Origin of the sequence: Sporosarcina gallistercoris (genome assembly GCF_014836415.1) — a bacterium.
Taxonomy (GTDB): domain Bacteria; phylum Bacillota; class Bacilli; order Bacillales_A; family Planococcaceae; genus Sporosarcina; species Sporosarcina gallistercoris.
Genome location: NZ_JACSQY010000008.1, coordinates 115344 through 165820, shown reverse-complemented (window position 1 = coordinate 165820; position 50477 = coordinate 115344). Strand labels below are relative to the sequence as shown.

Sequence of the window (50477 nt, the reverse complement as noted above, 5' to 3'; positions counted from 1 at the left end):
TCCCGTGGTGTAGCGGTTAACATGCCTGCCTGTCACGCAGGAGATCGCCGGTTCGATCCCGGTCGGGACCGCCATTTTCTTTAAAAAACATGGCTCAGTAGCTCAGTCGGTAGAGCAAAGGACTGAAAATCCTTGTGTCGGCGGTTCGATTCCGTCCTGAGCCATCTTATATGCCGGTGTAGCTCAATTGGTAGAGCAACTGACTTGTAATCAGTAGGTTGAGGGTTCAATTCCTTTCGCCGGCACCATGAAATTCCCTATGGTGGGGTAGCGAAGTGGCTAAACGCGGCGGACTGTAAATCCGCTCCCTCCGGGTTCGGCGGTTCGAATCCGTCCCCCACCACCATTTTTACAGGGGCATAGTTTAACGGTAGAATAGAGGTCTCCAAAACCTTTGGTGTGGGTTCGATTCCTACTGCCCCTGCCATTTATTTTACTTGTCTCTTGAATTGTAACATCATTATCAATATGGCGGTTGTGGCGAAGTGGTTAACGCACCGGATTGTGATTCCGGCACTCGGGGGTTCAATTCCCCTCAGCCGCCCCTTTTTATTTTTGGGGTATAGCCAAGCGGTAAGGCAACGGACTTTGACTCCGTCACTCGTTGGTTCGAATCCAGCTACCCCAGTTATTAGCGGAAGTAGTTCAGTGGTAGAATACGACCTTGCCAAGGTCGGGGTCGCGGGTTCGAATCCCGTCTTCCGCTCCACTTATTCTACGGCGGCATAGCCAAGCGGTAAGGCACGGGTCTGCAACACCCTTACCACCGGTTCGATTCCGGTTGCCGCCTCCATTACTTGGTTTCCGTTTAAAATTTATATTACTAGTTTGCCCGAGTGGTGGAATGGCAGACACGTCGCACTCAAAATGCGATGCCGTAAGGCGTGCCGGTTCAAGTCCGGCCTCGGGTATCTCAAAAAGGACAACTTCGGTTGTTCTTTTTTGTTTTCATTATTTTTCTAACCCTATTTAATTTGCACATAAAAAAACCCGCTAGGCTAGGACTAGCGGGTTGCTCTTCTCGCTTGGAGGAAAGTAGGAAAGCTGCTCAATTCTTATGTTCTTCATGTGCCGGTATATCTTCAATCTCAATAGAAGGGGCGCCCTTATGAAGAATCGCAGGTGCTGCGTTGCCTCCATTGATACTGGTAAACATGGATCCACATGCTTTTGCTAAGCTTTGAGCTTCTTCCACACTCATGTCTGGCCTTAGGAACAATACGTGAAGTATCTCTGTCGTCTCTTCCGTGATTGCACTGCGGACAGAATCCACATAGGGGCTGCCGAAGGGACTGTATCCATCCTTGAGAATCACAATGTTATGTAATGAATTGAACCTGCCGTTTAATCCATCGTAGCCCTCTTCAGCAAGTCCCGTTGTCACACGGATATCGCCAAATAATGCCTCACGATTGTACATGCCGGAAGGAATTCCGTATTGAAGACTAAACAAGGTGTTCAAGTCGATTGCACTGGAATGGCTTTTCATATAATCTTGTTTACTGACACGCCGATACAAAGCTTCTGCCGAAGGGCGGTAGCGTGTAGGAGTAGCCCCTAGCGCTTTCCAAACATTGCGCCATTCCCGGATTCCATCTATCTGATTGATGGGACGTTCCTCAAGTTCAAAAAATAGTTGTTCCTGAAATAGCTGAAGTCTCCCTTTTAGCATTTGTGGGGAATCTGACACGGTTGTACTGTTATAATGGATGATGGCTACTTTGAAATCAGGAACTTCATCAAATATTGCAGGTTCTATATGAAATTTCATAAAATCACCCTGTTCCTATTTTTCTCAAGTTTATCATAAGGGAGGTGGCAGATGGTGAATATCGCTCAGTTGCAACAAGACTTAATCGCCTATGCACAGGAAATTGGAATCGATAAAATCGGATTTACGACAGCGGCACCGTTTTTAGAGTTGAAGAATCGATTGAAACGTCAACAGCATCTCGGTTACCAATCAGGATTTGAGGAAAGTGATGTTGAAAAAAGAACAGAGCCTACTTTACTCTTAGATCGTGCAGAGAGTATTATTTCCATAGCAGTTGCCTATCCCTCCAAGATGAATGAGGCACCAAAGGGGAAACGTGGGGAGCGACGCGGAATGTTTTGCCGGGCTTCTTGGGGGACTGATTACCATACGGTCTTACGTGAGAAGTTAGCGTTGCTTGAGAAATTTTTACAAGAGAATTCATCTGAAGTTAAAACAAGATCAATGGTGGATACAGGGGAACTTGCTGATCGGGCAGTAGCAGAACGAGCGGGGATCGGTTGGTCTGCAAAAAATTGTTCTATCATTACGCCAGAGTTCGGTTCTTATGTCTATTTAGGTGAGATGATCACGAATTTACCCTTTGAACCCGATTTACCAATGGAGGACCAATGCGGGGATTGTACACTTTGTCTCGATGCATGTCCGACAGGTGCCTTAATACAAGGAGGTCAATTGAATGCGCAGCGTTGTATCGCTTTTTTGACACAAACTAAGCAGCCAATTCCTGAAGAATTCCGTAAAGAGGTCGGCAATCGTATATATGGTTGTGATACATGCCAAACCGTATGTCCCAAAAATAAGCGCAAATATAATTTAGATCAAGATACTTTCATGCCAGAACCGGAACTGGTTAAGCCACTGCTCCAACCCATTTTAAAGCTGTCTAATCGGGAATTCAAAGAAACATTTGGGCATATGTCAGGGTCTTGGCGCGGCAAGAATCCTATTCAGCGGAACGCGATCTTAGCTTTAGCACATTTTAAAGAAGAAAGTGCCATCCCGGATTTAGTGAAACTGCTTGAAACAGATCCGCGTCCGATGATCCGCAGCACATGTGCGTGGGCGATAGGGGAAATCGGAACTGAAACAGGACGCTTGGCACTTGACCACGTTTTAGAGACGGAAACAGATGAAACTGTACGTGAGGAAATCAAAAAAGCAGTCATGAGGATGACTGTAACTGAATAGAAGGAAGTGGAATTATGCCAATACATGTAGCACTTTTTGAACCGCTTATCCCTGCCAACACGGGGAACATTGCACGAACTTGTGCAGGCACTGGAGCGAAGTTGCATTTAATAGAACCTCTCGGCTTTTCAACGGATGATAAAATGTTGAAACGGGCAGGACTCGATTATTGGGAACACGTTGACATTACGTATCATAGTGGAATTGATCAGTTGTTTGAAAGATTTCCGGAAGGTGTTTTTTATTTCATCACCAAGTTCGGAACGAAAACATACTCCGATTTCAATTTTTCAAATGTCGAACAAGATATCTTTTTCGTTTTCGGGAAAGAAACGACAGGGTTGCCGTCTGAGGTGACAGAAGCGCATTCAGATACGTGTCTCCGGATTCCCATGAACGATCATATCCGGTCGTTGAACCTATCGAATACGGCAGCCATACTCGTATATGAAGCGTTGAGACAACAAGGATATCCAAGTTTACACTAAAAAAGGATGCAGCTCAATTGGAGCTGCATCCTTTTCAATGTGTTATTTTTTCACTTTGCCTGGCTTGTCAGCATAACCGCCTGTGAAGATTGCAGATAGGAATGCGAAGCAGACACCCATGATTAGAATTAGTCTCATCAGATACCCTCCTGTTGGATCAGTTGTTCTTACATCATTATACCGGAACCACAACAAAAAGGAAATGACTCACTTTAAAATATGTGACATCTGTTTGACAAACGCTGCAGCTTTTTCGTTTGCAGTGCAATCATCGAATGGTACGATTAGAGAGTAGTTATGAGAAACGAAGGAGTGGAACCAACATGTCGACAACTTATTCGGAAACTAAACAACTTGTGAATGGCGTGCATATGCCTCGATTTGGCCTAGGTGTCTATAAAATGACGGATTCCAAGAAAACAGTAGAAGCGATTACTTTTGCATTGGAGCATGGGTATCGTGCAATTGACACTGCCGCTATCTATGAAAATGAGGTGGAGACAGGGGAAGCGATTCGCGCATCAGGAGTTGCTCGCGATGAGCTTTTCATCACTTCAAAAGTATGGAATACCGATCAAGGGTATGACCAAACCTTACGTGCATTTGAAGGATCCTTGAAAAAGCTAGGGCTTGAATACTTGGATCTATACTTAACACACTGGCCGGTTAGCGAAACGTTCGTGGATACCTATCGTGCCATTGAACGTTTGTATGAAGAAAAACTGATCCGTGTGCCAGGCGTTTCCAATCATCATATCCATCATCTTGAGAAACTGGCTGTCACCGCGAATATTGCACCTATGGTGAATCAGGTGGAGCTCCATCCTTTACTGACTCAAGTCCCGTTACGGGAATACTGCACGGAGCGTGACATTGCAGTAACGTCCTGGTCGCCACTTGCGCGAGGCCGACTGCTGGAAAACTCTGTTTTAGTAAAAATCGGGGAAATGCATCAAAAAACAGCTGCTCAAGTGATCATTCGCTGGCACTTACAAAACGATTTAATCGTCATTCCAAAATCCATTACTCCTGAACGTATAGTAGAGAACAGTCAAATCGGGGATTTTGTATTATCGGATGAAGAGATGAAAATGATCGACGAACTGAATCGAAACGAACGGACGGGTACAGACCCGGACACGATCGGATGAATGAAAAAGCTGCACGGGAAAGGGTCCCCGTGCAGCTTTTACTTGTTCGTTAAACAGTGAGTACTATCTTTTCGCCCGTAAATGGATGAATGAAAGAAGTTTCTACAGCGGTTAGACGATAGGTGCCGTCTGGCAGTGCTGCAGCTTCATACAAGTTATCTCCGACGACAGGATGACCTAAGTGAGCCATATGGACCCGGATTTGGTGGGTACGTCCTGTGTCTAGGGTCGCTTCGATCATCGTCGTTTGTTCTTTTCGTTCAATCACTTTGAAATGAGTAACCGCAGATTGACCTGACATTGAAATTCGACGACGTGTTGGGTGATGTCGATCACGACCAATCGGCATATTGACACTGCCTTTCAACCGTTTCAATCGGCCTTCCACTTCAGCTTTGTAGAGTCGTGTGATTTCATTGGAAGCAATCATACGGTCAAACATGGCTTTTGCCATTGGATGCTTTGCGACAATGACAATTCCTGACGTTCCTTTATCCAACCTTTGAATATGCTCTGCATACGTACCACCTGCTGTTTGTATAAGTGACATCACAGCATTCATCATTGTCGCTTCACGGCTAGACCCGTCAGGATGAACCGCAATCCCTTCAGGCTTGAAAACAGCCATATAGTGATCATCCTCTGCAAGGACTTTCACGCCCGGCACTTCTATTGGTGCGTATTCAGAGTGCGCTTCAGGTAAGTGAAACGTTAACTCGGTTCCTGCAACTAGGGGAGTGCGCCATACAACCGGGATCCCCTCGGAATCTGTTACTGCATTGGCCATTCTCAATTCATGAATGTTTTTCTTTCCGGCTTTCCAGTCATCCCGCAATAATTGTTCAAGCGTACCATCGGAATCTTTCACTGTGTACGTAAATGATGTCATTGGTTCATCCTCTTTTCCGTTGTTCACTTTCCATAAAACTCATTGAAGAAAGCATGAATGTTTTCTTCTGGCTGCAATCCGACAAGCCGGCCGACTTCTTTACCATTCTCATACTGGACAAGCGCTGGCCACTCTTGAATCCCATAAGCCTTTTTTGCTTCGTCGCCAAACTCTTGCATATTGTACTGGTTGACTTTAACGCCTTCTTCTTTTGCAATCGGCATCAGGACTGGCGTCATTTCCATGCAGAAGTGACATTGTGGGTGGAAGAAATAGACGGTAGTAGGTTCCCCAGACTCGATCTTTTTGGATACTGCATCAGGCAACACAATGCTGTCGTAGTTCTCATTACCAATCAAGTCGATTGTAGACGGTTTTAAATCGTCGGTTCCATAAGGATTGTCAGCCAACTTCGATTTGTTGGAAGCCGTAGTGAGTGCGATGATCGCAACAAAAAACACGACGACAATCCCGCCAATGATCAATAATTTCTTCATAGTTTACTTCGTCTCCTTCAACTGTTTTGACATCATGACACTTGCAATGAGAATAAGGACAAATGCAATGAATGCCATGAATGGGATCGTGATAAAGCCTAAATAATTTACGTATTGTGCAGTACAAGGGACATCTCCGCATGTACCTGCACGCTCTTGGAAGAAACTAAACTTTTGGATTGTGTAGTGATAACCCGATAAACAAGCTCCGATAATACTGAAAGCGGCAGTTGTCAGCCAAATACGTCCGTTCTTCTGAATGAGTGCAATACCCGCGATCAGAACGATCGGATACATGAGAATACGCTGGTACCAACAGTATAGACATGGCGTGAATCCTTTAACTTCGGAATAGTATAAAGAACCCAGTGTGGCGACGAATGCAATGGTCCAGATCAGGAGTAACAAATTTTCTACACGCTTGTTCATATCGTGCGCTCCTCTCGGCGATTTCAACTCCTTATTATAGAGGGAAACCGATTTTTTTGCTATTATCGGGTATGAGTTTTAAAAAAGAGGGTATTAAAGGTAGAGAGGTGATTTTTGTTGAGTGAAGAATTTGATTTATCATCATTTGAAATAAGCATGGTCGTTCGGCAAATGGAAATGTCGGACATCCCTGAGATATTGGAAATGCAGGAAGCTTGTTTTCCTGGAATGGACCCATGGGAAACGGAACATTTGGTAAGTCACTTGACTGTTTTTCCAGAGGGTCAGTTCGTTGCTGAGCTGGATGGCCAAATCATCGGCTCATGCTCAAGTCTGATTTTGAATTTTGCAGAATATGATGATCGCCATACGTGGGACGATATTTCCGATAATGGCTACATAACGAATCATAATCCTGAAGGGTACAATTTGTATGGGATTGAAGTGATGGTACATCCTGAATTCAGACGCATGAAAGTCGGCGAACGGCTTTACGAGGCACGAAAAGAGCTTGCCCGTGAAATGAATTTGAAGTCCATCATTATCGGCGGGCGCATTCCGAACTATCATAAATATTCCGATGAGATGTCGCCGAGAGAGTATGTCAACTCGGTTGCGAAACACCGTATCTATGATCCGGTTTTAACGTTCCAGCTGATGAATGACTTCACACTGATGCGCATAAACCCGAACTATTTGCCGGACGATAAGGCTTCCAAGCGTTATGCAACCCTTATGGAATGGAATAATATCGACTACAGAGCTGTTTCCAAACGTCATTATAAGACGAGCTATCCTGTCCGTATTTGTGTCGTTCAATACTTGATGCGGAAAATTTCCTGTTTTGACGAACTAGCATCCCAAGTGGAATACTTCGTGAATGTTGCAGCAGACGCCAATTCCGATTTCGTCGTTTTCCCTGAAATTTTCACGACACAGCTCATGTCCTTCTTGGATGAACCATCCGCAAGCCAATCCGTGCGCAAGATTTCCGAGTACACAGAGGAGTACATCGAACTGTTCAATAGTCTATCAGTCCGTTACAACGTTAATATTATTGGCGGTTCTCACTTCGTTGAAGAAGAGAACGAAGAGATTTACAATATCTCTTACCTCTTTAGACGAGACGGTTCGATCGATAAGCAATATAAGATCCATATCACGCCGAATGAGAAGAAGTACTGGGGAATCAGTGCTGGAGATTCAGTGAGGGTCTTTGATACGGACTGTGGGAAGATTGCGATCCAAGTTTGCTATGACATTGAATTCCCTGAACTTGCTCGTATCGCGACTGAAAAAGGTGCCAACATCATTTTCACGCCGTTCTGTACCGAGGATCGGCAAGGCTATTTGCGAGTGCGTTATTGTGCACAAGCACGCGCTGTCGAAAACCAAATTTATACAGTGATTTCTGGAACGGTCGGGAACTTGCCTCAAGCCGTCAATATGGACATCCAGTATGCACAATCCGCTATCTTTGCACCATCTGATTTTGAATTTGCAAGAGATGGCATTGTCGGGGAAGCGAATGCAAACCTGGAAACTGTGTTAATCGGTGATGTAGATCTCGAAGTTTTGAAACGTCAACGTCAAGAAGGTACAGTCAAGCAGTTGAAAGACCGGCGTCGAGACATCTACCGGGTCGAATATTTCTCGAAAAATCCGGAGCAATAAAAAAAGAGACGATTCCAAGTTTGTCGGAGTCGTCTCTTTTTGTTAAATCATTTCTTCTTCCAATTCCGCTTCCTCATTCTTAAGCTTCTCGGCTTCCAGATAGAGTATGTGGTGTCCTTCCACATCTTTGATGGAGAATTCATAGCCTTGTTCAATGATTTTTTCACCGGGAATGGCTTCAAAACGTTGCGACATGAACCATCCGCCGATTGTATCGATATCCTCTTCATCGAGTTCAATACCGAGTGTATTATTCACGTTATCCAGAAGCATTTTTGCATCTAGGATGAAGTGCCCTTCGCCCACAACTTGAACGTCCGGCAATTCGTCTTTGTCGAATTCGTCTTGGATTTCCCCGACGATTTCTTCAAGAATGTCTTCAATCGTCACTAATCCGGAAGTACCGCCGTATTCATCCATTAGAATTGCCATATGAATGCGTTCCCGTTGGATTTTCAGCAGCAGGTCTCCAATCGCCATCGTTTCAATGACGCGAATGATGGGCTGCATATATGCAGAGACTGGTAACTCCCCGTTTTTCGGGTTTTTAATGTATGCAGTGAGTAAGTGTTTCATGTTCACTAAACCGATGACATGGTCTTTGTCCCCATCTGTGACGGGATAGCGGGTGAATTGCTCGATGCCTGGCATGTTGAAGATTTCAGCAGCAGTCATCCCTTTTTCGATTGTCATCATTTCTGTTCGGGGAACCATAATTTCTTTCGCAATCCGATCATCGAATTCAAATATTTTATTCACATATTTGTATTCAGATTGGTTGATTTCCCCGCTTTTCAAACTGTCGGACAAAATCATTCGCAATTCTTCTTCTGTGTGGGCTACATCCGCTTCATGGATAGGTCGAAAGCCGAACAATCGGGTCACTAGTCTTGCTGAACCATTCAGGACTTTAATGAATGGATACATTGTGCGATAAAAGATGATGAGTGGTCTTGCAAGTTCTAGTGTTATCGTTTCCGCTTTCTGAATCGCTATCGTTTTCGGAGCGAGTTCTCCAATGACAACATGAAGGAACGTCACAACAATAAGCGCAATCGAAAAAGAAAGGAAGACTGTCATGCTAGTTGATAACTGCAAATAGGTAAACAAAGGCTCTAACATTAACGCGACGGTCGGTTCACCAAGCATACCGAGTCCGAGCGCGGTAATTGTAATTCCGAGCTGACAGGCAGACAAGTATTCATCGAGATTTTCGACAACCCGTTTAGCATTTATTGCTTTTTTGTTGCCTGCTAAAGCTAGCTGATCAATTCGTGTCATTCTGACTTTCACTATTGCAAACTCAGCTGCAACAAAAAATGCAGTGAGGGCGATCAAGGCAGCAAATGCTGCCAAGCGTATGGGAATATCCAAATGGGTGCTTTGTTTCATGCCTGTGATGGGGGAAACAAAGCGTACACCTCCTGTAGTTTTAAAATTAGGTAGTTAAACTAATCATAAATGGTTAAAGGGAGAATTACAAATGTTTTTCCTTTGTAAGTTGCTGTAAGAACCTATGAAATTTTCAAAAGATTTCATGAAATGTATTGACAATCTGGAAAAGAAAGTGATAATCTAACATTATTCGAAACTCGAAAGGAAAAGGAGGGCTTAGACATGAACAAATGGGTAGTGAACAAACTCACACAACTACAAGCTTTGCCCTCTGCGCCGCGATGATAGTGGATTGAAACTAAAATCGTTTGGTTACAGGGCACCGTTCCATTTTCAGGCACACGTCTCTGAAAGAGGAGCGTGTGTCTTTTTATGTTCACTAAAATAGGATGTTTTCACGCGCTGCGTGTTGCATATACAACTACTAGGAAAGGGGAGCTATCGATGTGATGAAGGAAACGACACACCCAATAAAATTGCTTAAAAAGGAGACACCTGAAGGCGGATAGCTGAAGTTGCTCCAAGAAAGGTCGTAGAATAGTATGTTTTCGGTTTTAGGGAAATTAAGTTGGTTTTTTAAAGAGAATAAGAAACGGTACACAATCGCACTCGTTTTGCTCATCATGTCAAGTATACTGGGGATTATTCCCCCATGGATCATCGGGAAAGCAATCGATGGCATCCACCTGAATACCATGAACGCTCAATTACTTTGGACATATATCGGTATCATGCTGATCATTATCGTAATCGGGTATATCGGGGATTTTGTTTGGCAATACCAATTGTTTGGCGGAGCCAATGTCATAGAAAGAAAATTACGCGGTAATTTAATGCGCCATTTCCTTAAGATGACACCGTCGTTTTATCAACGGAACAAAACAGGGGATCTTATGGCACGATCGACGAATGACCTGCAAGCCATCTCTGAAACAGCCGGCTTCGGAATCATGACGCTGATCGACTCCACAGTCTACTTGTTCACCCTCATTGTCATGATGGGGTTCCTCGTATCGTGGAAGCTGACGCTTGCAGCAATTTTACCATTACCGATATTAGCTTATTTAATGCAAGTGCTCGGAAAACGGATCCATCTCAAATTCGTCACCGCACAAAAGGCATTCGGTGATTTGAATGATGACGTGCTGGAAGCGGTAGCGGGTGTGCGGGTGGTCCGTGCTTACGTACAGGAACGTGCAGAGGAAACACGTTTTGAAGATGCTACGGAAGACGTTTATCAAAAAAATATGGAAGTTGAACGGATTGACGCATTGTTCACTCCGATATCGAAGATCATGACATCGCTCTCGTATATGATTGGCCTCGGTTATGGAGCTTATCTGGTTTCAAAGGGAGAAATGTCATTGGGCGGGCTGGTCAGCTTCAACGTCTATCTAGGGATGATTGTATGGCCGATGTTCGCCATTGGTGAACTTATCAATGTCATGCAACGCGGGAATGCATCCCTCGATCGTGTTCAAGAAACATTGGATGCCGTGGAAGATGTCAGAGACCCTGCAATGCCAGTTCAAATGAACCGACCAGGAGTAATCGGTTTTGAAGATTTCAGCTTTGCCTATCCGACGTCAGACCGTAAAAACTTGGATCAGATCCGTGTGAAACTCTCAGGTGGTCAGACACTCGGGATTGTTGGAAAAACCGGGAGTGGAAAAACGACATTCGTCAAACAGTTATTGCGCGAATATCCAGTAGGGGAAGGGTTGCTTTCGTTTGACGGAAACCGTCTGGATGACATGACGAAAGAGCAAGTGCGTAACTGGATCGGCTATGTGCCACAGGATCATGTATTATTTTCGCGCTCGGTCCGCGAGAATATTTTGTTTGGTAAACCGGATGCCGATGAGCATGACATTGCGGAAGCGATTCGACTTGCCCATTTCGAAAAGGACTTGGAACTATTGCCGGAAGGATTGGATACGCTTGTCGGAGAAAAGGGAGTCGCCCTTTCTGGTGGGCAAAAACAGCGGATTTCAATCGCACGTGCCATTGTGAAAAATCCGGAAATACTCGTGTTGGATGATTCGTTATCCGCAGTGGATGCAAAAACGGAAACTCGGATCATTGAGAACATCCAAAATGAGCGAAGCGGGAAGACAACAATCATCACAACTCACCGATTGTCAGCGATTCAGCATGCGGATTGGATCATTGTCCTTGAGGATGGCCGTGTGACTGAAGAAGGAAATCACGAAGACTTGCTCTCGATGAACGGCTGGTACAAGGAACAGTATGATCGCCAGCAGATCGGAGGGGGAGAATAATGACGACAGGTAAACGTTTAGTGAATTATGCAATGCAATTCAAAGGGTATTTCATTGGCGGTATGGCACTTCTTGCGATAGCGGTTGGAGCCGATCTGCTTGGACCGATCATCGCGAAACAAATTATCGACAATCATATAGCAGGTGCAGCTACAGGCGGAATCGATTTTGAACCGATTGCTAAACTGCTTGCCATCTTCTTTGGTCTAGCGGTGGTTACAGCTATTTTCCGTTATGGACAGTACTTGTTGTTACAAGCGACAGCAAATCGGATTGTCCAAAAAATGAGAAACGAACTGTATCAGCATATCCAGACGCTGCCTATCAGTTATTTCGATAACTTGCCTGCGGGTAAGGTTGTGGCGCGCGTAACCAATGATACGGAAGCCATCCGCCATTTGTACGTAACGGTCGTGTCCCAATTCGCGATCAGCGGCATGTATATTATTGGAATCTATATTGCCTTATTCATTCTGGATCCGAAAATGGGAGCGATTCTTCTAGTAGTTTTACCGATCCTCTACATTTGGATGATGCTTTATCGGAAGTTCGCTTCCAAGGTCAATCACGTCATTCGTGCAAAAGTCAGTGACATGAATGGGATGATCAATGAATCCATTAACGGGATGACAATTATCCAGGCGTTCGGACGAGAGAAGCAGATGGAAGACGAATTTGAAGAATTGAATACAACGCATTATGAGTATCAAACGAAGTTGCTCAAAGTGGAAGCCGCAACGTCCCATAATTTGGTCAATGCGATACGATCGATTACATTCGTTATTTTCATTTGGTATTTCGCAGGAGCTTCAATTACAACAGAAAGCGTTGCATCCGTAGGTTTGCTGTACGCGTTTGTTGACTACATTACACGTCTGTTTAACCCTGTAACAGGTATTGTTAATCAGTTCGCGAGACTCGAACATTCTTTAGTTGCTGCAGAGCGGGTATTCCAGCTGTTGGACCGCTCAGGAGAACCAGTCAGTGATGAGCGGATGGAACGTTACGAAGGGAACGTCACATTTGAAGACGTGTGGTTTGCTTATAAAGAAGAAGAATACGTTCTAAAGGACATTACATTTGAAGCGAAGCGGGGAGAAACCGTAGCACTCGTTGGTCATACGGGATCTGGGAAAAGTTCGATCATGAACTTGCTGTTCCGCTTCTATGATCCGGTGAAAGGTAAAATCTTGATTGACGGACACGATATTACGTCCTTGCCCCGACAGACGATCCGCAGTCATATGGGGATCGTCCTGCAAGACCCATACCTGTTTACAGGAACCGTTGAATCGAATATCAGCCTTGGAGACGCAAGGATTTCCAGAGAGAAAGTCCGCGAATCATTGGAAGCGGTCGGTGGCGAACGTGTACTGGAGCATTTGCCGCAAGGAATTGAAGAACCAGTTGTTGAAAAAGGGAGCACCCTTTCAAGTGGACAGCGTCAGCTTATTTCCTTTGCACGGGCACTCGCTTTTGACCCAGCGATTCTAATATTAGATGAAGCTACGTCAAACATTGACACCGAGACGGAAGAAATCATCCAGCATGCAATGGATGTATTGAAAAAAGGACGGACGACGTTCATCATTGCCCACAGGCTTTCTACGATTAAAAACGCAGACAAAATTCTAGTGTTGGATCGTGGAGAGATTGTTGAAAGTGGAACACATGACGAATTGGTTCTGCTCGACGGTCAATATGCACAAATGTATAAGCTGCAATCAGGGATATCTGTTTCATCCTAAAAGGTCGAAGCCATCGCGCTTCGGCTTTTTTTATTGTGCTGCTTGAGCAATGGATTCCTAATGGGAATCAGCAAAATGACAATCGAATGGAAACTTTGCAGAAATGTAAAAGGCATACCTAACATTATCTATGCGTTTCAATTTTCGAAAAAGATTGCGCACGCACTAGAAAACCCATATATTTAGAGTATCGAAACTTCCGGATAAGAAAGTGGGGCATCCTTTGAACTTGATTCGTGATTGGAAAAAAACGATTTCTGCGTTTAATCGGAACGTGAAATTCTTTTTACTCGCAAACATCTTCATTCAAATCGGACTTGGTGTTTTCATGGTGATGTACAATTTATATATCCGTGAGCTGGGCATGCCGGAAACGGTAAACGGAAAAGTTATATCCATGACTGCACTTGCTACTGCGATCATGCTCGTCCCTGCTGGATTTTTAAGTGACAAGTTCGGGCGTAAGTGGATGATTACAGGGGGAGCCGCCGTTACGGTCATCACTTTGTTTTGGCGAAGTGCCACCGTGTTGGAAGAACCCATAATTTACATATCTTTACTTACAGGGGTTTTCATGGCGTTTGTGCAAGTGTCCGGGATTCCATTCCTCGCAGAAAACTCTGCACCGTCTGAAAGGGTCAAGCTATTCAGCATCCAGTTTGCACTCATCACGATTTCACAGGTGATCGGCAGTCTTGCGGGTGGATTGTTAGCAGATGGGCTGCAACTGTATCTGAATATGGCTGCAGTAGATGCAATTCGATGGTCGTTATATATCGGTGCCGGGGTATTTGCGCTAGGGCTTCCGCCTTTGTTCGCCTTGCAAGACAAGCCACCGATTCCTGTACAGGTACGGACAACAGCTCAGAAGGAAACTGAAGCAAGTTCCGATGAATTGAGGGATACGAGTTTCAAGAAGAATTTCATCCTCATTCTCCACTTCTCGTTCGCAGGCTTGCTAATCGGAATCGGGTCTGGTCTCGTTGTCCCTTATTTAAATTTGTATTTTGCCAATCGATTTAGTGCATCGAACTCCTTCATAGGGCTGATCTTATCCCTGGGTTCTGCCATGACTGCAGTGGCTGCACTCATTGGTCCAGTACTTGTGAAAAAGGTCGGAAAAGTGAAGGCGCTGATTCTTTTTCAATTACTTTCCATCCCTTTCCTGCTGCTTACTGGATTCACGAATTCTTTGATGCTGGCATCGCTCGGATTTTTACTCCGCCAAGCGCTCATGAATGCGGGAAATCCGATTCAAAGTGCGGTTGCAATGGAACTCGTGTCAGATAAGTATCGAGGACTTGCCAACTCGATGAACCAAACCGTATTCCAATTAGGATGGGCGTCCATGGCTCCCATCGCAACAGGACTCGTTGTGGCACAAGGTTTCTATTGGGGTTATGCAATCGCATTCAGCATCACAGCGGCGCTCTATGTAATCTCATCGATTTATTACTATGTAGTGATTAGTAAACAAAAACTATCGGTAGACTGAAAAGGACAGTTCCAAAAGGTCATAGTCATGACTCACACTGTAGGCAAACTCCAGAAATCCTGGGGCTTGCCCACAGTCTTTTTCTAATGCAATGGAATTAACAATGAAAAGTTGATTTACGCTGCGAGCGGACGCTTTCCGAGGGGCTCGACTTCAGCCTCCTCGTCGCTAACGCTCCTGCGGGGGCTTCAGTCTTCGCTGTTCCCTCCGGAGTCGCCGCTCTCCGCTACAATCAACAGGATTTCCCAACTATCGAATGAGATGATGGACATGATGAGGAGGAATCAAGTGAGTGAACAAGAATAGTTGGGAATGCTTACGATTGAACAGGTAGTGCCTCAAGACCTGTTGGTTCGTAAATTAGATGCAGATCGTGATTTTTCCTTTCATATATCCATTTCTTGAAAGATGTGAATGTCTCATGGGACATTTAGTTGATTGAAGTGCAGGACGGCGACTCCTGGGGATCAGCGAAAGCCGTAACGAAGAACGGCTTTTGCGAGTAAATGCTAAGCGTTAGGAGCACGTGTTTTAAAAAAATGGACTGAGCAAAGCGAGGACGATTAATGATGCCTTAATTTTAGCGAAGTTCACTAAAATACGGCCAATCGAACTCTTCGTTGTTCGATTGGCTGAGGGCAAGCCCCCGGAAAGCGCACGTCCGGAACGGAGATCAACGGCCTGTTAGCTTTCATTTTCAGAGTCAACGATGCAAAAAAAGACAAAAGGGGGGAATCAAATTGATCCCCAACACTTTTGTCTACAGTCTGACGCATGACTTTTGGAACTGTCCTTTATTTTGGGAAACTACGTATCGATATGTTCCTCATAGTGATTAACAAAAACGTAAATAACGCCGAGGATATATTTAGAACACCTACATCCGTTTCGGTTGTGTTTCTTTCCAGGCGTTTTGTTCGTCGGTCATACGACTTTTATCTTCAAAGACATTCTCCGTTTTCTGGTCTTCTACTTGCAGTTGCTGCTTTTCCTTTTCCAGCTGCTCAGGAGTTTTTTCCTTCATATACAGACCCTCCAATAATCGTTCTTATAGAGAGTTTGTGCAAAAAAGAACTCCTTATTCATATACGTGAAAAGTCATTAGTTCATGAACCATTTTTTTCACGGATTCTTCATCAGCTGGTGTGGTGCTTGTCCATTTGATCGTTCCGTCAGGCATATAATCACCTGTAAATCGCTCAGCGCCTTGCTGAAAAGAAAACGTCCAACCCGGCAGTTGTCCGCCTTCGAACATCGGCTGTACTCGGAAATGCTGTAACATATCAAGTCCCTCCTTTCATGATTCAATTCTCCTCCGCATACAGTGGAACTAAACAGTATAGGAGGGCGAGACGTGTTTGTCTCAAAACTAAAACAAGCTATTCAAGACGAATATCGAGCCTACTTTTTTTACAAGTCTCTGCATGACCAACTAATAGAACCGATGTGGAAAGACTTTGTCCGCCACGTATATGAGGATGAAAAAAGTCATTACGAAATGTTTCAGCAGCTCCATTATATGCTGACGGGTTCGTATGTTCCGAATCCGAAGCGTCCAGTGCCGTGCTATGATGCGAAACAGTGTGTTCAAAAAGCACTCGCCGATGAATTGGACGACATCGAAACCTACAAAGAGATGTTGCTGACGATACCTATTGAGGAAGCCTATAATCCTCTTTTCATCGCACTTCATGATGAAATGGAGCATGCAATCCGGATGTCCACCATTTACAATGCTCTCCCTTGAATTGACAAAAACCACCCTTCGTAACTATGCGGAAGGTGGTTTTGTATGTATATGATGCAAACTGAATTCCTGAGGCCAATCAGAAATGCAAAGTTTGAGAGACAGCGCACTGTCAACAAGGCATTCGACAGAGTATCTGCGAAAAAAGAAGTTTCATTACTAAAAGCCCTGTAGAAATTTCAATTTCCATGATAAAAGGTATGTCGATAGGACAACTATAGCACTAAATAGGATGTGTGTAAATATATTGCCATGTAGTAATTAATGGGAAAATTAGAAAAACAAATGGACAGTGTTTAAAAGGCTTAGCTAAGCCGTTCTTTGAAGTATGAAGCTGCATCCAGCATTCTTGGACCGTACCAAAACATCTCTCCATCTATAGGTAAAATCGTAGCATGCGGCAGTATGTCTTGGAACTCAGGCATATGTTTCTCCTTAAAAGGATATGGTTCTGAAGCTAAAAGTACCAAGTCCGGATTGGCAGATTGAAAATCATGAGTCGTAAGTTCCGGGTACCTTCCTGGAAATACTTTGGATGGATTCGAAAAACCGAGCGTTTCCAGCAACGAATCGATATAGGTTGTACGTCCAGCAACCATATATGGCTTTTTCCAAATGACATACATCGCACTTCCTGATGTCAGCCCTTGAAGAGAATGGAATCCTTCTTGGATTTCAGTGATCAAGTTTAGAGCTTGGTCTCGTCGATCGGTTACATCTCCAATGTCTTCAATCATCTGATACGCCTCTTGCACGCATTGTACCTCTGCAACGTAAACTGGGAGATGTTGTTCTAGCGCTTCGACGATTTCTCTTGTGTTTTCTTCCTTCTCGGCAATGATCAGGTCCGGCTTCAATTGTAAAATGGCATCCAATTTTATATCCTTCGTTCCAGCAACGGCCTCCACAGTTAACACAGCTGGAGAGGGATGGATACAAAAACGGGTCCTTCCCACAACCTCCTCTTGCAGCTCTAATGCAAATAAGGTATCGGTAATGCCTGGACAAAGGGAAACGATTCGTTTTGGCGGATACGTGTACGTGACGGTTCTACCGAGTGCATCTTGAACAGTACGTTCCATGAAATCATCCTTTCTTTCTTCGGTTCACGTTTCTATTGTTCATCATACTGGATTTTCAAAACAAAATCAGCCAAACTTCCACGCAGAAGTGACAGCCTAATTAGTTGGTGCAGCATGCAGTTCTGTTATAAGATGAAAGAAATCGAACAGGAAAAGGTGAAGCATTTGGAATTTCTATGGATTCTTTTGTTCATGTCACTTATCGGAGCAGTGATCGGGGGCTTCACGAACCACCTGGCTATCAAGATGTTATTTCGACCTCACGAGGCAAAATATATCGGCAGTTGGCGGGTTCCATTTACCCCGGGTCTTATCCCGAAACGACGTGATGAGTTAGCAGTCCAGCTTGGACGTACCGTTACAAATTACTTACTGACACCGGATACATTCCGGAAGCGGCTATTGACACCGGACATGGCAGCTAAAGCGGAGCAGTTCGTGCAAAGCCGTTTGGAGAAAGAAGTATTCAATTCAGAGCGGACAATTGCAGAATGGATTGAACTCGCAGGTGTTTCAGATATGGATCTGGTTCTGGAAAGAAAAACCGGTGAGCTCATTGACGCTCGATTTGTTACAGCAAAACAAGCGATTTTATCGGGAACTGTAGAAGAAAAGGTTCCTGAAAAATGGTTGCTGGAAGCAGAAACGCATATTCCGACTGTAACTTCTTATGTCTTGACCCGAGCGGACCAATTCGTGGATTCCTATGAAGGGAAAGTGATGTTTCAACGATTGATTACAGATTTCCTGGAGTCAAAAGGAACTCTTGGCGGAATGGTCAACATGTTTTTCGGGGATTCGAATTCACTCGTGGAAAAAGTCCAACGGGAAGCGAAGAAATTCATCGCTGCTCCTGGAACTGCACAACTTATTGAAACGATGCTTATGAAAGAATGGACTAAATTGAAGCAACGGCCGATGGAAGAACTAGTAGGTGGATTTGACTGGGATGGTCTGGGTACCTCGTTGCGCAACTACTTGCTGAAAGAGTTGGATGTAGCCAATCGTCTAGGGAAGCCAATTCACTATTACTGGCCGACTGGTGCTGCATGGACTGCAAACAACTTGACTCCTAAAGTCATCGAGTTTGCCTTTACACAAGCTGAGATTCAATTGGAACAGTCCTTGAAACGGTTGAAGCTGGACCAAATCGTGAAAGAACAGGTGGATACGTTTCCGGTATCCGTACTGGAAGATCTCGTTCTCGGAATTTCTAAACGGGAATTTAAGATGATTACGGTCCTTGGTGCATTATTAGGTGGTATCATTGGAATTGTACAAGGACTCATTGTATACTTTACAAATCTTACTTAGGGGGAATTTTACATGGCAGTCAATATTTATGATGACATTAATAAGCTGGAAGAATCACTTCGTGCGACAGAAGAATTTTCATCGGTCAAAGAGGCGATTGAAAACGTCAAGGCGGACCCAGAAGCATTGGAAATGTTCCGTAACTTCCGTGAAATCCAAGTGACTTTGCAACAAAAACAAATGTCGGGAGAAGAAATACAGCCTGACGAATTGGAGCATGCTCAAAAGACAGCTCAGTTATCTCAACAGAACCCTAAAATCATGGCCATGCTGGAAGCGGAAATGAAGCTGAGCGGAGTCATCGAAGAAATCAACCGGATTTTGATGAAACCGGTGCAAGAACTATACGAGACAATGAATTGACACCGAAACCAGCCCGATGTGGCTGGTTTTTTCTTTTAGTGGTTTGCTATACTGAATATCACAGACAATCGGATCATTTAGATCCACGAGAAAGTTGGGCTATCTATGCAAACAATCGCACTTCAAGGCGATTTTAAAGAAGACTGGGTCCGGATGTTCATCCACCTGGCAAACCTGTTTTTTGAAGAGACAAAGATCACTAAAAATGAAGAAACAGGAGATCTCGATTTACGTTTTCAAGAACGTCGGGATGGTGACCGTTTAGTTGTAGCAGTGGAGCTTACGGCGCAAGGGAAAACGTACGATGCGGAATTTACAGAGATTGCTGAAGGTGGCAGTGAGAAAGATCAGAACCGACAATGGAAACGGCTCTATTCGCACGTCTTATTGGAAGCGCTGGAATCCTTTACGGGCATGAACCAAGAATGGGGGATTTTAACAGGGATCCGTCCGACGAAGCTTTATCATAAGTACCGCCAGGAAGGTCATAGCGCGCGCGAAGTGAAGCGGCTCTTAATGGAGAAACACCGAGTGTCCGAACGGAAAGTGAATTTGCTCGAGACCATCACAGACATACAATTGAGGGCTGTTCCCGATCTTTACAACGTTCAAGACGAAGTGAGTATTTATATCGGGATTCCTTTTTGTCCGACGAAATGCGCGTATTGCACATTCCCGGCGTATGCAATCCATCGCAAAAGCGGTCGTGTGGAGACATTTTTAGATGGTTTGCACGAAGAGATCAGGCAGCTCGGAGAATGGCTCTCGAAGCGTAATGTGAAAGTGACGACCATCTATTTTGGCGGGGGTACGCCGACATCGATTGAAGCGGAAGAAATGGATGCGCTATATGAGGTCATGGTCGAATCATTCCCATTCATGAAAGAAGTGCGTGAAGTGACGGTAGAAGCAGGACGACCGGATACGATCACTCCTGCTAAAATCGATGTGCTCAAAAAGTTTGGTATCGACAGGATTAGTGTGAACCCGCAATCGTATACGGACGAAACACTGAAAGCGATTGGCCGTCACCATACAGTTCAAGAGACCATCGACAAATTCAAGCTATCCCGCTCCATGGGCATGAACAATATTAACATGGACCTGATCATCGGATTGCCAAACGAAGGGATTGAAGAGTTCACTCATTCGTTGCAGGAGACTGCAAAACTCCAGCCGGAATCGTTAACGATCCACACGCTTTCCTTTAAACGTGCTTCCGAAATGACCCGGAACAAAAAGAAATATGAAGTGGCGGATCGTCCTACTGCTGAGCAAATGATGAAGCTCGGCGAACAATGGACAGAAGCGAATGGATACGTTCCTTATTATTTATATCGCCAGAAAAACATTCTTGGGAATCTGGAGAACGTAGGGTATTCGAAGCCGGGCGAAGAAAGCATCTATAATATTATGATCATGGAAGAAGTGCAGTCCATTATCGGTATTGGCTGCGGTGCCTCCAGTAAGTTCCGTGATCCGAAGACTGGTCGGATCACTCAATTCCACAATCCGAAAGATCCAGCTGCTTATATCTTGTCGTACCAAGAATCCATAGAAAAAAAGTTAGAGTTGCTGGACGAAATTTTCCCGCAACCTGTCTCAAAATAAAGGAGTTTTTTCTTCTATCCCGAATTGAATAAGTGAATGACTATTCAGTTATAACGCGAGTCAATTTAAAAAGGGAAAAGGGGAGCGATTATGTTTCAAACAATAGAACTGACAAAAGAGAACCGGATTGCGACACTTACACTGAACCGACCCAGCGTCATGAATGCGATGGATGATGTGATGATGAAGGAATTGGCGGATGCGTTTGAAGAGCTTAAGTCCGACCAAGCAATTCAGGTATTACTCATTAAGGGAGCAGGTCGCACCTTTTCAGCAGGTGGGGATATTAAAAAAATGATCGACCCCGAGTCCCCGATGGATATGGGAGAGGTCATGCAGCATATTACACGTCTGGCGAAGACACTCTACTTGCTGCCGCAAATCACGATTGCTGTCATCCATGGTTCCGCTGCGGGACTTGGTTTCAGTCTTGCACTTGGCTGCGATATTCTTGTTGCGGAGGAAGACAGTAAGCTGGCTATGAACTTTATCGGCATCGGGCTCGTACCGGATGGCGGTGGACATTTCTTCTTGAAAGAACGCATTGGCACAACGAATGCGAAGAAAATGATTTGGGGCGGGGAAGTCCTGGATGCGAAGACTGCCAAAGCGGCAGGACTCGTGGACGAACTCGTTCCAAGCGGACAAGCGGAACTTGCAGCAAGCCAGGTTGCCACCTCTTTGCTCAGTACACCGATTGCTGCAATGATTGCTTCAAAAAGGATCTTGCATGAAAGTAAGAGAGAAGAGCTTGAGCACGTGCTTCAGTTGGAAAGTGAATCACAAATAGCGATGCGGAATACAGCAGATCATTTGGAAGGCATTCGTGCATTTGTAGAGAAACGGCAGCCTGTATTCTCAGGACACTGATCGAACGAAACCGGCATCTCCTCCAGAGAAATGCCGGTTTTGCTTTTGACTAAAATCGATCATAAAGGTTTGAAATCATGGAAAGAGGGAACTGTTAAAATGTTTGTGTGAATTCCAGTCAATGAAGGAGGTAACAAGATGTCCAGTGACCATGTGAGTCCTAAAGTGAAACAATTTATGATAGATAATAGAGATGACTTCGAACGGGAGCTGCTAATTCAGGCGGTGACTGTCAATGAAAAAATCGAAGAGATACTTCGGATCGGTAATATTGACTTGATAGAAAATGCACATAAGCTTGTTGCCTTTGTAATTGAAGACAAAAAAGTTGAGATGGAAGATTTCGCTAAAGTGGAAGGGATTGCATGGGCGAGGCATTCACTGACTCTTGCATTCAAACTGGAATGGGTTTCTGCGATCCGGCGAACGTTGTGGGACTTCATCCAAGAGTACTTAGAAACGAACACCGAGGAGTTTAAGTTCAAAGAGTTCTTTGTTCTTGAAAAGAAAATCAATTCCCGATTGGATGGCTTTTTGAATGCATTCTTCATAAGCTATTCTTCCTATAAAGACGAAGAAATCAAAGCACAGAAAAACCTTGTGGAAAACCTATCTGTTCCTATCATCCCGATTACGCAGACGACAAGTATTTTGCCGCTCATCGGCATGCTGGATTATTACAGGACGACGATCATCCAAGAAAAAGTGCTGAACGAAATCAGTCGTCTTCACATTCAAACGCTCATCCTCGATTTATCGGGAATTGCGGATATGGAACATGAAGTCATCGATAATCTAAGTAAAGTCATTGAAAGCACGAAACTGATGGGCTGCCAAACCGTCATCACTGGACTGCGTCCTGATGTCGTCCGTAAAATGGCCACGCTCGGGATTCGTTTCGATGGAGAGACGAAGACACTCGGTACGCTGCAACGTGCCTTGCATTCTTATTTATAAAGTGAAAAAGACGCTCATCCGCGGTCAAAGCGGGCAAGCGTCTTTTGTTTGTATTTATCTACAGTATCACGCCATTGAAAGTAGCCTTTTTCAATCGATCGGATAAGCAGTTCGGCTGTTGCAATGTTCGTTGCGAGCGGAATTCCATACACGTCACAAAGGCGCAGCAGCGCGCTGACATCCGGTTCATGTGGCTGTGCCGTCAATGGGTCACGGAAAAATAGGATGAGGTCCAATTCTCCAGTGGCCACCATCGCACCAATTTGCTGATCGCCGCCAAGTGGCCCTGAATTCATACGGTTCACTTGAAGACTGGTTTCTTCCATAATTCGTTTTCCGGTAGTTCCAGTGGCGTAAAGCGTATAGTTTTCAAATATCGATTCATAGGCAATTGTGAAGTTAACCATTTCGTCCTTCTTTTCATCGTGGGCTATCAAAGCGATCTTCATCATGTGCGCCTCCTAACTGATTGATTACAGAATAGCACACTGTTCAGAAAAACGCTTTAAACATGAAACAGCAGTAATTTACCAGCAGGTGAAGCGAGGCGATGTGTCTGGTCGAGCAAGTTTTGCTCTTCCAGCAGCGTTTGTCCTTTTACTTTCGCCGCCTCATCTGATTCAGCAGTAAACGTTTCGTCTGCAAGCATTTTCCCGGTCTTTTCATAAGCCGTTAGTTTATACGTCCTCACAATCATCCACTCCTATCCTTTTCTTATAGTATACACGTTTCTTATTGTAAATGAATAGTGGTTCATTGCTTAAAGTGTTTTTCCTTTGTCTCTCTGTATGTAGATGGTAGGAATATCAGATACCTAGTGCCAGTGAATAGTTAAACGGATTATTTATGTTCTTCATGATTTGTTATAGGGGTGAATTGTACGTAAAGTTTACTTGACATTCAACTGTTAGTAAAGTAAGCTTTACGTAAAGTTTCCTTTACTAACGAAAGATATCCCTTGTGAATATTGATAGATGGGAAGGGAGGGAACCTTCGAGTGAAAAACTTGATAAGAGAGATCCGGATGGAAATGGGTCTTACGCAAGATGAGATTTCTGAAAGTTTGGAAGTATCTCGCCAAACAATTATTTCTTTGGAAAAAGGAAGGTACAATCCTTCACTTATCTTGGCATTCAAAATTGCCAAGTTGTTCAATCGTTCAATTGAAGAGATTTTTGACCCTGAGGAAATGGAATGAAAGCAGGAAGGGGGAAACAGGATGGATTGGTTGTCAACGGCTGCAGGGATCCTAACTGGTGTAGGAATTGTCTCAATCATTATTCTGATTGTATGGCGGAGAGGGAAAAAAGCTCGCTTATTTGATGAACGATACGAAAAGGTGCATGTGAAGGCACGTACTGCCTCGTGGATTGTTTTCGTTGGACTGACATATATCCTAGCGATTGCAGCATTGATAATTGAAGGCTGGAAGCTGGCATCCATGTTACTAACGATCTTATATGTGACTGGATTATTGACCTATTATCTAGCGGTGTTCATATATAACAGAAAACTATAAGGTGAGTAACGTAAAAAAACTGAAACAAAAGGGCACGTGAATCGTAGTCTTTAGTATAGGGGAAATAAGGGGGAGTACAATCATGTCATTACAAATTGAACACGTGACGAAACGATTTGGGGACTTCACAGCCGTGAATGACCTTTCGCTGACAGTTGGAGAAGGAACGATGTATGGATTTCTCGGTGCAAACGGTGCGGGTAAAACGACGACATTCCGAATGATTCTCGGACTGCTGACTCCGAACGAAGGACGCATTACTTGGAATGGGAAACCGATTTCTTATGCGACAAGCCCTCAAATCGGATATCTTCCAGAAGAACGCGGATTGTATCCGAAAATGAAAGTCGAAGAACAGTTGCTCTTTTTAGCGGAGCTGCGAGGCATGAAACGGTCCGATGCTAAAAGGGAAATCGGCGGATGGCTCGATCGTTTTGAAGTACCGCAGTATTTGAACAAAAAAGTGGAGGAACTGTCAAAAGGGAATCAGCAAAAGATACAAGTGATTGCGGCGCTTTTGCATAGGCCGAAACTGATCATTCTCGATGAACCTTTCTCTGGTTTAGACCCCGTGAACGTGGAAATGTTGAAAAAGGCGATTCTGGATATCCGGAATAACGGAGCGACGATTGTCTTTTCCAGTCACCGGATGGACCATGTGGAAGAATTATGTGAGCAGTTCAGCATCATCGATCACGGGAAGCAAATTGTCAGTGGGACATTGAAAGAAGTGAAACGCTCATTCGGCCAACAAAATGTGCGCATCCGTTCGGATTATGAGCTGGGGGCACTTGCAGGACTTCCAGGTGTCCTATCTGCAACTCCGACGGTTGAAGGAGCTGTGTATCAGGTGGATTCTGACACAACAGCTGAACTGCTTCTGACAGAGGCATTGAAAGCCGGTCCTGTCCGACAATTCGAGATTGAAGAACCGACTCTCCAAGATATCTTCATTGCAAAGGTGGGGAAAGAACATGCGTGAATTCTGGATTATATTCAAGCAGGCGTTCATGACGAAAGCTAAAACGAAATCGTTCGTCATTACGACATTGTTAGTCATTGCGGGCATCTTTTTGTTGTCCAATCTGCCACGGATCCTCGATTCGATGGACGGAATTGGCGGTGACGAACCGACGACACTGAAAGTGATCGACACGAGCGGAAAAATTGATGATCCACTCGCCGCAGTTCTCCAAGCGAATGAGTCTGATATTGTAGTGGAGCCGACAGAAGAAAGCGAGAAAGAGCTTGAAAAACAAGTTCGTTCTGAAGACATCGATTCATTTTTGACACTGTCCTTGGACGAAACCAACACGATTCAGGCGAAGTATACGACCCTCAGCAGCATTGAAACGAGTCTTCCGGAATCATTGAAAAATGCGCTGCAAACGGTCCAGGCAGGGATTAAAGCAGATGAGCTATCCTTATCCAGTGATCAGGTCGATTCTCTTTTTACACAAGTAAACTTTGAGAAAAATAATATTTCCGCTTCGGCGAAATCGGAAGATGAGTTGAACCAGGCACGCATTTTAGTGTATGTGCTCATGTTTGTGATTTACTTTGCTGTCATCCTTTACTCAGGAATGATCGCAACGGAAGTCGCAACTGAGAAATCCTCACGTGTGATGGAAATACTGATTTCCAGTGTATCGCCAGTGAAGCATATGTTTGCGAAAGTACTCGGTATCGGTACTCTTGGTATTGTCCAAATCCTGCTTTACGGAATCGCAGGATTCATCGCCTTCAAAACGGCTGCTTCAGAAGCGACAGAGGGAATCGGCAGTTTCTTCAACTTCGCGGACATTAACCCTATGACGCTTGTTTATGCAGTTGTATTCTTCTTGCTCGGCTATTTCTTGTATGCAACACTGGCAGCCCTTCTCGGCTCTCTCGTAAGCCGTACAGAAGACGTCCAGCAGATGATCATGCCGATGACACTGATGATTGTTGCGGCTTTCATATTAGCTGCGTCAGGACTTGGAAATCCTGAGCTTGTGTACTTGAAGTACGCTTCGTTCTTCCCGTTCTTCACACCGCTCGTCATGTTTTTACGGGTCGGCATGCTGGATTTACCGATGTGGGAACCCCTTCTTGCAATTGCAATTATGATCGTGACCATTTTTGTACTCGGATGGTTCGGGGCTCGTGTCTATCGTGGCGGTGTCCTGATGTACGGTCCATCCCGTTCTTTGAAGGATATTAAAAAAGCGATCCAGTTAGGAAAAGAATAAGAGCAAGTGATTTGCAGAGGCGAGCACGGCGCCTCTGCTTTTTGCCGCGTTTTTTCGAGCAGGAATCACAGGATCGCTGTCGCGCAACCAGTTGAAATATGATAAAATTAGAACAAATATTCGTTCCAGGAGGTGTCTCTTACCAATGATTCGATTCCTGCATACTGCGGACTTGCACTTAGACAGTCCATTTAAAGGAATTACGGACATGCCGATAACCCGCTTGACTGAACTTCGTGAAAGTACATTCGCTGCTTATGAAAAACTGATCCATCATGCGGAGAAGACTACCCCTGATTTTGTCCTCATTGCAGGGGATATCTATGATGGGGAAGATCGTAGTTTGCGCGCCCAAATGCGTTTTGTCAAAGGACTTGAGCGTTTGAAGCGGGCGGAGATCCCGGTTTTCATTTCCCATGGGAATCATGATCATCTCGGAGGCAAGTGGACGAGATTTCAATTACCGGATAACGTGACGGTATTTGGTCCGGAAGTGGAGACCGCAGAACTGGTTGTTCATGGTCAGCGAATCAGGATCCATGGATTCAGCTATAAGGAACGGCACATTAAAGAAGCGATGATTGGACGTTTCCCGAAATCGAATCGGGAACCGGGCACAATTGACATCGGAATGCTTCATGGCAGTATTGCCGGTGAAGAAACGCATGCCGTCTATGCACCATTTACTACAGAAGCATTGCTAGAAAAGGGCTATCAGTATTGGGCGCTTGGGCACATCCATAAACGGCAACTTTTACATAACGAGCCTCCGATTGTCTACCCAGGTAACTTGCAAGGCCGTCATCGCAACGAGCAGGGAGTGAAAGGTTTTTACGATGTGGAATTGGAATTGAATCAGGCGGCATTGAAATTCGTTCCGACATCAGTTCTTGTATTTGATGAAATCGAAGTCGATTGCAAGGAAATAAGTCTTGCCAATGAGTGGTTGATTGCCTGTCAGAATACAGCGACTGAAGTCGTTGAGCGTAACGGTTCGAGTATACTTAGCGTACGCAATGTGAAGATGAGTGCGGAAGCGACTCATTTGTTCAGCGGTTCATCAGACGACGAATGGCTGGAAGTGTTGCGTGAATCAGCAGATCCCGATGTCTGGTTCTCTGAGCTATTTGTTGAGTCGCAACAAAGGAGTTCACTCTCTCCGGAATCTCCACTCGTTCGCTCCGTGAAAGAGCAGATGGAAAATTGGGAGGAAGAAGATTGGAGAATGGTGTTACAAGATGTGTATCAGCATGCACGCTCCGGACCTTATTTGTTTCCGTTATCTTCTGAAATGAAAGAAGAATTGCGTAAAGAAGCAGGGGAACTCATTTCAAATGAGCTGTCGACATGAAAACAGAGGTGACGCGCTATGAAGATTGAGCGGTTAACAATCTATGGATTCGGCCGCCACAGCAATGTGACGATTGAGCTTGGGGATGGAGTCACGGTTTTTTACGGGGAGAATGAAGCCGGCAAAACGACGATTTACCAATTCATCTTACACGTATTATTTGGCTTCCCACCTAAAAACAATGCACTATTGCGCTATGAACCGAAAACCGGATCTCGCTATGGTGGAAAAATGATCCTCAGGGATAAGAAGTATGGTCTGGTTGAAGTAGAACGGATCCGCGGGAAATCGGCTGGAGATGTAACTGTCCGATTCGAAGATGGTACGATAGGCGGGCAGACGGAACTCAATGATCTATTGCGTCAGTATGATCGAGCAGCCTTTGAGTCGGTTTTCTCTTTTTCGTTGTTCCAACTGCAAGGATTGGAACACATGGATTCAGACGAGCTAAGCCGCACGTTGTTATCTTCAGGAACGACGGGGATCGATACACTGCTTCAATTGGAGAAAAGGCTTGAGAAAGAAAAAGCGGATCTATTTAAAAAATCGGGTAAAAATCCTCAAATGAATGTGCTATTGAAAGAACTTCGCGAGTTGGAAGACACACTGAAAACACAAAGAGCGAAAGTGGATGAATACGAACCCGCTGTGATCCGGCTAGAAGAAGTGGAACAGCAACTGCTGGCGGAACGGAGTATTGTGCAGAACTGCCAGATGGAGTCAAAAAAGCTCGAGAGTGCTCTTTTGCGGATTCCGATCATTGCGAAAAGAAATCGGTTGCTTTCAGAAATCGAGGAGCTCGGGAATACGGATTTCCCTCCGAACGACATACGAGATCAAGAAATGTTGGAAAGTAAAAAACATGAAGCGGAAGCCGTTCTCGCTCGGGCGTCATTTCAATTGCACCACGTACAGGATCAGCTGAAAGAAGTGGGACAAAAAAATCGGGAAGTGGCAGTTGAGGCATTGCTTGCGAAAGAATCTGATTGGCAAGTACTTCAACAAGAGCTTATCAGCACAAAATCAGATATGGCACGGTTAACATCGGAACGACAGCGGCTGCTCGGTCTTCTCGGTGCATCTGATCCATCTCAAGCTGAAGCGCTTTTGCAACTGGATAGTTCGTTCACTCAGGAGCAACGCTTTCAAGAATTAGCAGAACGCGTACAGCAAACAGAACGTGCAGTTCAGTCCAGCCAGCTGGAATTGCGACGGACCGAAGAGATGGAACGCAGGGCTGTTCAGCAACTTGAGAGGCTGGATGCTGAAGCGCCAAGCTCGGAAGAACAAGCGCAAGCAGCAAAATGGCCAGCTGTGCGCGCGCGTCTTTCTGAAGCAAAAGCGTATGTGTCTTTTGCAAGGGAAGAACAACAGGAAACTTCTAAAACAGTCAGTTGGATTTTGCTTGTAGCTGCGATTTTAGTGGCGGGGTATGGTCTTTTACAGCAACAGTGGGTCATTGTTGCATTAGGCGTGCTGATTGCGGCAGTAAGCGGCTATGGACTGTGGCAAAAGCAAGAAGGTCCTGTGCAATCTGACGAGCGCATGAAAGAGATGAATGCACTTATAAAAGCGTATGAAGGTAAAGAAGAGGCATTTGAAGAACTGTGCAAGGGGACGGAAGATTTCCTCCGAAAAGCGGAGCAGTTGAAACTGACAGCTGATGGTCATGCGATGGACATAGATTCCCTTAGAAGTGATTTAGCAGACTTGAGTCGCAAAGAAATGGATGCCCGTAAGCAGTTTACAGAAGAACTTCGCCAATGTGGTTTGACTGTTGGAGCGGGGATTGAAGCGATTCCTGAGTTGTTCCGGTTGGTACGTCAGCTGCAAGAAACCGATCGATCCTTAATCGAGCGAACGAACAATCAGCAGGAAACCAATAAGAAAATCGAGCAGCATCTTGAGTATGCAAGGACAGTGCTTGCGCGTGAAGTTCCTGAAGCGGACCTGTATACTTTAGTCAGGCAAGAGGCTCGGAAGCTGCGAGATGCATCGCTCTTGGCCGAAACGGATGAACGGCAAGTGAAGGAATTTTCAAGGACGATCGAAGAGAAGAAACTTGAACTGCAGGCGTATCACAACCAAGAGCAGCAATTATTTGAGCAGGCAGGCGTTTCCGACAAACAATCATTCTATGATGCATATGATCGGTGGCAGCATGTCCAGACATTGCAACTGAGTCTGGACGGATTGAATGACCAGTTGAAGTCACTTCATCACGCGGAGGGATTTGACGATGATGAAGGACGGATCCAGCAGCATCTTGCCTTATGCGAAGAACGATTGGCAGCTGCGGAACATGCGATTTCCCAGTTGACTGATGAACGTGCTGCGTTACTGCATAAAACGGAAGCTCTTCTATCTGACGATGCACATCTTCACACACAGCAGCTCTATGAAAACAAAAAAGCGGAATTCAATGCCCTGGCGTTATCGTGGTCGAGTCGTCAAGTAGCGGCGGAAGCGATCCGCCAAACGATGGGGGACTTGAAAGAGAAAAAATTGCCTGCCGTGTTAACACGTGCTAACAACTTGTTTTCCCAGTTAACAGCAGGACAGTATGCTCAACTCGAGATTCATCCTGACGGCCAATTTCAAGCATTGCGTAATGACGGTCAACCGTTTGCGATTGCGGAATTGAGCCAAGCCACGAAAGAACAAGCGTATATTGCGATTCGGCTATCGCTTGCGGGTGAGTTAGCGGAACAAGCTCCGTTTCCTATTATTATGGATGATCCATTTGTCCACTTCGATGCGAAACGGCTATCTCGTATGACTCAACTCATATCTGAATTATCGTCAGAGCATCAATTTCTCGTATTTACTTGCCATGAGACACTTGCTCCTCATTGGCCAGAAGCTAAAATTATCAATGTTTCCGAAATTGGAAGCTCATCAGAAGGAGTTGCATTATGAAAAAACTATTAGATCATAAAGTAGGAGAACCGGTAGATTTATTTTTGTTCATCAAACAATCCACGAAGGGTGTCACGCAACAAGGCAGTCCATTCATGTCACTTGTGCTACAAGACAAAAGTGGAGATTTGGAAGCCAAGCTTTGGGATACGGGAGAAGAGCAGGAGCGTTTGTATGCAGCTGCTGAAATTGTACGTGTAGGTGGAGAAGTTCACGAGTATCGTGGAAAAAACCAACTTCGCATTAAGAGCATCCGCCCTGCGAAAGCAGATGAAGGAATTACGATGTCCGATCTCGTGCCTTCTGCTGAAAAGAGTAAAGAGGACCTCATGGATGAGTTAATGCAGTTCTTCTTTGAAATGAAGAATCCCCATATCCAACGGATTACACGTCATTTGATCAAAAAACACCAAGAAGCGTTCATGATGTATCCTGCGGCAACACGGAACCACCACGATTATGTATCTGGGTTACTCGACCACGTAGTGTCCATGTTGAAGCTTTCCAAAGCAGTGGCGGATCTGTATCCAACTTTGAACAAGGACTTATTGTATTCAGGCGTGATTTTGCATGATATCGGGAAAGTCATTGAATTATCCGGTCCCGTTGCAGCTCACTACACTGTAGAAGGGAATCTGCTCGGTCATATTAGCATCATGGTAACGGAGATCTCTAAAGCGGCAGATGAGCTGGATGTGTCAGGAGAAGAAGTGATGCTCCTTCAGCACATGGTGCTCTCCCATCACGGAAAAGAGGAGTGGGGCAGCCCGAAACGCCCGATGCTGCCTGAGGCGGAAATGTTACACTACATCGATAATATCGATGCTAAAATGAACATGCTGAACCGAGCAATGAGTAAAACTGCGCCAGGCGAGTTTTCTGAACGCATCTTCCCATTGGAGAATCGTTCATTCTATAAGCCAACATTTGAATAAGCCTAGTGAAAAGGAGCTTCCGCGGAAGCTCCTTTTGTCTTGGGTATTGGAGTGATTATGGCGGAGAAAGTGCTTGTCATTGAAAACGATTTTAAACTTTGTAAGGAGCGGGTAGCAGGGAGAAACGGTCGGGTAGCACGCGGGAATGAGCGGGTGGCAGGGAGAAACGGTCGGGTAGCTCGTGGGAATGAGCGGGTAACAGGGAGAAACGATCGGGTAGCTCGTGGGAATGAGCGGGTAACAGGGAGAAACGATCGGGTAGCTCGTGGGAATGAGCGGGTGGCAAGGAGAAACGATCGGGTTGCAGCGGAAATCCGTATTCCAACACTCTCCACATCCCTAAATGCGCAGCGAAGCGGAGCACACCAATCAGTCTTGGTTTTGGATTAGGGAAAGAAGGATTGGTCGCGAGCTTGGATACGAGTAGGAAAAGGTGAATTGCCGCGGGAATGAGCGGGTAGCTCATCAATCTCAGCACCCCTCTCAAACAAAAAAGCCACATGGTCCGTCAGAACATCTGACAAACCATGCGACTTATTCATACTTACTTCTTTTCGTCTTCTACATCCGCTTCATCGTCAGCCGGCGCATCTGTGCCGTCTTCTTTAGCTTCAGGATTGCTTTGGTTGAACATATCCATTGCAGATTTCAATTCTTTGTCTTTCACTTTTACGTCTGCATCTTTCATGAGCTTCGCAACTTTGTCGACAATTGTGCTTGTATCCGCTTTTGCAAGCTTCAACTCTTGTTTCGCTTTTTCTTTTTCTTCTTTAGTAGGTTCTTTGTCATCTACTTTACGCTTATCTTCTAATTTAATGATATGGTAACCGAACTCGGATTGGACCGGTTCGCTGATTGTTCCTTTTTCCATTGCTACAGCAGCATCCCAGAATTCTTGAACCATTTTTCCTTCACCAAACCATCCAAGTTCGCCACCTGACTCATCAGCGCCCTCTTCAGTGGAATATTCTTTTGCAAGCTTCGCGAAATCTTCGCCAGCATCTGCTTTTTTCTTCACTTCTTTAGCCTTTTCTTCGTCTTCAACCAAGATGTGGCTAGCTTTTACTTCTGTATTCTTTTGCTCTAGATATTTGTTGAGCTCTTCATCGCTTACCTTAATACCATCTGTAAGCGCTGCTTCTTGAAGTTTGTTGAGTTTGATCGCTTTTTTGAATCCATCCGCAGTTTGTTGTTGCTGTGCCAAGTACTGATCGAAGTTATCGCCAAGCTGTTTTTTGACGTCATCGTATTCTGCCTGCACATCTTTGTCGGATACATCATATTTTGATTCGAGGACCTTTTCAATCACCATCATTTGCAGTGCTTGCTCACCAACAGAATCTTTCATCTCCTGGTAAAATTCACTCTTAGTTATATCTCCATCTTTGGATGTAACGATTGCTTCATCATCGGAAGCATTCCCAGAACAAGCCGGGAGAGCAAGAACGGATGCTGCCAACGTGAACGATAAGACTGTTTTTTTCATAGTTTAGATACTCCTCTGTAAATGTAATTAACAAGTGCCACTATAACATACAAACGAATTGAGCACAAAAAAGTTCCCGCTAAATTCGCCCAACTATTGAAAAGGGGTTCGCATAAGATACAAAAGAAGAGAGGGGGTGCTTCGATGAGTGGATACGCTGGAGGTACTGGAGCAGGATCTGGATTCGCATTGTTGGTTGTCCTGTTCATTCTATTGATCATTGTAGGCGCGGCTTATTTGTACTAAAACATGAAAAAAGTCCATCCCGTTTTACGGGGTGGACTTTTCGCTTTTCATACCTTTAAAAAGACTTCAACGTAAAGGGACAACATTAGTATAGTAATCAGTACATTTACGGTTGCATATATTTTATTTTGCTTTTCTTCAGGAATTTCTCGTGATTCGCACAACGCGAACGTCATTTTGTTGATTTGGAACAAGTAGAATAGCGAAAAGAGAACAGTTATTATCAAAATCACGTGCATACCCCCTTTGGACATCTCTTCCCATCATAGCAGACTGAGCGGAGATTTGGGAATTATTTATCCTCACCAGATGCGAGTTTCAGTTCACCGGAAGCTGCCGTTAGACGCCCATCTTCTTCTTTAAAAGTCTCGCCGAGGCTTTCAAATCCCTTTTCGAATATTTCCATGAAATCTTCCCCATAGACATTACGGATGACGGACATGACTTCCAAAAACTCAGGAAATTTCCCGTAAAGATTTTTAATCGGTAGTGAACCGTTTAAAATGGAATGATCGGTAACAAAATAATTTGCGTTCATTTCTTTGATCAAGTCTTCTCCATGATCTGTGACGAGGACATATGTATTCCGACGATCATCTTCTTTTTTGAAAAATTCCAAGTACCCTCGTTGCTCTAATTTTTTCGAGAAATTGAATGCGGTAGATACATGCATGACTCCGAACTTTGCGATATCTGAAATGGTGGCACCTTGTAAATGATAGGCAATCCAAAGTATGTGGTGTTCGTTAATATTCAAGTCATAAGGTTTTATCCATTGTTGCCAATCTTTTTCAACAGCTTTCCACAACGCTTTTGACATCTGCGCAAGGCGTTGAGTGTAAATCATTGCTTCCTTAAAGGAATACTCTTGTTCGGACATGCAAGCACCTACTTCCTATTTTCTATAGATATTTTCATTATAGCAGGAAAGCAACAAATAAAAAAGTTAGAATTGAAAAATAATTCAATTCGTTTCATTTCCATAAGTAAATAAAAAAGCATCCCGAAAATCGGAATGCTTCAGTCATATCAATTATTTTGTTGAGCGGCAACAGAACGTTCAAGTTCTTCGATTGCAGATTGGATTTCGTGAATCTCGCTCTCTAACCGGTTACGTGAACCCGGATCCGCAGTGCGCCAACCGCCTACCGAATCTTTGACCCCTTCAATAGCAGGCTGGACGTTTTCGCTAGCAAAATCGGAAACGGAATCTTTCAACTCATTGACTCTGCCTTTTACATCTTTCAACTTTGCCATCATATCGGCGGATGCAGTTGCTACGGAAGATCGCATTTCACTTCCGGACTGCGGAGTTGAGTAGAGAACAGTAACGGCAGCAGCGACTGACCCGACAGCCAGTCCTGCAAAAAATGTGGATGTTTTCATTTTGAGCACACTCCTTCTTAATTGGTTCATTTCCTAGTTAGGAAGAGTTAAAACCTGATTGAATGACAAATGCTATGTTACGCGTTTGTCTGGAGATGGTTTTTAATGTCTCCTGCAAGTTCCTGGATTCGTTCACTAGGGAACTCTTCCGTTTTCTGTTCCCATGTTGGGCGATACCCATCTGTTTCGTCGTATCTAGGGACGAAATGCAGATGGAAGTGGAAAACGGCTTGACCGGCTGCTGCGCCATTGTTTTGGACGAGATTCATACCCGCTGGTTCGAAGGTATCCTTAATGGCTTTTGCAATTTTAGGAGCAACTGCAAACAGGTGAGAAGCCTCATCAGAAGTCAGGTCATATACATTTTCCCTATGGGTTTTCGGAATGAGGAGGACATGCCCTTTAGTCACTGGCATAATGTCCATGAAAGCAATTACGTGATCATCTTCATACAAAATTTCTCCAGGGAGTTCCCCAGCTGCGATTTTACAGAAAATACAAGAGGACATTTGTACACTTCCTTTCATGAATGTCATTAGTGTAGCATATTTTCAGATAATCAGCATGGGTTGGACAAGGCATTGTTGTTTCAGATTTGGTAAACTAGAAGAAGAATGGAGGAAGACGCATGGCAATACTTGACTTGAAAGACGTAACAGGCGGTTATTCAAGAAAACCGGTTTTACATGAAGTATCATTTAACATTCAAAAAGGTGAATTGGTCGGGTTGATCGGACTGAATGGTGCCGGGAAAAGTACAACGATCAAGCACATCATCGGGCTGATGAATCCCCATGGGGGCACCATTGAAATTAACGGTGTCACGTTTAACGAGGATGCTGAAGTCTACCGGAAGTCATTCAGTTACATTCCGGAAACGCCAATCTTGTATGAGGAACTGACGTTACGTGAGCATTTAGAGTTGACCGCAATGGCGTACAGCATCCCGCAAGACGTTTTTGAAGCGAGATCTGCGGCACTATTGAAAGAGTTCCGAATGGAAAAGCGCTTAAAATGGTATCCATCCCACTTTTCGAAAGGGATGAGGCAAAAAGTCATGATCATGTGTGCCTTCCTTGCAGAACCCGCACTTTATATTATCGATGAACCCTTTGTCGGACTAGATCCGCTAGGCATTCGCTCATTGCTTGCTCAACTTACACAGAGAACGGAAAGCGGCGCTTCGGTGCTGATGTCGACACACGTATTGTCGACTGCTGAAAAACATTGCGATCGAATCATCCTCTTGCACGAAGGCAGCGTGCGGGCACATGGAACGATGGATGATTTAAGGAAAGCATTCGGCCGTCCTGGAGCGTCACTGGATGACTTATACATTGCGATGACAGAGGAAGCTGACTATGAACAGCTTACGTGACGTGTGGGGTAGCCGTTTCGGTAAATATGTGATGGAGCTGCAGCGGTACTTGCAATATGTGTTCACGGGGCACTTGGCGATTGTGCTGCTGTTTTCGATTGGTGCAGCAGGCTATGCCTACAGTGAATGGCTAAAAGATGTACCCGCTGACTTACCTGCCATTTGGCTTATTGCATTATTGCTTGCGGGTTCGACGTTCATAGCGACCCCTGTGACGCTGTTAAAACCGGCAGACGCTGTCTACTTGCTGCCTCTTGAGAAAGAATTACCGACCTATACAGGGCGAGCGTTGAATTGGACGTTCTTTTCGAAATTGCCGTTACCGGTCATTGTTTTCATCGTAGCGCTGCCGATGTTGAGTGCTTATGACATCGGGGGTAAATCGGTATTCGGATTATTACTGCTTCTCATCATTGCCGCTATGTATTCAAGTGTAAGAATTGAATTCTTTTATCGGAAAGCGAACGAAGGACAGGGAGTATGGCAGGATCGCTTCATCCGCTTCGTACTAAACATGCTTTTGTTTTATGCCGTCTTGGCTGAACAATGGATCATCCTTGTGGTCATTGCAATCGCCTATATTCTATACGGTTTGTTGTGGATGAAGAAAGCGGCTGTGCAGCCATTCCCTTATACACATTTCATCGAACTGGAGCAGAATCGGATGATGGGCTTCTATCGTTTTGCAAATTATTTTACCGAAGTTCCTCATTTGAAGGGGTCTATCAGTAAAAGATCATGGCTCGGTCTATTCATGCCAGTGGCAAACGTTGAACATACAGAAGCACAGAGCTTTTTGCTGCGTCGGACGTTTATACGCACGGACGAATCATTTTGGTTATGGCTCCGTTTAACAGCGCTATCGATTATAGGGGTGCTGTTCATACCATTCCCGATCGTGGCCTTCGTCTTCATTGGAGCATTAGCCTTCGCATCAGCGATTCAGACGCTGCAAACACTTCGCGGAGGTGATGAATTCCGGATGGATTTGTTATTCCCGAATACAGAAGAGACACGCCCGAAAGAAATTTTCCGTTTGACGGAGCGTGTCCAATGGCTGCAGGCAGGACTGGTAGCCATTGCAGGGTTACTGATGCATGGTCTATCGGTGACTCCTCTAATAATGGGAGCAGTTGTGCTGATCATCTCCGAAGCGACAATTCGATTATCGAATAACAAAGAAGAAGAGTAGGAATATTCGAAAAAGTACTTGCAAAATGGAGGGTGGATTCGTTACAATAATTAAAAGGGTTCCGAGGTGAGAGAGATGGAGAATAATTATTCATATGCTGAGTTCCTAAAGGCTGTGGGAAAGAATAGTTCCTCAATGCAAGCGGAAAAAATGCTGAATGACATCTACATCGATTTGTTTCTGAATCATATCCACCGTGAACAAACTCGAACACGTTTGCTGGAAGAGATTGATACGGCCCTGGATCGTAATGATAAACCGACTTTTATGCATCTGACAGATACGTTACTTCAATTAGAAGAGAAAGAATGATTCCAACCTGTGCGCAATTGCGTACAGGTTTTTTTTGCAAGAATTTTTATAAGAAAAAACGTACGTTCGCTTTTCGCTTTGGCACAGAGAGGGAATGTGATAAAATAGACAGTAGAGGAATACTAGGGAGTGACGTTCAGTGACAGATACATTTAACCTTCAAGCCCCATATACACCGCAAGGAGATCAGCCGACTGCCATTAAAGAATTGGTAGCGGGAATTGAGAACGGAGAAAAGCACCAGACGTTACTCGGTGCAACCGGTACGGGGAAGACTTTCACCGTATCCAACGTTGTAACGGAAATTAATAAACCGACGCTGGTCATCGCTCATAACAAAACGCTTGCGGGTCAACTATATAGTGAATTCAAAGAGTTTTTCCCGGACAACGCGGTTGAGTACTTTGTCAGTTTCTATGACTATTATCAGCCGGAAGCTTATGTCCCTCAAACAGATACGTATATTGAAAAAGACTCCAGTATAAACGACGAGATCGATAAATTGCGTCACTCAGCGACGGCAGCTCTCTTTGAACGAAGAGACGTTCTTATTGTCGCTTCGGTCTCATGCATATATGGCCTAGGTTCACCTGAAGAATATGGTGCCCATATGATTTCGCTGCGTCCTGGGCTGGAAATCGACAGAAATCAGTTATTGCGTAGATTTGTGGATAACCTATATGAACGCAACGATGTTAGTTTTACACGTGGCACGTTCCGTGTAAGAGGGGATGTCGTGGAAATCTTTCCGGCATCTCAAGATGAACGATGTATCCGGATTGAATTTTTCGGAGACGAAATCGACCGGTTGCGTGAAGTGGATGCACTAACAGGCGAAGTTCTCGGTGAACGTGAACACGTCGCCATCTTCCCGAATTCCCACTTCGTCACAGGTGAAGCGAAAATGGTGAAAGCGATTGAGCGGATAGAAATAGAATTGGAAGAACAACTGAAAATACTTCGTGAGAATGACAAACTCCTGGAGGCACAGCGGCTTGAACAACGAACACGCTACGACCTGGAAATGATGAGAGAGATGGGTTTCTGTTCAGGAATCGAAAACTACTCCCGTCATTTATCCCTTCGTGCTGCAGGAGAGACGCCGTATACGCTGATCGACTATTTCCCGGATGACTTTCTCATAGTGGCGGATGAAAGCCACGTGACGCTTCCTCAGATTCGAGGCATGTATAACGGTGACCAAGCGAGAAAGAAAGTGCTAGTGGAGCACGGCTTCCGCCTGCCTTCCGCATTGGATAACCGTCCGCTCATGTTTGAGGAATTTGAAAAACACGTCAATCAGGCCATTTACGTTTCGGCAACCCCAGGTCCGTATGAAATCGAACATACACCCAAAATGGTAGAACAGATTATTCGCCCGACCGGTTTACTTGATCCGATTATTGAAGTACGTCCGATCGAAGGGCAGATTGACGATTTGCTGGATGAAATCCACGAACGTGCGCGGAGGAACGAACGTGTGCTAGTGACGACGCTCACGAAGAAAATGTCCGAAGACTTGACGGATTATTTAAAAGAAGCTGGAGTGAAAGTGAACTACCTCCACTCGGAAATCAAGACACTCGAGCGGATCGAGATTATCCGTGAGCTAAGACTCGGAATTTACGACGTATTGGTCGGCATTAACTTATTGAGGGAAGGTCTCGATATACCGGAAGTATCATTGGTAACAATTCTGGATGCCGACAAAGAAGGGTTCCTGCGTTCAGAACGGGCACTTATCCAAACGATTGGCCGTGCTGCCCGGAACTCAGAAGGACGGGTCATTATGTACGCAGACCGATACACGGACTCCATGAACAAAGCGATTGAAGAAACTCAGCGTCGCCGCGAAATACAAATCGCTTACAACGAAAAGCACAACATTACACCGAAGACGATTCAAAAAGGAATACGCGATGTCATCCGTGCAACACAGACTGCAGAAGAAACCCTCTCCTTTGTGGATAAAGTGACGGAAGGCAAGAAGTTAACGAAAGAAGAAAAAATGACATTGCTGGCATCGCTTGAAAAAGAAATGAAAGAATCAGCGAAAGCACTCGATTTCGAACGTGCAGCTGAACTGCGAGATACCATACTGGAACTGAAAGCAGAAAGGTGAGAAGGCATGAAAAATACTGAAATCTATATTCAAGGTGCGCGAGCGCACAATTTGAAAAATATTAACGTCACCATTCCCCGGGACCAGTTGGTCGTGATGACGGGTCTCTCCGGCTCCGGGAAATCATCCCTCGCTTTTGATACGATTTATGCAGAAGGGCAACGCCGGTATGTAGAGTCTCTCTCTTCCTATGCTCGGCAATTTCTCGGACAGATGGACAAACCGGATGTGGATCTGATAGAAGGACTTTCACCAGCCATTTCGATAGATCAGAAAACGACGAGCCGCAACCCACGTTCCACAGTGGGTACAGTTACCGAAATATACGACTATTTAAGATTGCTGTACGCTCGCGTCGGAAAGCCGATTTGTCCTAATCACGGAATTGAAATCACTTCACAGACGGTCGAACAAATGACCGACCGTGTACTGGAGCTGGAAGAACGGACACGGATCCAGATATTAGCGCCTATCGTTTCAGGGCGAAAAGGTACACATGTCAAGCTGCTGGAAGACTTGAAAAAGCAAGGATATGTCCGTGTGCGAATCGATGGCGAAACGTTCGATTTAGATGACAATATTGAGCTGAACAAAAACAAGAAGCATAACATCGAAGTCGTGGTCGACCGGGTTGTCATTAAAGAGGGGATTGCAGGGAGACTCAGTGATTCTCTTGAAGCGGCTCTTCGTCTTTCCGAAGGAGCTGCACTTGTCGATGTGATTGACGGGGAAGAACTCTTATTCAGCGAACATCATGCATGTCCGATTTGCGGATTCTCTATCGGGGAACTAGAACCGAGGATGTTTTCGTTCAACAGTCCATTTGGGGCATGCCCGGATTGTGATGGACTTGGGATGAAATTGGAAGTCGATCCGGACCTTGTGATCCCTGATCCCTCTCTGTCCCTGAAAGAGGATGCGATTGTACCTTGGATTCCGACAAGTTCGCAATATTATCCAGAACTTTTGAAGACAGTTGCTCAGCATTATGGGATTTCCATGGACTGTCCTGTCGATGAAATGGCAAAAGAAGATTTGGACAAAATCCTTTACGGCTCGAAAGAAGACAAAATCCGATTCAAATATACGAACGAATTCGGCCAGACCCGTGATAATGCGATTTACTTTGAAGGGGTTCTATCGAACGTGGAGCGCCGCTTCAAAGATACTTCTTCCGACTATGTACGTGAACAGATGGAGAAATACATGGCACAACGTCCGTGCCCGACATGTAATGGGTACCGATTGAAACAGGAATCTCTTGCTGTCAAAGTGGATAACCTCCACGTTGGACAAGTGACGGAGAAGTCGATTGTGGAAGCAAGCTCGTTTTTCAATAATCTTCAGCTTTCTGAAAAAGATGCGAAAATCGCAGAGCTGATCCTGCGGGAAATCAACGAGCGACTCGGCTTTCTTGTCAATGTCGGTCTCGATTATTTAACGCTCTCCCGTGCAGCAGGAACCCTTTCTGGCGGAGAAGCACAACGGATCCGACTTGCAACTCAGATAGGTTCACGCTTAACTGGCGTCCTTTATATTTTGGATGAGCCTTCTATCGGGCTTCATCAAAGAGATAACGACCGGCTCATCAGCACGTTGAAGAGTATGAGGGATATCGGAAACACACTCATTGTCGTGGAACACGATGAAGACACGATGATGGAAGCCGATTACTTGATCGATATCGGGCCGGGTGCCGGGGTAGCTGGAGGCGAAATCGTCTCTGCTGGAACTCCTGAAGAAGTGATGGCAGATCCGAACTCATTGACAGGGCAGTATTTGAGCGGCAAGCGTTACATTCCGTTACCGACGGAACGCCGACAATCAGACGGACGTAAAGTGACGATAAAAGGCGCTTCGGAAAATAACTTGAAAAAAGTGAATGCCGAATTCCCGCTTGGTCAGTTCATCGCTGTTACAGGCGTTTCCGGATCGGGGAAAAGTACGCTCATCAACAGTGTGCTGCATAAAATACTGGCGCAAAAGTTAAATCGCTCAAAACAACGACCAGGGGCGTATAAAAGCGTAGAAGGATTGGAAGAATTAGAAAAGGTAATTGAAATCGACCAATCTCCAATCGGGCGGACACCAAGATCCAACCCAGCTACGTATACAGGTGTATTCGATGATGTCAGAGATGTATTTGCCATGACGAACGAAGCGAAAGTCCGAGGCTACAAAAAAGGGAGATTCAGTTTCAATGTAAAAGGCGGACGTTGTGAGGCGTGCCGTGGAGATGGGATTCTGAAAATCGAAATGCACTTCCTGCCTGATGTGTACGTTCCTTGTGATGTATGTCATGGGAAACGATATAACCGGGAAACGCTTGAAGTCACGTATAAAGGGAAGAACATAGCAGACGTCCTTGAAATGACAGCGGAATCCGCTTCGGAATTCTTTGAAAATATCCCTAAGATCCAACGTAAATTGCAAACAATTGTTGACGTAGGATTAGGGTATGTTCAATTGGGACAACCCGCGACGACACTTTCCGGCGGAGAAGCTCAACGCGTCAAACTCGCTTCAGAACTTCATAAACGTTCCAACGGGAAATCGTTCTACATCTTGGATGAACCGACGACAGGACTTCACGTCCATGATATCGCAAAACTGCTCAAAGTCTTGGAACGCCTTGTCGAGTCTGGAAATACAGTGTTAGTGATCGAACATAATCTAGATGTTATTAAAACTGTCGATCATATTATTGACCTTGGACCTGAAGGTGGTGACAAAGGCGGTCAAATCATCGCTACAGGCACACCTGAACAGGTAGCGGAAAATAAAAAATCGTATACGGGAATGTACTTGAAACCTATTTTGGAGCGGGATCGGGGCCGTATGACTGCAAGAATCGAACAAGCTGAAAATCCAGTGACATGAAACTTTTTTGGTTGTGAACCGTATAGATAAGCAGATCATATGCACCATCATTCCACTTAGGAGGCGAAAGAAATGCAAAACGAAAGAAAACGCATTTTAAATATGCTTGAAAATGGAACGATATCAACGGACGAGGCTCTCACATTGTTAGAAGCATTATCTGAAAAAGATTCTGCGAAGAAACCGGCTGGTTTTTCAATTGATATGGACCCAGCGCACACACAAGAGACTGCACAAGAAAAACCGCAACAACAGAAAGCGACGGGAGAAAGTTATACCGAACCTGGGAAAGAACAATCGTCAAAAGAAAAAGGATCATCTTCTAAATATGGATGGTCGGGTACTTCTGCTGACGAATTCATGGAAGACATTCGTAAGGATTTAACGAACGTCGGTGATCAGTTCATGCAATTCATGCAAAGTGCGGTTCAAAAAGTAAAGCAGTTCGATGTGGAAAATCCGTTTGGTGCTTCAACGACGTTTGAGCACAAAGCTCAAAAAGATGGAAAAGAATTGGATGAGCTTATCGTGGATATCGATAACGGTAAACTATCGATTGTACCAGGTGAAGGAGACGAAATCACAGCGGTATTTTCTGTGAAGACCTTTACGTCCAGTTCCGAAGAAGATGCGAAGCGGGAGTTTTTGGAAAAACTGATTTTTGTAGCAGATGACCAATCACTCAGGATTTCATGTAATTCAAAAACCATTCAAGTGAATACAGTCCTCACCGTCCCTAAAAAAACGTACCGCAAGATTTCCGTTCGCTTGTTGAATGGCGGATTCGATTTGCGTAACCTAGAAGCAGACGTACTCCGAGTGAAGACGGGTAACGGAAAAGTGAATGTCAGCTATGTGAAAACAGTCGATGTGGATATCGAAACGCTTAATGGGGAAATTCGTCTGCTGAGCCTAGAAAGTCAGCAACTTGAAACGCAGACTCTGAACGGACTTATTTACATTGATGGGAAAGTGAAAGATACCCAAGCCCGCACACTGAACGGCTCGATATCCGTGACGACCACCCATGAGATTCCTGAAAAAATCGATGTGAAAAGTGTCGGAGGCAATATCGAGCTGTATGTACCTAGCGCGCTGTCATTAGTAGGAAGCATTACATCCACGATCGGCAGCTTGAACTTGAAACTGCCGGATACTGAGAATACTTCCACTCAAGATCAGCTGTTACATCGTTCCATGAACTTCAAGAAGGATGTCCAGGACACTCCGTCTACTCTGCACTTGTTTGCAGAATCTAAAACAGGTTCCGTGATGGTTTGTTATACGCCGGACAAGAACGAATAATGGTTGTGTTGGCCTTCTCTCGAACTATTCGAGGGAAGGCTTTTTCCTTCGTGATCTATAATTGTGAGGCAAGGAGAACAATTGGTGCTAAAAACCGTTCAAATTCCATTCTACAATGGTAGAATGATGCATAGGTAACAATTGAAGATGGAGGTGGCTGTCTAATGAGTGGAGTCACGGTGAAAGATATACAGGAACGGTTTGACCTGGAATTGCTTGCGGGTGCTAGTGGAATCGACAGAACGGTCGAGATCAGCGACATTTCCCGTCCAGGGCTGGAAATGGCGGGCTACTTCGATTTCTATACACGGACACGCATCCAACTGTTAGGAAAGACAGAAATCTCGTTTTTTGAGATGCTTCCTGAAGCACTCCGTATTGAACGGATGAATTTGTTATGCACACCGGACACACCGGCGTTTGTCCTAGCGCATGGTGTTGCTCTGCCGCCGGAACTTGAAGCTGCAGCAGAACGGATGGGGATAACCGTCCTCGGTGCAGATGTTCCGACAACGAGACTTTCGGGTATGCTGACAAATTTCATAGCGGGGCGATTAGCTCCCATGAAAACCCTTCATGGCGTGTTGGTGGATGTCTATGGAATCGGCGTATTGATCACAGGGAAGAGTGGTGTCGGGAAAAGTGAGACCGCGCTCGAACTTGTGAAACGGGGTCACCGGCTCATCGCGGATGATTCGGTTGAAATCCGGGAAGTTGCGAAGAATATTTTAATTGGGAGTCCGCCCCCTTTGCTTCGGCATATGTTAGAAATTCGAGGCGTAGGGATTATTGATATCATGACTCTATTTGGAGCGAGTTCTGTAAAAGATGACAAACGGATTGTGCTCGCCATCGACTTGGAGCTGTGGGATCCCGAGAAAATGTATGACCGCTTAGGTGTCGATGAAGACAAATTGAAGATCATGGATTCGGAAGTGACGAAGCTGGTCGTACCAGTCCGTCCAGGCAGGAATCTATCGGTCATCATCGAGGTGGCTGCAATGGATTATCGTCTTAAAACGTTAGGCATTAATGCAGCTGAAGAATTTACAAACAAGCTGGATGCAGTGATTAGTCAAAAGGCGGCTGCAGCAGAAGAAAAGGGGATCCACTGATAAATGAATACATTATTGGCGATTGATCCAGTTGCGTTTTCTTTCGGTACTTTCGAAGTTCGCTGGTATGGAATTTTAATTGCAACGGGCATCATTTTAGCATTTTTACTTGTCCAAAAAGAAATGGTGAAACGGAAGATGCATCCTGATTTCCTAACGGATATGCTTATTTGGGCTGTCCCTATCTCCATTATTTCAGCACGGATTTACTATGTCGTCTTTTCATGGGATTTCTATAAAGACCATCCTGGAGATATCATTAAGATCTGGGAAGGCGGCATCGCGATCCATGGTGCCTTGATCGGTGCGATTATAACAGCGGTCATCTTTACTAGAAAACGCGGAGTGTCTTTCTGGAAAGTGGCCGATATTACAGCACCTGGTTTACTCATCGGTCAAATTATCGGTCGTTGGGGCAACTTCATGAACCAAGAAGCACATGGCGGACCGGTATCTCAGTCATTTCTTGAAAATACTATTATTCCTGATTGGATCATGAACCAGATGACGATTGACGGGGTAACGTATCATCCGACATTTTTATATGAGTCCATGTGGAATCTTGTAGGTCTGGCAATCATTTTATTGCTGCGACGAGTGAACTTGAGACGAGGAGAAATCTTCTGCTTCTATATCATTTGGTATTCCGTCGGACGTTTCTTCATCGAAGGAATGAGAACCGATAGCTTGTACGGAGGAGGACTTCGTGCAGCGCAAGTAGTTTCAATAATAGGGGTGCTTATTGCTCTTGGAATTCTCATCTATCGCAGGTTCATCATGAAATCGGATGTGAGGTACAATGATAACTAACTCGAATAGTTCCACGCTCAAGAACGGTCTAGGGGCTGGATTAAAAACAACTTGGTCACTTGGGAAAATCATTTTCCCTATCACGATTCTCGTAGTGATTTTGCAGCATACTCCTATATTACCTTGGATTGTTAAGCTGATTGCTCCATTCATGAATCTTTTCGGACTAAGTGGAGAAGCGGCAATCCCGCTAGTCCTCGGCAATGCCTTGAATTTGTATGCTGGGATCGCAGGGGTATTATCACTCGATTTGACGGTGAAAGAAGTGTTCATCATCGCCATGATGCTCAGTTTTTCACATAACCTGTTCATCGAAACGGGGGTTGCATTGAAAGTGGGCGTCAAGCTGTGGATCGTGTTGGTCGTGCGTTTCGGTTTGGCGGCGCTATCCGGTATCGTCATTAACCTCGTTTGGCGAGGCGGCGGAGAAATCGCGAAATATGGGATTGCTCCAGAAACTTCAGTAGTTCCTGAAGGCTGGTTGGATATCTTCTTACTGGGGCTGCAAAAAGCATCTTTCGGTGTCTTACAGCTCGCACTCATTGTCATCCCGCTGATGCTCGTCGTTCAATTTTTGAAAGATCGAAATTACTTAGAGAAGTTTTCTACTAAATTCTCACCTGTCACGAAACTGATTGGAGTACAGCCAAACGCATCGCTCACTTTAGTGGCGGGGCTTGTCATCGGTCTCGCGTATGGTGCTGGTGTGATGATCCAGGCGGTACAGGAAGACGGTGTGAGCAAACGGGATGCAACGCTTTCGTTCATCTTTCTAGTAGCATGTCACGCAGTGATAGAAGATACGTTATTGTTCATCCCATTAGGTATCCCAGTTTGGCCACTGCTTCTGATCCGAATTATAACTGCGTTCGTTTTGACGATAGCAGTTGCGTTTTTCTGGAGACATAAGCTGAATGAGAAACTGGAAAAGGAGGCTACTGTTGTCAATGGATAAGCCAATTACAACGATACTGTTCGACTTGGATGGTACGTTACTCGATACGAACGAACTGATCATGCAGTCTTTTGAGCGATTGCTTGGAAATCATTATCCCGGGCAATACACTCGGAAAGAAATCTTGCCATTCCTAGGACCGACATTGGCAGAGACGTTTAATAAGATGGATCCTTCCAAGACGGAAGTGATGATTCAAGAATACCGGGAATGGAATATGGCGAACCATGATCGGTTAGTAGCTGAGTTCGACGGTGTTACAGAAGTATTGACCCAATTAGCAAACAATGGAATCCGGATGGCGATTGTGTCGACAAAAAGAAATGATATGGTTCGAAAAGGTTTGGATTTAATAGGGATTACGCAGTTGTTTGAAGTGATTATCGGATTGGATGATGTGCAACGTCCAAAGCCGGATCCGGAGCCTCTTTTACTGGCGATTGACCGATTGGATGCTTCAAAAGAAGAAGTTCTGATGGTGGGCGATAATTTTCATGACATTGAAGGCGGAAAAAATGCAGGTGTCCGGACAGCCGCTGTGGCCTGGTCTGCGAAAGGACCTGAATTTCTTTCGACTTTTAACCCAGACTATATGTTGACCCACATTTCGGATCTCTACGAAATTGTAGGTGTGACGGCTACATGAGAAAGACGGAGCGCTTTCAGGTGAAAGGAAAAGGGAATTCACTTTGGAACTTGTACAAATCCGTATCTTTTTTCAAAGTCATGAAAAATTTCGTTGTAATACAAATCGCTCGATATACCCCGTCCTTCAAAGTGAAAAACTGGCTGTATAGAAATTTCCTCAGGATGGAAGTCGGTCCACAGACTGCATTCGCTCTCATGGTTTTCCCGGATGTCATGTTCCCTGAGCGCATTCGCGTCGGAAAAAACACCATTATCGGATTCAACTCCACCATTCTCGCTCACGAATATTTAATAGACGAGTACAGAATCGGTGACGTTGTTATTGGTGACGAAGTCATGATTGGTGCGAACTCCACGATTTTACCCGGTGTCACAATTGGAGATGGTGCGGTTGTTTCTGCAGCAACGCTCGTGAACCGGGATATCCCGGCAGGTGCATTTGCAGGAGGAAATCCAGTGCGGATCATTTACACAGCTGAAGAGCGTGCGATTCGGGATGAAAACAATCTTAAGGTGTAACGTTAGGAAAAAAAGTTATGGTATACTGTAGTCATATTGCAAGAAGGAGCGTTTTCCTCGTTCCTTCTTGTTTTTTCGGAGGAATCTGTTTGGATAAAAACGAGCAAAACAAAAACAATAATATTATTTCATTTGTCCCAGATGGCGTTTTTTATTATGAACGAGCGCTTGCGGAGATACAAAAAGAACAATTTCCGGAAGCTTTGAAATACCTGAAGCGTGCGGTGGAACTGAATCCAGATAATCATCGGATTGTCATGCAATACGGAATTATGGTGATGGAGGAAGGGCGTTTTGAAGAGGCATTGGATTTGCTGATTCAAGCGTACGAATTGGAGCCGACAGATCGGGAAGTGATTTTCTACCTTGCGGAAATCCATGCCCATCTCGGATTACTGCGTGAAGCGAAGTTGTTCGCAGAAAAATACATGGATGTGGCACCTGAAGGGGAACTTTCAGAGGAAGCAAAAGAGATTATCGAGTTTGCTGAACAAGAAGCCGCATTTTTAGCAGATGACCAACAGGGAGACGAAGAAGTTCACTTGTTGCAAGAAAAAGCGAGACGGTTAATGGAAACTGGCGAGTTTGACAAAGCCGTCACTGTACTTGAAGACATCGTCGTGGATCACCCGGAATCCTGGTCATCATTTAACAACTTGGCACTCGCTTATTTCTATAGAGGTGAAACGACTGATGCGAGGGAACTGTTGTACGATGTGCTGCGGAAAGACCAAGGCAATGTCCATGCGTTATGTAATCTCGCAGTTTTCTACTATTACGAAGGCGACCAAGAGAAATTAAAGCCACTCGTTGACTTGCTCGTTAAAATACGGCCGTATCAGTTTGAGAACCGATACAAATTAGGTGCGACTTTTGCTCTTATAGGGAATCATAAAGAAGCGTATCACTGGTTACGCAGTATCCAGAAAAAAGGATTTGAAGGGGATGCGGGATTCTTCTTTTGGCTTGCTCAATCCGCTTTCTTTTCGGGACACCGTCAACAGGCTGAAACAGCATTTAGCCGACTGATAGAAATTGACCCTTCAAAAGCCGGTCTGGAGCCTTGGATTGACGCCAATGCGAATCAGCAGATCGATGAATCGATCTATACACAGGACAAGCAATTTCTACTCGATAAAATAAGCAATGAGTACGTGAGTGAAAGGATGTTCGGCTTCTTCCTTTTAGGGAAATCCATTCATAAACAAGAGATTGTTGCACACCCCGCCTATATTGACGTGGAAAAGTTGGAGGATCTCGAGAAGTTAGTGCTCGCTTCAAGTTTGGATTATAACCTCGTTGAAAAGTCGATCGCGGACCAAGCATTCAATCGTGCGATGCAGGCGACCGAGTTGTTATATGCCAAGCATAATCCGCTGGATGAAGAAGGAACTCATCTATTTCAAATGTGGTTTACGCTTTTTGAAACCGGGATCGAGAAACAGTATCCTTTTAAAAACCCAAACGCGATTGCAGCAGCCGTCGATTTTATGTTCCACTCATCCCGTAGTAAAGGGATCACAAAAACGAAACTTGCTGCATTGTATGGGATAAGTACACCAACACTTACCAAGTATGTGAGCGAGCTATTCGAGCTCCTTCCGAACTTCTCTTGAAAACCGTAAGATCCCTTAAGCCGATAGCAGGCAGATAACTTGATGGGAACTTGGAAACCTTATACGATTTGAACAGAAGTAGTCAATTAGAGGAGGAACTAGCATGTCATCTGAAACTATTTATGATGCATTAATCATCGGGGCAGGTCCTGCAGGAATGACCGCAGCAGTTTATACGGCACGCGCTAATATGAAAACTCTTATGTTGGAACGGGGAGTACCAGGCGGCCAAATGGCAAGTACGGAAGAGATTGAAAACTATCCAGGTTTCGAGTCCATTCTTGGACCTGAGTTATCCACTAAAATGTTCGATCACGCCAAACGTTTTGGCGCGGAATACGCATATGGTGATGTAAAAGAAATTATCGATGGTAAAGAATATAAAACAGTTGTCGCAAGCGGAAAAGAGTACAAAGCTCGTTCCATCATTATTACGACAGGCGCAGAATACCGTAAAATGGGTATTCCGGGTGAAACGGAGTTAACAGGCCGCGGAGTGAGTTACTGTGCTGTTTGTGATGGTGCGTTCTTTAAAAACAAAGAAATCATTGTAATCGGCGGCGGAGATTCTGCAGTTGAAGAGGGAACGTACTTA

Annotated in this window: 50 protein-coding genes and 9 tRNA genes (1 of these 59 only partly in view); 44 read left to right on the top strand and 15 right to left on the bottom strand. The window is 44.8% G+C overall.

The annotated features are described in order from the left end of the window. The first annotated feature begins 91 nt into the window (after window positions 1–91). The 9 genes from H9659_RS11625 to H9659_RS11585 all read left to right on the top strand — a co-directional run bounded on the left by H9659_RS11625 (window position 92) and on the right by H9659_RS11585 (window position 911). A tRNA-Phe gene (locus H9659_RS11625) sits at window positions 92–164 on the top strand. Window positions 165–172: 8 nt separating this feature from the next. Then, window positions 173–248, top strand: a tRNA-Thr gene (locus H9659_RS11620). 13 nt (window positions 249–261) lie between these two features. Continuing rightward, window positions 262–346, top strand: a tRNA-Tyr gene (locus H9659_RS11615). Between the two features lie 7 nt (window positions 347–353). Next, window positions 354–427, top strand: a tRNA-Trp gene (locus tag H9659_RS11610). Window positions 428–471: 44 nt separating this feature from the next. Continuing rightward, window positions 472–544, top strand: a tRNA-His gene (locus H9659_RS11605). A gap of 12 nt (window positions 545–556) precedes the next feature. Next, window positions 557–628: transfer RNA gene (locus tag H9659_RS11600), tRNA-Gln, on the top strand. 6 nt (window positions 629–634) lie between these two features. After that, window positions 635–709, top strand: a tRNA-Gly gene (locus tag H9659_RS11595). Between the two features lie 10 nt (window positions 710–719). Continuing rightward, a tRNA-Cys gene (locus tag H9659_RS11590) sits at window positions 720–793 on the top strand. Between the two features lie 37 nt (window positions 794–830). Further along, a tRNA-Leu gene (locus tag H9659_RS11585) sits at window positions 831–911 on the top strand. Between the two features lie 137 nt (window positions 912–1048). On the opposite strand, the gene H9659_RS11580 is transcribed toward H9659_RS11585, so the two are convergent. Continuing rightward, window positions 1049–1771: a B3/B4 domain-containing protein gene (locus H9659_RS11580; RefSeq protein WP_191690641.1), complete on the bottom strand. Its 723-nt coding sequence runs from the start codon at window positions 1769–1771 to the stop codon at window positions 1049–1051. Between the two features lie 54 nt (window positions 1772–1825). Here H9659_RS11580 and queG point away from each other — a divergent pair, with 54 nt between their 5' ends. From queG to H9659_RS11565, 3 genes are all read left to right on the top strand, one after another. Continuing rightward, complete coding sequence (gene queG / locus H9659_RS11575) at window positions 1826–2965, top strand: tRNA epoxyqueuosine(34) reductase QueG (protein WP_191690671.1); 1140 nt, start codon at window positions 1826–1828, stop codon at window positions 2963–2965. 14 nt (window positions 2966–2979) lie between these two features. Continuing rightward, on the top strand, window positions 2980–3453 hold the full coding sequence (trmL, locus tag H9659_RS11570; protein ID WP_191690639.1) for a tRNA (uridine(34)/cytosine(34)/5-carboxymethylaminomethyluridine(34)-2'-O)-methyltransferase TrmL: 474 nt from the start codon (window positions 2980–2982) through the stop codon (window positions 3451–3453). 323 nt (window positions 3454–3776) lie between these two features. After that, entirely contained in the window at window positions 3777–4604 is an 828-nt protein-coding gene (locus H9659_RS11565) for an aldo/keto reductase (RefSeq protein ID WP_191690637.1), read from the top strand. Window positions 4605–4653: 49 nt separating this feature from the next. On the opposite strand, the gene H9659_RS11560 is transcribed toward H9659_RS11565, so the two are convergent. From H9659_RS11560 to H9659_RS11550, 3 genes are read right to left on the bottom strand one after another with little or no spacing between them, the layout of a single operon-like run. Further along, a complete protein-coding gene (locus H9659_RS11560) occupies window positions 4654–5493 on the bottom strand; it encodes an RluA family pseudouridine synthase (RefSeq protein WP_191690635.1) in 840 nt (279 codons plus the stop codon). A 23-nt stretch (window positions 5494–5516) separates the two neighbouring features. After that, entirely contained in the window at window positions 5517–5990 is a 474-nt protein-coding gene (locus tag H9659_RS11555; protein ID WP_191690633.1) for a thioredoxin family protein, read from the bottom strand. A gap of 3 nt (window positions 5991–5993) precedes the next feature. Then, window positions 5994–6419, bottom strand: a complete 426-nt coding sequence (locus tag H9659_RS11550) for a disulfide oxidoreductase (RefSeq protein ID WP_191690631.1) — start codon at window positions 6417–6419, stop codon at window positions 5994–5996. Window positions 6420–6536: 117 nt separating this feature from the next. On the opposite strand from H9659_RS11550, the gene H9659_RS11545 reads away from it, so the two are divergent. Beyond that, a complete protein-coding gene (locus H9659_RS11545; RefSeq protein ID WP_191690629.1) occupies window positions 6537–8093 on the top strand; it encodes a bifunctional GNAT family N-acetyltransferase/carbon-nitrogen hydrolase family protein in 1557 nt (518 codons plus the stop codon). A 42-nt stretch (window positions 8094–8135) separates the two neighbouring features. Here the strand turns inward: H9659_RS11545 and H9659_RS11540 are convergent, their stop codons facing one another. Next, window positions 8136–9485: a hemolysin family protein gene (locus H9659_RS11540; RefSeq protein ID WP_191690627.1), complete on the bottom strand. Its 1350-nt coding sequence runs from the start codon at window positions 9483–9485 to the stop codon at window positions 8136–8138. A gap of 545 nt (window positions 9486–10030) precedes the next feature. Here H9659_RS11540 and H9659_RS11535 point away from each other — a divergent pair. The 3 genes from H9659_RS11535 to H9659_RS11525 all read left to right on the top strand — a co-directional run bounded on the left by H9659_RS11535 (window position 10031) and on the right by H9659_RS11525 (window position 15013). Then, a complete protein-coding gene (locus H9659_RS11535) occupies window positions 10031–11770 on the top strand; it encodes an ABC transporter ATP-binding protein (protein ID WP_191690625.1) in 1740 nt (579 codons plus the stop codon). Further along, on the top strand, window positions 11770–13518 hold the full coding sequence (locus tag H9659_RS11530; protein ID WP_191690623.1) for an ABC transporter ATP-binding protein: 1749 nt from the start codon (window positions 11770–11772) through the stop codon (window positions 13516–13518). Before H9659_RS11535 ends, H9659_RS11530 begins: the two co-directional genes overlap by 1 nt. Before the next feature lie 223 nt (window positions 13519–13741). After that, window positions 13742–15013: an MFS transporter gene (locus H9659_RS11525; RefSeq protein ID WP_191690621.1), complete on the top strand. Its 1272-nt coding sequence runs from the start codon at window positions 13742–13744 to the stop codon at window positions 15011–15013. Between the two features lie 877 nt (window positions 15014–15890). Here H9659_RS11525 and H9659_RS11520 read toward each other — a convergent pair. Next, entirely contained in the window at window positions 15891–16037 is a 147-nt protein-coding gene (locus H9659_RS11520) for a hypothetical protein (protein ID WP_191690619.1), read from the bottom strand. A gap of 54 nt (window positions 16038–16091) precedes the next feature. Continuing rightward, window positions 16092–16295, bottom strand: coding sequence for a YheE family protein (locus H9659_RS11515; RefSeq protein WP_191690617.1), 204 nt, complete (start codon window positions 16293–16295; stop codon window positions 16092–16094). A 72-nt stretch (window positions 16296–16367) separates the two neighbouring features. On the opposite strand from H9659_RS11515, the gene H9659_RS11510 reads away from it, so the two are divergent. Beyond that, entirely contained in the window at window positions 16368–16760 is a 393-nt protein-coding gene (locus tag H9659_RS11510; protein WP_191690615.1) for a ferritin-like domain-containing protein, read from the top strand. A gap of 305 nt (window positions 16761–17065) precedes the next feature. Here H9659_RS11510 and H9659_RS11505 read toward each other — a convergent pair whose 3' ends face one another. Continuing rightward, on the bottom strand, window positions 17066–17842 hold the full coding sequence (locus tag H9659_RS11505; protein ID WP_191690613.1) for an ABC transporter substrate-binding protein: 777 nt from the start codon (window positions 17840–17842) through the stop codon (window positions 17066–17068). A gap of 132 nt (window positions 17843–17974) precedes the next feature. Between H9659_RS11505 and H9659_RS11500 the strand changes: the two genes are divergently transcribed. The 5 genes from H9659_RS11500 to H9659_RS11480 all read left to right on the top strand — a co-directional run bounded on the left by H9659_RS11500 (window position 17975) and on the right by H9659_RS11480 (window position 22957). After that, a complete protein-coding gene (locus H9659_RS11500; protein ID WP_225217797.1) occupies window positions 17975–19156 on the top strand; it encodes a DUF445 domain-containing protein in 1182 nt (393 codons plus the stop codon). A 12-nt stretch (window positions 19157–19168) separates the two neighbouring features. Beyond that, window positions 19169–19519, top strand: coding sequence for a YlbF family regulator (locus H9659_RS11495; RefSeq protein ID WP_191690611.1), 351 nt, complete (start codon window positions 19169–19171; stop codon window positions 19517–19519). 105 nt (window positions 19520–19624) lie between these two features. After that, window positions 19625–21130 carry a coproporphyrinogen III oxidase gene (locus H9659_RS11490; RefSeq protein ID WP_191690609.1) on the top strand — a complete coding sequence of 502 codons (1506 nt, stop codon included), beginning with the start codon at window positions 19625–19627 and terminating at the stop codon, window positions 21128–21130. A 90-nt stretch (window positions 21131–21220) separates the two neighbouring features. Next, window positions 21221–22000 carry an enoyl-CoA hydratase gene (locus tag H9659_RS11485; protein WP_191690607.1) on the top strand — a complete coding sequence of 260 codons (780 nt, stop codon included), beginning with the start codon at window positions 21221–21223 and terminating at the stop codon, window positions 21998–22000. Window positions 22001–22138: 138 nt separating this feature from the next. Beyond that, entirely contained in the window at window positions 22139–22957 is an 819-nt protein-coding gene (locus H9659_RS11480) for an STAS domain-containing protein (protein ID WP_191690605.1), read from the top strand. Window positions 22958–22971: 14 nt separating this feature from the next. Here H9659_RS11480 and mgsA read toward each other — a convergent pair whose 3' ends face one another. Both mgsA and H9659_RS11470 read right to left on the bottom strand, forming a co-directional pair. Further along, window positions 22972–23409, bottom strand: a complete 438-nt coding sequence (mgsA, locus tag H9659_RS11475) for a methylglyoxal synthase (RefSeq protein WP_191690603.1) — start codon at window positions 23407–23409, stop codon at window positions 22972–22974. A gap of 53 nt (window positions 23410–23462) precedes the next feature. Beyond that, window positions 23463–23654, bottom strand: coding sequence for a YhzD family protein (locus H9659_RS11470; RefSeq protein ID WP_225217796.1), 192 nt, complete (start codon window positions 23652–23654; stop codon window positions 23463–23465). 300 nt (window positions 23655–23954) lie between these two features. On the opposite strand from H9659_RS11470, the gene H9659_RS11465 reads away from it, so the two are divergent. The 8 genes from H9659_RS11465 to H9659_RS11430 all read left to right on the top strand — a co-directional run bounded on the left by H9659_RS11465 (window position 23955) and on the right by H9659_RS11430 (window position 32302). Continuing rightward, window positions 23955–24155: a helix-turn-helix transcriptional regulator gene (locus H9659_RS11465; protein WP_191690599.1), complete on the top strand. Its 201-nt coding sequence runs from the start codon at window positions 23955–23957 to the stop codon at window positions 24153–24155. 21 nt (window positions 24156–24176) lie between these two features. Beyond that, the gene (locus H9659_RS11460; protein WP_191690597.1) at window positions 24177–24476 is read left to right on the top strand and encodes a DUF3796 domain-containing protein; all 300 of its coding nucleotides are present in this window, start codon (window positions 24177–24179) and stop codon (window positions 24474–24476) included. A gap of 82 nt (window positions 24477–24558) precedes the next feature. Further along, complete coding sequence (locus H9659_RS11455; RefSeq protein WP_191690595.1) at window positions 24559–25458, top strand: ABC transporter ATP-binding protein; 900 nt, start codon at window positions 24559–24561, stop codon at window positions 25456–25458. Next, window positions 25451–26707 carry an ABC transporter permease gene (locus tag H9659_RS11450; protein ID WP_191690593.1) on the top strand — a complete coding sequence of 419 codons (1257 nt, stop codon included), beginning with the start codon at window positions 25451–25453 and terminating at the stop codon, window positions 26705–26707. The genes H9659_RS11455 and H9659_RS11450 overlap by 8 nt, the downstream gene beginning before the upstream one ends. Window positions 26708–26852: 145 nt before the next feature. Beyond that, a complete protein-coding gene (locus tag H9659_RS11445; RefSeq protein WP_191690591.1) occupies window positions 26853–28058 on the top strand; it encodes a metallophosphoesterase family protein in 1206 nt (401 codons plus the stop codon). A gap of 18 nt (window positions 28059–28076) precedes the next feature. After that, on the top strand, window positions 28077–30977 hold the full coding sequence (locus H9659_RS11440; protein ID WP_191690589.1) for an ATP-binding protein: 2901 nt from the start codon (window positions 28077–28079) through the stop codon (window positions 30975–30977). After that, the gene (gene yhaM / locus H9659_RS11435; RefSeq protein WP_191690587.1) at window positions 30974–31912 is read left to right on the top strand and encodes a 3'-5' exoribonuclease YhaM; all 939 of its coding nucleotides are present in this window, start codon (window positions 30974–30976) and stop codon (window positions 31910–31912) included. The genes H9659_RS11440 and yhaM overlap by 4 nt, the downstream gene beginning before the upstream one ends. 57 nt (window positions 31913–31969) lie before the next feature. Further along, window positions 31970–32302: a hypothetical protein gene (locus H9659_RS11430; RefSeq protein WP_191690585.1), complete on the top strand. Its 333-nt coding sequence runs from the start codon at window positions 31970–31972 to the stop codon at window positions 32300–32302. A 154-nt stretch (window positions 32303–32456) separates the two neighbouring features. Here the strand turns inward: H9659_RS11430 and H9659_RS11425 are convergent, their stop codons facing one another. Next, entirely contained in the window at window positions 32457–33398 is a 942-nt protein-coding gene (locus H9659_RS11425) for a peptidylprolyl isomerase (protein WP_191690583.1), read from the bottom strand. A gap of 144 nt (window positions 33399–33542) precedes the next feature. Here H9659_RS11425 and H9659_RS11420 point away from each other — a divergent pair, with 144 nt between their 5' ends. Beyond that, entirely contained in the window at window positions 33543–33644 is a 102-nt protein-coding gene (locus H9659_RS11420; protein ID WP_082003340.1) for a YjcZ family sporulation protein, read from the top strand. A 47-nt stretch (window positions 33645–33691) separates the two neighbouring features. On the opposite strand, the gene H9659_RS11415 is transcribed toward H9659_RS11420, so the two are convergent. From H9659_RS11415 to H9659_RS11400, 4 genes are all read right to left on the bottom strand, one after another. Continuing rightward, window positions 33692–33883: a hypothetical protein gene (locus H9659_RS11415; RefSeq protein ID WP_225217795.1), complete on the bottom strand. Its 192-nt coding sequence runs from the start codon at window positions 33881–33883 to the stop codon at window positions 33692–33694. A 53-nt stretch (window positions 33884–33936) separates the two neighbouring features. Beyond that, window positions 33937–34524, bottom strand: a complete 588-nt coding sequence (locus H9659_RS11410) for an HTH-type transcriptional regulator Hpr (RefSeq protein WP_191690581.1) — start codon at window positions 34522–34524, stop codon at window positions 33937–33939. 149 nt (window positions 34525–34673) lie between these two features. After that, window positions 34674–35030, bottom strand: a complete 357-nt coding sequence (locus H9659_RS11405; RefSeq protein ID WP_191690579.1) for a YtxH domain-containing protein — start codon at window positions 35028–35030, stop codon at window positions 34674–34676. A 77-nt stretch (window positions 35031–35107) separates the two neighbouring features. Beyond that, the gene (locus H9659_RS11400; RefSeq protein WP_191690577.1) at window positions 35108–35539 is read right to left on the bottom strand and encodes an HIT family protein; all 432 of its coding nucleotides are present in this window, start codon (window positions 35537–35539) and stop codon (window positions 35108–35110) included. A gap of 119 nt (window positions 35540–35658) precedes the next feature. Between H9659_RS11400 and H9659_RS11395 the strand changes: the two genes are divergently transcribed. From H9659_RS11395 to trxB, 13 genes are all read left to right on the top strand, one after another. Continuing rightward, the gene (locus H9659_RS11395) at window positions 35659–36408 is read left to right on the top strand and encodes an ABC transporter ATP-binding protein (protein WP_191690576.1); all 750 of its coding nucleotides are present in this window, start codon (window positions 35659–35661) and stop codon (window positions 36406–36408) included. Next, window positions 36392–37600, top strand: a complete 1209-nt coding sequence (locus tag H9659_RS11390; protein WP_191690574.1) for an ABC transporter permease — start codon at window positions 36392–36394, stop codon at window positions 37598–37600. Before H9659_RS11395 ends, H9659_RS11390 begins: the two co-directional genes overlap by 17 nt. A 135-nt stretch (window positions 37601–37735) precedes the next feature. Continuing rightward, complete coding sequence (locus tag H9659_RS11385; RefSeq protein WP_318240724.1) at window positions 37736–37912, top strand: IDEAL domain-containing protein; 177 nt, start codon at window positions 37736–37738, stop codon at window positions 37910–37912. A gap of 139 nt (window positions 37913–38051) precedes the next feature. After that, the gene (gene uvrB / locus H9659_RS11380) at window positions 38052–40034 is read left to right on the top strand and encodes an excinuclease ABC subunit UvrB (protein WP_191690570.1); all 1983 of its coding nucleotides are present in this window, start codon (window positions 38052–38054) and stop codon (window positions 40032–40034) included. Between the two features lie 6 nt (window positions 40035–40040). Beyond that, window positions 40041–42914 (top strand): excinuclease ABC subunit UvrA, encoded by a 2874-nt coding sequence (uvrA, locus tag H9659_RS11375; protein ID WP_191690568.1) that lies wholly within the window; start codon window positions 40041–40043, stop codon window positions 42912–42914. Between the two features lie 72 nt (window positions 42915–42986). Next, window positions 42987–44219, top strand: coding sequence for a DUF4097 family beta strand repeat-containing protein (locus H9659_RS11370; protein ID WP_191690566.1), 1233 nt, complete (start codon window positions 42987–42989; stop codon window positions 44217–44219). Window positions 44220–44383: 164 nt separating this feature from the next. After that, window positions 44384–45334, top strand: a complete 951-nt coding sequence (hprK, locus tag H9659_RS11365) for an HPr(Ser) kinase/phosphatase (RefSeq protein WP_191690564.1) — start codon at window positions 44384–44386, stop codon at window positions 45332–45334. Between the two features lie 3 nt (window positions 45335–45337). Beyond that, a complete protein-coding gene (gene lgt, locus H9659_RS11360; protein WP_191690562.1) occupies window positions 45338–46144 on the top strand; it encodes a prolipoprotein diacylglyceryl transferase in 807 nt (268 codons plus the stop codon). Further along, the gene (locus tag H9659_RS11355; RefSeq protein WP_191690560.1) at window positions 46134–47099 is read left to right on the top strand and encodes a nucleoside recognition domain-containing protein; all 966 of its coding nucleotides are present in this window, start codon (window positions 46134–46136) and stop codon (window positions 47097–47099) included. Before lgt ends, H9659_RS11355 begins: the two co-directional genes overlap by 11 nt. After that, window positions 47092–47745: a pyrophosphatase PpaX gene (gene ppaX / locus H9659_RS11350; RefSeq protein WP_191690558.1), complete on the top strand. Its 654-nt coding sequence runs from the start codon at window positions 47092–47094 to the stop codon at window positions 47743–47745. The genes H9659_RS11355 and ppaX overlap by 8 nt, the downstream gene beginning before the upstream one ends. Next, window positions 47742–48266 (top strand): acyltransferase, encoded by a 525-nt coding sequence (locus H9659_RS11345; RefSeq protein WP_191690556.1) that lies wholly within the window; start codon window positions 47742–47744, stop codon window positions 48264–48266. The genes ppaX and H9659_RS11345 overlap by 4 nt, the downstream gene beginning before the upstream one ends. Before the next feature lie 89 nt (window positions 48267–48355). Then, on the top strand, window positions 48356–49882 hold the full coding sequence (locus H9659_RS11340) for a tetratricopeptide repeat protein (protein ID WP_225217794.1): 1527 nt from the start codon (window positions 48356–48358) through the stop codon (window positions 49880–49882). Between the two features lie 103 nt (window positions 49883–49985). After that, window positions 49986–50477: the 5' portion of a thioredoxin-disulfide reductase gene (gene trxB, locus H9659_RS11335; protein WP_191690552.1), read on the top strand. It continues 459 nt past the right edge of the window; the window shows 492 of its 951 coding nt (coding positions 1–492); its start codon is at window positions 49986–49988; its stop codon lies off the right edge, out of view.

Bases quoted from the DNA above. Each gene is read 5' to 3' on its own strand.
- H9659_RS11560 (WP_191690635.1), bottom strand. From the start codon at position 5,493: ATGACATCATTTACGTACACAGTGAAAGATTCCGATGGTACGCTTGAA.
- H9659_RS11470 (WP_225217796.1), bottom strand. From the start codon at position 23,654: ATGATTGTGAGGACGTATAAACTAACGGCTTATGAAAAGACCGGGAAA.
- H9659_RS11490 (WP_191690609.1), top strand. From the start codon at position 19,625: ATGCAAACAATCGCACTTCAAGGCGATTTTAAAGAAGACTGGGTCCGG.
- H9659_RS11445 (WP_191690591.1), top strand. From the start codon at position 26,853: ATGATTCGATTCCTGCATACTGCGGACTTGCACTTAGACAGTCCATTT.
- H9659_RS11370 (WP_191690566.1), top strand. From the start codon at position 42,987: ATGCAAAACGAAAGAAAACGCATTTTAAATATGCTTGAAAATGGAACG.
- lgt (WP_191690562.1), top strand. From the start codon at position 45,338: ATGAATACATTATTGGCGATTGATCCAGTTGCGTTTTCTTTCGGTACT.
- H9659_RS11495 (WP_191690611.1), top strand. From the start codon at position 19,169: ATGGCAGTCAATATTTATGATGACATTAATAAGCTGGAAGAATCACTT.
- H9659_RS11565 (WP_191690637.1), top strand. From the start codon at position 3,777: ATGTCGACAACTTATTCGGAAACTAAACAACTTGTGAATGGCGTGCAT.
- H9659_RS11580 (WP_191690641.1), bottom strand. From the start codon at position 1,771: ATGAAATTTCATATAGAACCTGCAATATTTGATGAAGTTCCTGATTTC.
- trmL (WP_191690639.1), top strand. From the start codon at position 2,980: ATGCCAATACATGTAGCACTTTTTGAACCGCTTATCCCTGCCAACACG.
- H9659_RS11420 (WP_082003340.1), top strand. From the start codon at position 33,543: ATGAGTGGATACGCTGGAGGTACTGGAGCAGGATCTGGATTCGCATTG.
- H9659_RS11500 (WP_225217797.1), top strand. From the start codon at position 17,975: ATGAAAGAAATCGAACAGGAAAAGGTGAAGCATTTGGAATTTCTATGG.
- ppaX (WP_191690558.1), top strand. From the start codon at position 47,092: ATGGATAAGCCAATTACAACGATACTGTTCGACTTGGATGGTACGTTA.
- H9659_RS11385 (WP_318240724.1), top strand. From the start codon at position 37,736: ATGCAAGCGGAAAAAATGCTGAATGACATCTACATCGATTTGTTTCTG.
- H9659_RS11535 (WP_191690625.1), top strand. From the start codon at position 10,031: ATGTTTTCGGTTTTAGGGAAATTAAGTTGGTTTTTTAAAGAGAATAAG.
- H9659_RS11505 (WP_191690613.1), bottom strand. From the start codon at position 17,842: ATGGAACGTACTGTTCAAGATGCACTCGGTAGAACCGTCACGTACACG.
- hprK (WP_191690564.1), top strand. From the start codon at position 44,384: ATGAGTGGAGTCACGGTGAAAGATATACAGGAACGGTTTGACCTGGAA.
- H9659_RS11540 (WP_191690627.1), bottom strand. From the start codon at position 9,485: ATGAAACAAAGCACCCATTTGGATATTCCCATACGCTTGGCAGCATTT.
- H9659_RS11395 (WP_191690576.1), top strand. From the start codon at position 35,659: ATGGCAATACTTGACTTGAAAGACGTAACAGGCGGTTATTCAAGAAAA.
- H9659_RS11530 (WP_191690623.1), top strand. From the start codon at position 11,770: ATGACGACAGGTAAACGTTTAGTGAATTATGCAATGCAATTCAAAGGG.
- H9659_RS11415 (WP_225217795.1), bottom strand. From the start codon at position 33,883: ATGCACGTGATTTTGATAATAACTGTTCTCTTTTCGCTATTCTACTTG.
- H9659_RS11425 (WP_191690583.1), bottom strand. From the start codon at position 33,398: ATGAAAAAAACAGTCTTATCGTTCACGTTGGCAGCATCCGTTCTTGCT.
- H9659_RS11460 (WP_191690597.1), top strand. From the start codon at position 24,177: ATGGATTGGTTGTCAACGGCTGCAGGGATCCTAACTGGTGTAGGAATT.
- H9659_RS11520 (WP_191690619.1), bottom strand. From the start codon at position 16,037: ATGAAGGAAAAAACTCCTGAGCAGCTGGAAAAGGAAAAGCAGCAACTG.
- H9659_RS11550 (WP_191690631.1), bottom strand. From the start codon at position 6,419: ATGAACAAGCGTGTAGAAAATTTGTTACTCCTGATCTGGACCATTGCA.
- H9659_RS11450 (WP_191690593.1), top strand. From the start codon at position 25,451: ATGCGTGAATTCTGGATTATATTCAAGCAGGCGTTCATGACGAAAGCT.
- H9659_RS11555 (WP_191690633.1), bottom strand. From the start codon at position 5,990: ATGAAGAAATTATTGATCATTGGCGGGATTGTCGTCGTGTTTTTTGTT.
- H9659_RS11455 (WP_191690595.1), top strand. From the start codon at position 24,559: ATGTCATTACAAATTGAACACGTGACGAAACGATTTGGGGACTTCACA.
- H9659_RS11355 (WP_191690560.1), top strand. From the start codon at position 46,134: ATGATAACTAACTCGAATAGTTCCACGCTCAAGAACGGTCTAGGGGCT.
- H9659_RS11430 (WP_191690585.1), top strand. From the start codon at position 31,970: ATGGCGGAGAAAGTGCTTGTCATTGAAAACGATTTTAAACTTTGTAAG.
- H9659_RS11485 (WP_191690607.1), top strand. From the start codon at position 21,221: ATGTTTCAAACAATAGAACTGACAAAAGAGAACCGGATTGCGACACTT.
- H9659_RS11515 (WP_191690617.1), bottom strand. From the start codon at position 16,295: ATGTTACAGCATTTCCGAGTACAGCCGATGTTCGAAGGCGGACAACTG.
- H9659_RS11410 (WP_191690581.1), bottom strand. From the start codon at position 34,524: ATGTCCGAACAAGAGTATTCCTTTAAGGAAGCAATGATTTACACTCAA.
- H9659_RS11400 (WP_191690577.1), bottom strand. From the start codon at position 35,539: ATGTCCTCTTGTATTTTCTGTAAAATCGCAGCTGGGGAACTCCCTGGA.
- H9659_RS11405 (WP_191690579.1), bottom strand. From the start codon at position 35,030: ATGAAAACATCCACATTTTTTGCAGGACTGGCTGTCGGGTCAGTCGCT.
- H9659_RS11390 (WP_191690574.1), top strand. From the start codon at position 36,392: ATGAACAGCTTACGTGACGTGTGGGGTAGCCGTTTCGGTAAATATGTG.
- H9659_RS11480 (WP_191690605.1), top strand. From the start codon at position 22,139: ATGTCCAGTGACCATGTGAGTCCTAAAGTGAAACAATTTATGATAGAT.
- H9659_RS11440 (WP_191690589.1), top strand. From the start codon at position 28,077: ATGAAGATTGAGCGGTTAACAATCTATGGATTCGGCCGCCACAGCAAT.
- uvrA (WP_191690568.1), top strand. From the start codon at position 40,041: ATGAAAAATACTGAAATCTATATTCAAGGTGCGCGAGCGCACAATTTG.
- H9659_RS11345 (WP_191690556.1), top strand. From the start codon at position 47,742: ATGAGAAAGACGGAGCGCTTTCAGGTGAAAGGAAAAGGGAATTCACTT.
- yhaM (WP_191690587.1), top strand. From the start codon at position 30,974: ATGAAAAAACTATTAGATCATAAAGTAGGAGAACCGGTAGATTTATTT.
- mgsA (WP_191690603.1), bottom strand. From the start codon at position 23,409: ATGATGAAGATCGCTTTGATAGCCCACGATGAAAAGAAGGACGAAATG.